The organism is Allobranchiibius sp. GilTou38 (assembly GCF_017565325.1).
GTDB classification, from domain to species: Bacteria; Actinomycetota; Actinomycetes; order Actinomycetales; family Dermatophilaceae; genus Allobranchiibius; species Allobranchiibius huperziae.
The window spans coordinates 1-56,234 of record NZ_JAGEKN010000004.1 but is presented as its reverse complement, the minus strand read 5'-3'; the positions used below and the strand labels follow the sequence as shown (position 1 = coordinate 56,234).

The window sequence follows — 56,234 nt, the reverse complement described above, 5'->3', positions numbered from 1 at the left end:
TGGCGGTCGTGGTGGTGGGGGCACAGGCTGATCAGGTTGGTGGTGTCGGTGGTGCCGCCGTCGGCCCAGTGGACGATGTGGTGGCATTCCAGGTGGTGGATCGCTGCGCAGCCGGGGTAGGCGCAGCCGCGGTCGTGGTCTTCGATCAGGCGGCGGGTGCGGCGGGGGACGATGCGGTGGGTTCGTCCCACGTTGACGGGTGTGCCGTCGGTTTCCCAGACGGGTTGCACGAGCCCATCGCAGGTCCACTTCCTCAGGAGGTGCGGGGGTAGGGCGCCGCGTTTGGTCAGCCAGCCTTGGCCGGTGGTGTCGAGGTGCAGGTAGATCCGGAATTTGTCGGCCCGTCCGGCAATCTCGGTGGTGCCGACGTGCAGGGAGCGGGTGGCGATTTGTGCCATGGCGTCGGCCATCCGCACCCGCCGCCCGTCGTCTTGGGTGGCGAGGAAGAGCGCGTCCTTGGCCTCTGCGAGGGCTTGTTGGACCAGGACGCCGATGTCGGCGGGTCGGAGTAGGTCAGGTGGAACCGGTCGTGGTCGTAGTACATCGACAGTTCCGCGGGCTGCGCCGCGGCCGAGAAAGGGTCAGGCACGCGCGGAGCCGAGCTACTCATGTCGTCGTCGTCGGTGGTGGTGGCGAAGTCGTACTTGACCAACGCCCGGCGCAACTGCGGGACGGTGGCGTGCACCGCCAGGTCCACCACGGCTTCGTCGTACCCGACCGGGGTGTGCGCGGCCACCACCGCGGCCTGACCCAACGAGAGCCGACCGGAGTGCACCTCCCGGGACAGGGCCGGTAGCTCGGCGGACCGGGCCGCGATCCGGACCAGGTCGCGAGCGGTGGCGGGGCCGACCCCGGCGAAGCAGGTCAACCAGTGTTCGGGGGAGCGAATCCCGCCAATCGCCCACGATTCTGTGCGCACCAGGTCGGTGACCAGGTCGATCAGGTCGGCGTGCGCGGCGTTCAACCGACCACAGATCGCCCCGACCTCATTCAACGGGTCAGTGACCGAAAGTGCAGCAGGCACAGGGCTGCCCGCGCTGTCACCGACAGCGACCAGACCCGGTGTCGAACTCATGTACCCATACAACCACCCGCCACCGACAACCGTCTCGCCGTTCGCGAGCGGCTGTCCGGCCCCGCGAGTAGCGTGCCGGGGCATGAGTGGACACGCTGGCACCGAGCCGTTGATCGACACCGCCCTCACTCAGTTCGCGGAGCTGGTCGGCTCCGTCGACGACTGGCAGGCACAGACACCGTGCGAGGACTGGTCGGTCGGCGAGCTCGTCGACCACGTGACCGGCAACACCGCGCGTTTCGCCGCGATGGCGCGCGGCGAGGAGGTCGACTGGTCGGCGAAGTCCGAGTCCGGACCGGACAGGGTCGCGGCCTTCGATTCCGCGGCCGATGAACTGCGCGACGCCTGGAGCGAAGGCACCCCGGCACCGGTCGGAATGGCGAGCGGCGAGTACGCCGTGCACACCTGGGATCTCGCGACCGCCCTTGGCCGGTCGACATCCGATCTCGACCCCGCAGTGGCCGAATCCGGTCTGGAGTTCATGCGGGGCAATCTGACCGACGACTCCCGCGGTGAGGTGTTCGGGCCGGAGAAACCGGCACCGCAGGACGCCGACACCTACGGCACGCTCGCGGCCTTCGCCGGCCGTTCGGTCACCTAGCCGCGCGGGCGGCGAGCGACCAAGCCCGGCGTAATCTGCGAGCGATGAGCAACACCGACCAGCGGCCGCAAGAGGTCGACTGCCACGCGGAGCCGGCTCCTGCTGCTGTCGACGGCCGCCTCGCGGTGGAGATCCTGCAGTCGCGCGAGGTGCCGCTCGGCGGCCCGCGGGCCATGACGGTGCGCCGTACGTTGCCCCAGCGGCGGCGCTCGCTCATCGGTGCATGGTGCTTCGCCGACCACTTCGGCCCGGACGACGTCTCGACGACCGGCGGGATGGACGTGCCGCCGCATCCGCACACCGGTCTGCAGACGGTGAGTTGGCTCTTCAGCGGCGAGGTCGAGCATCCGGACACCCGCGGGTCGCACGCGATGGTGCGTCCGGGCGAGCTGAACCTGATGACCGCCGGCGTCGGCATCGCACACACCGAGGTGTCGACAGCCAGGACCACCATCCTGCAGGGGGTGCAGCTGTGGGTGGCGCTGCCCGACGCCGACCGCGACACCGACCCCGCCTTCGAGCACTACGTGCCGCCCGAGGTGCGCCTGCCGGGTGCCCGCGCACGGGTCTTTCTGGGCGACCTGCTCGGCAGCCGGTCGCCCGTGGACACCTTCACACCGCTGCTGGGCGCCGAACTCACCCTGGACCCGGGTGCGCACCTCGACATCCGCGTCCGGACCGAGTTCGAGCACGGCCTGCTCATCGACACCGGCGAAGTCCTGGTCGGTGAAACCCGAGTCCTGCGAGCGCAACTCGCCTATGTGGGCACCGGCGCCGACACGATCGTCGTGACCAACACCGGTGACGCACCCGCGCGCCTGATCGTGCTGGGCGGCACACCCTTCGGCGAGGAGGTTCTCATGTGGTGGAACTTCGTCGGCCGCACCCATGAGGAGATCGTCCGCTACCGGGAGCAGTGGGAGACCGGCTCGACGCGCTTCGGCCAGGTCCAGGGCTACACCGGCGAGATCCAGCACCTGGCGGCGCCACGGCTGCCCAACGCGGTGCTGCGACCCCGCCGTAACCCCGCACCCGAGGCGGGCCCGATGCCCACTGTCACCGTCTCGGACCACCCCGAGCAACACCGCTACGAGGTCTTCGACGACGGCACACTCGCGGGGTCCAGCGCGTACGCCGATCGCGGCGGTCAGCGGGTTGTCTTCCACACGGAGGTGGCGCAGGAGTACGGCGGCCGTGGCCTCGGCACGATGCTGGTGGCGCAACTTCTCGAGCAAATCAGGACGAGCGGCAGACGGGTGGTGCCGGTCTGCCCGCTCGTGGCGGCATACCTGGACAAGCACCGCGATCAGTACGCCGACATCGCCGATCCGGTCACGCCCGACGTTCTGAGCTGGTTGCAGAGCCGATCGACGGGAGCAGCGCGATGACCCGCACGCTCGTCCTCGGCGGCACCCACTTCGTCGGTCATGCGGTCGTCGCGGCCGCCCTGGCCCGAGGTCACGACGTCACGACCCTGACCCGGGGCGAGAGCGGGTCGCCGGCGCCCGGAGCGACGGGCCGCCACGCGGATCGCACCGACCCGGCCGCGCTTGCCGCCGCCCTGGGTGACGACAGCTGGGACCTCGTCGTCGACACCTGGTCGGGGTCGCCGCGTGTGGTCCGGGACAGCTCACGGCTTCTGTCCGGGCGGGCGAGGCACTACGCGTACGTCTCCTCGCGCTCCGTGTATGAATGGCCCATCCCGGTGGACGCCGACGAGAGTGCGCCGGTCGTCGACGCGGACCCGGACGGCGCCGATTCAGGCGACTACGCCGCAGCCAAGCGGGGCGGTGAGCTCGCGGTGCAGCGCGACTTCGACGGCCCGGCGCTGATCGCGCGCGCCGGGCTGATCCTCGGACCACGCGAGGACGTCGGGCGGCTGCCGTGGTGGCTGCGCCGGATGGCTGCCGGGGGACCGGTGCCGTCTCCCGGCCCGCGGGACCGTCCGTTGCAGTACATCGACGCCCGCGATCTCGCGGAGTGGCTGATCGATGCAAGCGCGAGCGGCGTGACAGGCGCGTACAACGCGGTGAGCCAGCCTGGCCACACCACCATCGGCGAGCTGCTCGACCTGTGCCGCGACGTCACCGGGGCGCGGGCCGAGCTGGTCTGGGTCACCCCTGAGGATGTCGACGCCGCCGGCGTCCAGCCGTGGACCGAGCTGCCGATCTGGCTGCCACCGTCCGGGGAGTCGGCCGGCCTGCACGCCGCCAACGTGTCCGCGGCGTACACCGCCGGGCTGACCTGCCGTCCGGCCGCGCAGACCGTCGAGGACACCTGGGCGTGGGTGCAGGATGTGGGCGACCCCCCGCTGCGGCCGGACCGGCCTGCACCCGGGATGAGCCCCGACGCGGAAGCGCGACTGCTGGCCCGTGCCGATGATCGTTCCTGAGAAGAAGAGGTAGCTCGTGGCGGACCCGTGGGTGTCGGACAGGCGGCCGTCCCAGCCGTGCGTCGTGTGCATGGGCGTGCCCGACCGGGAGATCGAGATGCCCAGGCTGCCGGAGGTGCACGTCGCTTTCGCCAGCTCGTCGTTGTGCGAGGTGTGCGCCGAGCTGGCCTTCGCGGCCGATGCCGACGCGCTCACGGAACGCGCTGTGCGGGGCTGGGCGGAAGAACAGAGCGACGGCGGAGCCGATGCTGTGCGACTGGTGATGGCGTGGGCCGGTCACCCCCTCCCGGTGGACCCGACCGCGGAGGACAAGGCGCCGGTGCTGCCGCTGTCGGCGCAGGATCAGCAGGTCTGGCAGCGGTTGGAACCGCTGATGGTCGACGGGCCGGCGCGTCCGGTGTCGGTGCAGGGTCGCATCGTGCGGGAGGAGCGCGGCGAGTCGCCGACGTACACGGACGTCGTACGGGATGGGTCGCGCACCCGGCTCTCGGGTACGCGAGGAGATCCGTGGCTGGTCAGCGACGGGGTGACCACGTGGGAACGGTGGGATGACACCGGGATGGTGGCGTCGCCGTACACCGGCGAGCAGTGGTACGGCGACGGCAGCGAGCTCGCGTGCCGGCGCAGCCACGAGGACGTCGAGCTCTTCGACTTCGGGACCCCTGTCGGGCCCATCGAGCAGGTGCAGTGTCTGGGGCGGGACGTGTGGAGCTTCCGGTTCGCGTCGCCGCCCCACAAGCCGTACGACATGCAGGTCGTCGTCGACGCCGAGACCGGACTCGTGCTGGACCAGCGGTTCGGTGACTTCTCGGTGTCGCGGTGGACCGATTTCCGCGTCGGAGAACCTGTGGCCGACGAGCTCTTCGTCTGGGACGGTCCGGTCGTGACCCGAGCCGACCCGGGCGTTGAAGGGAAGGCTGAGCATGAGCGTCTTGCGGCCGAAGGGCAGCGGTGGTTCGAGACCAACGTCACGCCTGCTCTCCTCGAGGTCCGTGGGAAGCCCGTGTCGGTTTTCTTGCATGGGTCGGCGGACGACGGCGAGTTCCAGGCGTCGCTGTCGGGCGGGGTCGACGGGTTGCTCGCCCGCCGTCCGCGGTCCGACGAGTGGTGGAACCTGGGCTGGTCCCAGGTCACCGCCCGCTGGAGCGACGGCACCTGGGACTGGGCGCTGTTGGTGTGGGACCACCTGGACGACGGGCGGACATCGGAACGGGTCGCCGCCGTAGGACGCTGGCTCGGCGGCTGATCAGCCGATAGACACAGAAAAACCGGCCCCGAAGGACCGGTTCAGCTGCAGTTGCGCTGGGTTCAGCGGGTGACCTTGCCGGCCTTGAGGCAGGAGGTGCACACGTTGATGCGCTTCGGGGTCTTACCGGCCTCGCCGACCATGGTCCGCACGCGCTGGATGTTGGGGTTCCAGCGACGCTTGGTCCGACGGTGTGAGTGGGAAATGCTGTGGCCGAAGCCGGGTCCCTTGCCGCAGACGTCGCACGTGGCAGCCACGGTGTCTCCTACTGGTGTCTCGAGAATTGAAGTACGAAGGTCGATCGCGGGCCGCGCACAGGGCATCGGATGCACCGTCGCAAGCGGTCCGCAAACCACAGGATCGTAGCCGAGCCGTGCGACACATCCCAAATTGCTAGCCTGCCGGGCAGTCTGCGCAACGCCCCGACGACCTGAAGGACACAGCGACCGTATGCCGCTCGAAGCGCTCGATGTGCAGGCGTTGCGCCGGTGGGTCATCACCGCCCGCGTCGTCCTGTCCGAGCACGCCGACGCCATCAACGCGCTGAACGTCTTTCCCGTGCCCGACCGGGACACCGGCACCAACATGAGCGTCACGATGGAGCTGGCGGTCGACGGCCTGGCCTCCGAGGCGCCGCCGGACCTGCTGACCTCTGTGCGGGTGCTCGCGCGGTCCACGGTGCTGTCCGCACGCGGCAACTCCGGGGTCATCCTCAGCCAGCTCGTGCGCGGCCTGGCGGACGTCGTGATCGCACTGGACGGCGCACCACTGCGCGCGCCCGACGTGGCCGACGTCCTGCGGGAGGCGGCGCGGCGGGCGCGCGGCGGGGTCCGTGCGCCGGTGGAGGGCACCATGCTGTCCGTCGCGGACGCAGCAGCCGCCGCTGCCGACGGTGCCCGCGATCTTCCGCTGGTCGAGTTGGTCGATGCGGTGGTGGCGGCCGCGGAGGACGCGGTCGGCCGTACCCGCGAGCAGCTGCCGGTGCTGCGCGAGGCGGGAGTGGTCGATGCCGGCGGGGTCGGCTACTGGCTCGTGCTGCGCTCCCTGCAACACGTCGTACGCCGCGCTCCAGGGACCGTCCTCGGCGGCGGGACGCCGGACTGGCTCGCCCTACCTGAGCGACCCTGCCCGGCGGGGGACAGCGGGCGGCATGGCGGCGACGGGCCGGAGTACGAGCTCGTCTTCGTGGTGCACGACACCGACGACGAGCGGATCGACCGGCTCGCAGGCGTCCTGAAGGGCCTCGGCGACAGTGTCGTGGTCGCGGGCGGGCCGGACGTGTGGAGCGTGCACGCCCACCTCGACGATCTCGGAGCCGGGCTGAACGCGGCGGCGGCCGCTGGGAGACCTGCCAGGTTCCAGGTGACCCGGTTCGCCGACCAGCTCGAGGACGTACGCACGCCCCGGCAGATCGCCTCACCCGTGGTGGCCGTGCTGGCATCACCCGGTCTGGCCGACCTGGTGCACGACGCCGATCCGGGCGCCCAGGTGCTGATCGCGCCGGACGAGGGCGCCCTGGGCGACGCGCTCGCCGGCATCGGCGACCGGCTGCTGCTGACCGACACGCCTGCATTGCGATCACTCGCGGAACGCGCGATCTCGGGGTCGCCGGGATCGTCGGTCTGTCACTGCCAGCACCCCGCCCAGGTGCTCGCCGCGCTCGCGGTCCGCGCGGGGCAGGACGACCCGGCGGCGCTGCGGCGCGACTGCGACGACGCGGCGGACGCCGTGACCACCCACACCCTCGACGGATCCGAGGGCGCCGGAGACGACATCCCGGCGCGGTGCCGTGCGCTGCTCGATCGGACGGTCGACGACGACGTCGAGCTGGTCACGCTGATCGCCGGCGCCGACGCGCCCGACGGCCTCTTGGACGCGCTGACCGAGCATCTGACTGCCGCGCGGCCGGAGCTGGAGGTCACCTCGTTCGCGGGACGCCGCCCCGGTGTCGTGCTCGACGTGGGGTGCGAGTGATCGATCGGCGCACCAAGCTCGTCGATGTGCTCGGCGACGCGGCGAAGAAGCTCGCGAAGGAGCGCGACCTGCGCACCGTGGGCGACTTCCTGGACTTCCTGCCGCGCCGCTACATCGACGCGACCACCTCCGGCCACCTGTCGGAGTTCGCGATGGGGGAGCAGGCCGTGCTGATCGCGAAGGTCGTTGCCTCCACCACCCGGCGGATGCGCCAGCGTCGCGGCGAGATGCTGCAGGTGCGCATCGAGGACGCCGACGGCGCGCAGGCCGAGCTGGTCTTCTTCAGCAAGTATGGCCATGAGCAACGGCTGCAGCCCGGGGTACGCGGGGTGTTCCGCGGCCAGCTCGGCACCTACGGCGCGAGCGTGCAGCTCACCCACCCCGACTACTCCCTCCTGGACGCCGGCGGTGAGGAACAGATCTACGCCGGGGGACTGGTGCCGCTCTACCGGGCCATCAAGGGCGTCACGGACATGCAGTTGACCCGTTCCTACCGGCTGGTGCTGGACCAGCTCGACGGATCCCCGGACCCGGTGCCACCGCAGATCCTGGCCCGGCACGACCTCGTCGACCAGGTGGCGGCGTACCGCGCGATCCACCTGCCGCGCACCCTCGGCGAGGCGGGACGCGGGCGACGGCGGCTGCGCTACGACGAGGCGCTGGTCGTGCAGACCGTGCTCGCTCAGCGGCGGGCCGAGTACGACGCCCTGCAGGCCACGGCGCGTCCCTCGCGCACCGGCGGTCTGCTGTCCGCTTTCGACGAGCGGCTGCCGTTCGAGTTGACCGCCGGGCAGCGCGAGGTGGGCGAGCAGATCGCTGCCGACATTGCGCGTACGACGCCGATGCACCGCCTGCTGCAGGGCGAGGTCGGCTCAGGCAAGACCGTCGTGGCGCTGCGGGCGATGCTGGCCACGGTCGATGCGGGTGCGCAGGCCGCGCTGCTCGCGCCGACCGAGGTGCTGGCCCAGCAGCATCACCGCTCGATCACCGCGATGCTCGGCGACCTCGCGCAGGGCGGGATGCTCGGCGGCGCGGAACACGGCACGCGGGTGGCCCTGCTGACCGGGTCGATGAGCCGCGCCCAGCGCGCCGCGACGCTGCAGGCGGTCCTCAATCAGGAGGCCGGCATCGTGATCGGCACCCACGCGCTGATCCAGGACACCGTGATGTTCGGCGAGCTCGGTCTGGTGGTCGTGGACGAGCAGCACCGCTTCGGCGTCGAGCAGCGAGATGCATTGCGTGCCAAGGCTGCTCGCAGTCCCCACGTGCTGGTGATGACCGCGACACCCATCCCACGCACGGTGGCGATGACGGTCTTCGGCGACATGGACACCTCCGTGCTGCGCGAGCTGCCACGGGGCCGCGCGCCGATCGTGTCGCACGTGGTGCCGGCGGCGAATCCCGCGTGGTTGCAGCGCACCTGGCAGCGGCTCGGCGAGGAGGTCGCACAGGGACACCAGGCATACGTCGTGTGCGCGCGGATCGGTGACGACGACCGGTCGCCCGGGCAGGCCGGCGAGGACAGTGATCTCGGCGAGCTGCTCGACGCCGACCCGTCCGAAACCGTCGACGAGGGCTCGGCTCCCCAGCGACCGGAGGCGATCGGCGTCCACCAGATGCTCGAGGACCTGCGTGCCGAACCCGCCCTCGCCGGGCTTCGGATCGAACTGCTGCACGGCCGGTTGCCCGCCGACGAGAAGGAGGCCGTGATGCAGACCTTCGGACGCGGGGAGATCGATGTGCTGGTGAGCACCACGGTGATCGAGGTGGGGGTCGACGTCCCGAATGCGACCGCCATGGTCGTGATGGACGCGGACCGGTTCGGCATCTCCCAGCTGCACCAGCTGCGCGGGCGGGTCGGGCGGGGCAGCGCCGGCGGCCTGTGCCTTCTGGTCACCGGGACCGACAACGAGGAGACGGTCGAGCGGTTGACCGCCGTCGCCGCGACCACCGACGGGTTCGCGCTCGCCGAGCTGGACCTCAGCCTGCGCTCGGAGGGCGACATCCTCGGCGCCCGGCAGAGCGGCCACCGCTCCGGCCTGCGGCTGTTGCGGCTGGCCCACCCCAAGGACGTCGAGCTGATCGACCTCGCCCGCGCCGACGCCGCCGACCTGGTCGCCAGCGACCCCACCCTGGCGGAGCACCCGGGGCTCGCCCAGCTGGTCACCACCCGCCTGGACGACGTGCAGGCCGCCTTCCTCGAGCGCGGCTGATGCCGCGCATCGTCGCCGGGTCCGCGCGCGGCCGCCGGATCACGACGCCGCCCGGCGACGGCACCCGGCCGACCAGCGACCGGGTCCGCGAAGCACTCTTCGGCCGGCTGGCGCATCTCGGCGCCGTCGCCGACGCCCAGGTCCTCGACCTCTACGCCGGCTCGGGTGCCCTCGGCCTGGAGGCCGTCTCGCGGGGCGCCCGGTCCGCGCTGCTGGTGGAGTCCGACCGTCGCGCCGCCGACGTCATCCGCCGCAACGTCGCCGAGCTCGGACTGGACGCGCAGGTGCGCCAGACCACGGTCGCCCAGACACTGGCCGGCCCGGCGCCGCACGCCATGCACCTGGTGCTGATCGACCCGCCCTACGCCGTGCCCGACGAGGAGATCGGCAGGGTGCTCCAGGCACTGGTCGCCGGCGGGTGGCTGCAGGTCGAGGCCGTCGTCGTCCTGGAGCGGGCGAGCCGGTCGCCCGAACCCCACTGGCCGGACGGGCTGCGCTCGCTGGAGTCGCGGGCCTATGGCGAGACCAGGGTCTGGTACGCCGAATACGCGCCGGACGACGCGGACACCGCCGAACCCCCGGTGCTCTAGCCTGCCGTCATGCCCGCCGATCCGCGACGTTGCGTGTGCCCCGGTTCCTACGATCCGTTCACCGCGGGCCACCTCGACATCGTGACCAGGGCGAGCGCCCTCTACGACGAGGTCGTCGTCGCCGTACTCTTCAACCCCGCCAAGCAGGGCACGTTCGAGCCCGCCGAACGGGTCGCACTGATCGAGGCGTCCACGGCGCACCTTCCCGGGGTGCGTGCCGCGGCGTACGGCGACCGGCTGGTCGTCGACGTGTGCGCGGAGCTGGGGGCCGGCGTGCTCGTGAAGGGGCTGCGCGACCAGGCGGACTACGGGTACGAGCTGCCGATGGCGCAGATGAACCGCGAGATGACAGGTGTGGAGACGGCGTTCCTGCCCGGCGACCCGACGATGGCCCACTACTCCAGCTCGCTGATCCGACTCATCGCCGCCCACGGCGCGGACGTCTCGGCGATGGTGCCGCCCCCGGTGCTCGGGCCGCTGCTGGAGCGGCTGCGCGACCGGTCGCAGTGAATCGTTTTGGGCCAGGCGGCATCGAGCCGGTATCGTTCTCGATTGGTCTTGTCGCCTGTGACGGGACTGACCCTTCTCGATCATTCGTGAGACAACGACACCATGCACCTTGATCCACGCTCACCCCTGGTCCTCGACACCCGGGAGTTCGGGCGGCGACCCGGCGCGATGGCGTCGTTCTCCCGCACGATCGAGGCACCGGACGATCTCGGCACCGAGGTCATCCGTGTACCCGCCGGTGCGCCGGTCCATCTGGACCTGCGCCTGGAATCCGTCATGGAGGGGGTGCTGGTGTCCGGGTCGGTGACGGCGCAGGCGGTCGGCGCATGCGTACGGTGCCTGGAAGAAGTGCTCGTCCCCGTGGACGTCAGCTTCCAGGAACTCTTCGCCTACACCGACCGGGTCGTCCACGCAGACGAGGTGGGCGATGACGACGACGACCGGCACGAACTGGACGGCGACCTGCTCGATCTGGATCCCGTGCTGCGTGACGCGGTAGTGCCTGCACTGCCGTTCCAACCGGTATGCCGGGCCGACTGCCCGGGGTTGTGCTCCGAATGCGGAGCGCTCCTCGCAGACGACCCGACGCATCACCATGAAGTGCAAGACCCACGGTGGGCAGCCCTGGCCGGACTGGCCGGAGCACCCGCCGACACCGACGAGAAAAGGAACTGACGTGGCTGTCCCGAAGCGGAAGATGTCCCGCTCCAACACCCGTTCACGGCGCGCGAACTGGAAGGCGACGCCCGTCGCGGTGTCCAGCTGCCCGGTCTGCAACGAGCTGAAGCAGCCGCACCTGGCCTGCCCGTCCTGCGGTAGCTACAACGGTCGTCAGTACCCCGACGCCGTCCGCGCCGAGCACCAGGCCTGAGTTCTACCCACGCTGTGAGCAGCTCCAGGCGGTCCGCGCGGCACGACGCAGTGCAGCGGCCCGTCGCGGAGTTGGCCCGGATCCTGCACGACAAGACCGGGGCCGACGTCGACGAGGAGCTGCTGCAGCGTGGGTTGGTGCACCGCTCGTACTCCTACGAGAATGGCGGTGTGCCGCACAACGAACGCCAGGAGTTCCTCGGGGACGCGATCCTCGGGCTCGTGGTGACCGATCACCTCTACCACGCACACCCCGACCTGCCCGAGGGGCAGTTGGCGAAATTCCGTGCGGCAGTGGTGAATTCGCGTGCCTTGGCGGCAGTGGCGCGTGAGATCGACCTTGGTTCGTTCGTGCTGCTGGGCAAGGGGGAGCTCTCCAGCGGTGGCCGGGACAAGGACTCGATCCTGGCCGACACGATGGAGTCGGTCATCGGCACCGTCTACCTGTGCGGCGGGGTCGCCGCGGCGGCTCGGCTGATACACGACCTGATGGACGGCCGTATCGACGCGAGTGCCGAACTCGGCGCCGGCCTGGACTGGAAGACCTCCTTGCAGGAGGTCGCGTCCGCCGCCGGGCTCGGCTCTCCCCAGTACACGGTGCAGGAGCAGGGACCCGACCACGACAAGGTCTTCACGGCCACGGTGCTGGTCGTCGGCGAGCCGGTCGGCACCGGCATCGGGCGCAACAAGAAGTCCGCGGAGCAGCTGGCCGCCGAGCAGGCGTGGCGCCGGCTGAAGGAGCGCACGGGCACCGGTGCCTGAACTGCCCGAGGTCGAGGTGGTCCGGCGGGGGTTGGTCGACCACGTCGTCGGCCGTCGCTTCCTCTCCGTGCAGGTGCACGGGGCGCGCGTCGCACGCCGGCACATCGCGGGGCCGGTCGATCTGGCGGCCCGGCTGACCGGCCTGGGCGTCCGCGAGGCCTCCCGACGCGGCAAGTACCTGTGGTTGCGCCTGGACGACGACCAGGCACTGGTCGTCCACCTCGGGATGAGCGGCCAGATGTTGGTCGAGCCGCCCGACGCGCCGCGCGAGAAGCACGCGCACGCGATCTTCGACCTGGACGACGGGCTGCAGCTGCGTTTCGTCGACCAGCGCACCTTCGGCGGTCTGCAGCTGGTCGATCTGGTGCCGGACGAGGTGGGCGCGACCCTGGAGGACGCACCCCGGCTCGTACCGTCGGTGATCACCCACATCGCACCTGACCCGCTCGAAGCGGCGTTCGAGCAGGAGGCGGTCGTGCGGGCGATGCGGCGTCGGCGTACCCAGATCAAACGTGCGCTGCTGGATCAGTCCCTGGTCTCGGGTATCGGCAACATCTACGCGGACGAGGCCCTGTGGCGGGCGAAGCTACACGGTGAACGTGCGACCGACCGGCTGCCGCTCGCGACGCTGCGCGGCGTCCTCGACGAGGCAGCCGCGGTGATGACCGCCGCGCTCGGCCACGGGGGCACCAGCTTCGACGCACTGTACGTGAACGTGAACGGCGCGAGCGGCTACTTCGAGCGGTCCTTGGAGGCGTACGGGCGCGAGGGGCGGCCATGCCGCCGGTGCGGCACGCTCATCGTGCGGGAGTCGTTCATGAACAGGTCCTCCTTCAGCTGCCCGCACTGCCAGCCCCGTCCTCGGTACCGGGGTTTAGATTGACGCGGTGACGACGCAGACCACCGACAGCACCGCGAGCGCGCTCGAGCTGCCCGCTCCCGACGACACGATGACCTGGCTCGGCGACCGCTCGCGCGGGAGCCTGGAGCGCGCCCGAAAGATGGTGCGCTCGCTCAAGGCTGACCCGCCGTCCGATGCGCTGGCGGTCCTGCGGGCGTGGAACGACGTCGAGATCGAGATCTCGAACGCCCGGGCGAGCGCGGCGGTCTACTCCGAGACCAACCCCGAGAAGGACGTCCGCGAGGCGGCCGACGTGACGATGCAGCAGGTCGATGAGTTCGCCACCGACCTCGGCCTGGACGGTGAGCTCTTCGAGATCTTCGACGCGCGGTCGAGCGAGGGACTGGACCCGACGGCCACACGTGTGCTGGAGCGGCAGCTGCGCGACTTCCGCCGTTCCGGCGTCGACCGCGACGAGTCGACCCGTGCCCGGCTGCGCGAGCTGGCCCAGCTCGAGCTGCGCGCGAGCCAGGAGTTCGGGCGCAACATGCGTGAGGGTGTGCGGTCCATCAGGGTGCGCCCCGAGGATCTGGCCGGTATGCCGGCCGACTGGCTCGCCTCGCACGAGCCGGACGACGACGGCCTGATCACCGTCACCACCGACTACCCGGACTCGGTCCCGGTGGGCACGTTCTGCTCGGTGCCGGCCACCCGCCGTGCCATCAGCTTCGAGCGGCTCAACATCGCCTGGCCCTCGAACGACGCGGTGCTGCAACGTCTTCTGACCTTGCGTGCCGAGCACGCCGGGCTGCTCGGTTACAAGGACTGGGCCGACTTCAACGCCGAGACCAAGATGATCCGCACCGGCTCGGCGATCAACGAGTTCATCGACAAGATCGTGGCCGCCTCCACCGACGCGGCACAGCGCGACAAGCAGATCGTGCTGGACCGGTTGCGCCAGGACGACCCCGACGCGCAGGACATCTACGGCTACGACCTGCCCTACTACAGCGAACTGGTGCGCAAGGAGCGCTACGACGTCGACGCGCAGCTCGTGCGCACCTTCTTCCGCTTCGACGCCGTCCTGCAGGGGCTGCTGGCGGTCACCGGTCGGCTGTTCGGGCTGACCTGGGAGCCCGTGCCCGACGCGCCGGTCTGGGCGCCGGACGTCGCGGCGTACGACGTGCTGCGCGACGGCACCCGGATCGGGCGCATCTACCTGGACCTGCACCCGCGGGAGGGCAAGTACAAGCACGCCGCGCAGTTCACCCTGGTCGAGGGCGTCCGCGGTCGACAGCTGCCCGAGGGCGTGCTGGTGTGCAACTTCAGCCGCGGGCTGATGGAGCACTCCGAGGTCACGACCTTCTTCCACGAGTTCGGGCACCTCATCCACCACATCGTCGGCGGCGGACAGGACTGGGTGGAGTTCACCGGTGTCGCCACGGAGTGGGACTTCGTCGAGGCGCCGAGCCAGATGCTGGAGGAGTGGGCTTGGGATCCCGCCGTGCTCGCCGAGTTCGCCGTCGATGCCGACGGCACCGTGATCCCCGAGGCCCTGGTGCGCCGGATGCGCACGGCCGACGACTTCGGCAAGGGATATCTCGCGCGGACCCAGATGTTCTACGCGGCGCTGTCGGTCGGCATCCACCAGCACCGGCCCGATGACCTGACCACCGCCGTACGCGAGGCGCAGCAGCGGTATTCGGTTTTCCCGTACATCGAGGACACCCACTTCCAGTGCGCGTTCGGGCACCTGGACGGGTACAGCTCCGGCTACTACACGTACATGTGGTCCCTGGTCATCGCCAAGGACATGTTCAGCGCGTTCCACGCCGAGGATCTCTTCGAACCGCATGTGGCCGCGCGCTACCGCGACCGGGTGCTGGCGCCCGGTGGCAGCAAGGACGCCGCCGACCTCGTCGCGGACTTCCTGGGTCGCCCGTACACGTTCGACGCGTACGCCGCGTGGCTGGCCGAGTAGGACGCATCGCCCGGGCGGCGTCACCGTTTTCGGTGGGCCGGGGGACGCGGCATACGGTGGACGACGTGATCGAATTGAAGTCGTCCGCCGAGATCGACCAGATGCGCCCTGCCGGGAAGCTGGTGGCCGCCGTGCTGACCGCGTTGAAGGACGCGGCCGACGTGGGGGTCAACCTGCTCGACCTCGATGCGCTGGCACACCGGATGATCCGCGAGGCCGGCGCGGAGTCGTGCTACATCGACTATCACCCGAGCTTCGGCGCGATGCCGTTCGGCAAGGTGTTGTGCACCAGTGTGAACGACGCTGTCCTGCACGGACTTCCGCATGACTACGCACTGCGTGACGGCGACCTGCTGTCGGTGGACTTCGCGGCGTCGTTGAACGGGTGGGTCTCCGACGCCGCGCTGTCGGTCGTCGTCGGCACGCCGCGCGAGCAGGACCTGGCGCTCATCGACTGCACCGAGCGCGCGCTGACCGCCGGCATCGCCGCCGCGCGGAGCGGCAACAAGCTCGGAGACGTGGGCGCGGCGATCGCGCAGGTCGCGCACGCCGACGGCTTCAGCGTCAACACCCAGTTCGGCGGACACGGGGTCGGCCGCACCATGCACGGCGAGCCGCACGTCCCGAACGACGGGCGCGCGGGTCGCGGCCTGAAACTGCAGCCGGGACTGGTCATCGCGATCGAGCCGTGGTTCATGCACACGACCGATGAGATCTTCACCGACCCCGACGGATGGACGCTGCGCAGCGCGGACGGCTCACGTGGCGCGCACAGCGAGCACACCATCGCCGTCACCTCGGGCGACCCGGTCGTCCTGACCGCCCGCGACTGAGCTGCCCTGTTGCAGGACCTGGCTGTCGAATGCGATGACGGCGTCGCCCTGCACGTCGGCGTCGTGGGCGACGGGCCCGGTGTGCTGCTCATCTCCGGTGGGCCGGGGTGCGTCAGCTATCTCGAGGACGACGCACTCGCCCCGCGAGGAATGCGGTCCTGGTTCGCGGAACCTCGTGGCGTCGGACGCTCCGGGGGAGGCCCGCACGACCTCGCGCAGGCCGTCCGCGACCTGGAGAGCCTGCGGCGCGCGGCCGGGGTGGCGGACTGGGTGGTGGTCGGCCACTCCTTCGGGTCGGATCTGGCGGTGCGGTACGCGTTGGACCGCAGCTGGTCGGCAACTTCTGAAAGACCCATCCCGACCTGTGGGCGGATGTCGTGACCGACGCGTGTGCGTCGGCCTGGGCCACCTCTCGCTGAGATCCGGCTTCGCGAGGGTCCCGTTGCCCGCAGACCCTCCCGAAGCCGGATCTCACCGAGTGGTGCGACCGTGGAGAGGGCTCAGACGCCCAGGTGCCGGTCGGAGGTCACCCGCCCGTGGTCGGTGGTGATGACGTGCCAGTACGGGCGACCGGTGGCGCCCGTGCCGATGTACGAGGTGGTCGAGTGTCCGTAGGACTCGCTGGTGACCCCCTTCGATCTGGCCAGCACGCCGTACGACGAGACGCGCCAGTCGTAGGCGAGTCCGGCGGCGTGCCTACCGTCGGTGGCGAACCGGGCCACGTCCTGTGCCATCGTCACCGTCCCGGTGAGTGAGAAGTTCTGGTCGTCGGTGTAGTCGGCGGCCGAGAAGTCCACGGTGATCGGGTACGACTCGCGCAGGAAGAGGCTGCGCACGGTCCGGGCGCCCACGCGGGACACCGACCGCGTCGTCATCAGGTCCTGCTGGCGGATGGACTGCACCGCTCCGGAGTCACTAACGGTGCCCGCGTTGCTCCGGGTGCGCCCGGTCGACACGGTGGTGACCACGCGGCCCGCTGATGTGTCGATGTAACCGGTGACCGAGTCGGCGCGGCGGGCGGTCTGGGAGTAGTGCACCGCGCCCTGCCGGGCCGGGTCGACCGTGGTGCCCGTGGTCGCGGCGGCCGCGACGTTCGCCGAGGTGAGGTTGCCCGAGGTGCGCGCCCGGTGATGGTCGGTGTAGAGGAAGAGAGCGGCCGTGACGTTCCACGTGTCGCCGATCGGGGAGATGGCGAACGTCAGGGTGTGCGACTTCCCGTCGACCATCCGACCCGCGAACGGCGTGAGGTCCAGTGACTCGGCCCGCAGATCCAACGTGTCGATCGCGAGGACCGGACGCCACAGGGTGGGCACGATCCCGCCGGAGTAGATGTGCGGGTAGGTCCCCACCGCACCCGCGCGGGTGCCGTCGACCGCCACCGTCGCCTCCCGGAAGGAGCCGGCCGCGCACAGGCCTGCGTCGGGGTAGTCCGCGGCGACGGCGTCCGGGACCGCGGTGAACCACTGCTCGTCGCAGCCGTTGCCCTTGAGCGTGACGTCGAGGCGTGCGCCGGTGATGTTGCGGGGCAGCGCGCTGATCGTGGTGCTCGTGGTGTGGCTCGCCGGGTTCAGGTCCTGCACGGGCACCCCGACCACCTTGTCCGGCACGCTCGGCGCGGGGTGCCGGGAGCCGGCCAGGTAGTAGGTGATGTGGACCGTCTGGTCGTAGACGCCGGTATAGGTCGAGTCCGTGTAGTTGACGTACCCGCCGGTGAACGGCTGCGGCGTCCGCAGCAGGGCGGAGAAGTCGGTGATGTCCTTGGCGAAGGAGAACGTCGTGGGGGTCGGGCCGCCCGGCTCCTGGGTGGTCCCGAACCACACGGTCACGCCGCCGATCGTGAGGGTGCCGCTGCGGTCGTACTGCCGTCCGCTGACGGAGGTCGTGGAGTCGAGCACGACCTTGGACCACGCCTTGCCGGCACACGCCGCCGGGGGAGCCAGCGTGCCGGAGTAGTTCTGCGCGGCTCCACCTGCGGCATTGGACGGGAAGTGCGAGGCGAGGGTCGCCGTGCAGTGCTCGGTGGCCGGTCGGCTGATGGGCGGCGCGGCACTCACCGGATTGTCGGCGCCGTTCTCGATGCATCCCGCCGCCGATGCGCTCTGCGCACCGATCAGGCACGACGCGAGCAGGCTGAGCACGATGGTGAGCAGGACGGACAGACGACGACGCACGGCGGCTCCCTCAGACGGTGGTACGACCGACCCTAGGACGGAGTGCGGGCGGTTCGCGGGCCTGACGCCTGCGAGATGACGCTGTAGACGTACATGTCCTTGCGTTCGTCGCCGACCTGTTGCCAGCTGCGCAGCAGGCCCTCGCGCGCGTATCCGCAGGCTTCGGCGGCGCGCCACGACCCCTCGTTCCACGGCTCGACATACAGCTCCAGGCGCGCGACGGCGTCCAGGCCCATGGCCCAGTTCGTCACGCATCGCAGGGCCGCTCGGGCATATCCACGGCGGCGGAACTGCGGAGCGATCCAGTAGCCGGTCGAGGCACGTCCGGTGCACACGGTGCTGGTCCAGAGCCCGATCTGGCCGACGGCGTCGTCCGTGTTGTGATTGGCGACAGCGAAGGAGTAACCGGCCCCCTGCGCGAGCCGGTCGTGCTGGCGGTCGACGTATGCCGCGACGTCCCGGTCGGTGCCGCTGGCCGGGACCGTCGTGATCAGGGGAATCAGCGGGTCGTCCGCCACAGATGCGATGAGCGGTGCGTCGCGCCGCTCGAAGGCCCGCAGTGTCACCGGAGGGTGAGCGAGGCGCGGGATCGCCGACGGCAGAACCGTGCTCACGGCGCGGTGGCATCGGTCGGGGCCGCAGCGGGCAGGAGGCCCTGGGCGCTGGCGGCCATCGCCGCCTCGGTGCGGTTCGTGACGCCGAGCTTGGCCACGATGTTGGAGACGTGCACGCTCGCGGTCTTGACGCTGATGAAGAGCTCGCGCGCGATCTGGCCGTTGGTCCGCCCTTGTGCCACGAGCTGGAGCACTTCGCGTTCCCGAGCGGTGAGGGTCGGGTGAGACTCCACCGGAGCGGCGACAGCGCGGACGCCGAGGTCGTGCATCGCGCGTTGGGCATCCGACGCCACCACCCGCGCCTCCTTCGCCGCGCCGGGCTCACTCGAAGCCCCGAGTGCCCGGGCCAGGTGCGTGCGCGCCCGCGCCGCCTCGAGCGGGATCTCCAGCTCGTCGAACTGCCGTACGTCGGTGCGCAGCACCGTGATCAGCTCGGCCGGTGGCTCTCCGGTGCCGCCCCAGGCGAACCGCGCGACTCCGGCCTGCACCCGGGTCACCCACGCCACGGACTCCGGACCGAGGTCGTCCAGTGCCTTCGACCGTGCGGCGACCTCGTCGGTCGCGTCGGCGAGCCGAGCGACGTCGGCTGCGTACTCCTGGTCGGTCGCGGTTGCGAGGTGTCCGATCGCGATGCCGGACAGGCGGATCCGCGCATCGATCAGTGGCGCGTTCCAGGTGGCGCGGAAGATCTCGTTCACCTCGTCGAGGGACCGCAGCATCTCGTCCGGCCTGGCCAACGCGCCCAGCACGTCGATCAGCGCCGAGCCTGCGTGCACCGCCAGGAAGACGTCCTTGGACCACTGCGGCCGCAGCTCCAGGGCGATCTGCAGTGCACGCTCGTGCTCGCCGCGGGCCATCGCCAGCGTGGCGGCCACAGCGCGAAGCTGGTAGGTCGCGTACGGCGCTTTGCGCAGCTGTGGTGCGGCCAGCAGCTGTTCGGCACGCGCCCAGTCCCCGGTCTGCACGGCCCAGTAGGCCGACGCGACCCTCGCGTCCATCCCGAACAGAGCCAGTTCGTGGCGGGTCTCGATCGAGCGCTGCAGGGCGACCTCGAACGCCTGCTGTGCCTTCCGGTGCCGGCCTTGACGGGTGTACACCCGCGCGACCTGGTGCAGCGCTCGCACCTCCGGGTCGGGTTCGGCCGCGCGTCGGGCGGATTCGGCGACGTCCTGCAGTTGCCCGAGGGCGGCGGCGCTCTCGCCGTGCAGGTCGACGATGCGCGCGCTCGTGGTGTCCACGTCGAGCAGGACCGCAGGCAGCTCCAGCTCCTGCGCGAGGCGGCGCGCCGCCGTGAGCTCGACCAGGGCGGTGTCGAAGTCGTCGACGAAGAAGCACCACCGACCGAGCAGCGCGTGCAGTTGGGCGGCGCGCGCGGTGGGACCCTCCGGCTCCAGGAGGCGGATGGCGTGGCGCAACTCGACCGTGGGGTCCAGAGGGTCCCCGGTGGGGATCGCGGCCGACACCAGACCGATGACCAGGTCTGCGTAGTCGTGCGCCGCGAGGCCGGGAACGGCGAGTGCCTCGCGCGCCGTCTGCGCGGCCCGATACGGGTCGCCCGCCGCGAGGAGAGCCGTCGAGGTGCGCGCGGCGATCTGCGCGAGGGGTACCGGGGGAGCGACGTCCGGGTGGCGCGCGAAGATCGACAGAGCGTCCTCGTAGAGCCGGGCGGCATCCGCCGGGCCGACGGCGCGCATGGCCTCATCGCCCGCCCGGACCGCCGCGGCCGCTGCGATATCGAGCTGCCCGGCGGCCTGCGCGTGATGGGCCAGGTCGGCTGCCGCACCGAGTTCGCTCGATGAGCTCAGCGCCTCGACGTACGCCGCGTGCCACCGGACGCGCTCACCGGGCAGCAGGTCGTCATAGACCGCCTCGGCGAGCAACGCGTGCCGGAAGGTGTAGCTGTCGGTGCCGCGGGCCTCCAGAAGGTTGTGGTCGACCAGGGCCGCCAGCGCCTCCTCCAGGGCGGTCTGGGACAGCGGTACGACGGTCGCCAGGCGCGCGTGGGTGACCGACCGCCCCGCGGCGGACACGGCGCGTACGACGGTCCGCGCGTCGTCGGACAGGGCGTCGACGCGGACGAGCAGCAGATCTGCCAGATCCTCCGGCACGCCCGTGCAGTTCGCGCGATCGACCGCGAGCAGCTCCTCGACGAAGAACGGGTTGCCGCCGGAGCGCTCCAGCACCATGTCGACCTGCTCGGTCGTGATGGCCGGCCGCAGGCCGGTCGCGAGGTGGTGGATGTCGTCGTCCCGCAGTGGTTCCAGGATCATCCGCTCGACGCCGGGCAGACGACCCCACTCGCCGAGGATCCGGCGCAACGGATGCCTCCGGTGCAGGTCGTCGGCGCGGTAGGACGCGACGAACCGCACGGGACCCTCGAACTGGCGGGTGAACAGGACGGTCAGCAGATCGCGGGTGGACCGGTCGGCCCAGTGCAGGTCCTCCACCATCACCGTGATCGGTCCTTGCGCCGCGAGGGTCTCCAGGGAGGCGTGCACAGCGTCGTACAGGACGCCGGGCCCGGCGTCGGCCTGACCGGCGGCCGCGGCGTCGTACCCCGGCAGCAACGACCCGAGCAGCGGCCGCCGGGCGACGAGCTCGCCCACCAGGTCCGGTGCGGCCTGCGCGAGCCGGCCCCACATCTCCGACCAGGGCAGGTAGGGCGCGCTGCTCTCGCCGAGGTCGAGGCAGTGACCGATCAGGACCCGGTCGGTGGTCGCGGCGGCCAGTTCGCGCAGCAGCCGGGTCTTGCCGACCCCCGCATCGCCGCCGAGCAGCGTGATGCCGGGCGCCGAGAGCAACTCGCGCAACTCACGGTCCCGGCCCACGAACGGTCCGACGACGACGGGCATGCCGCCATTGTGCTTCGTACTCACGCGTGCCGGGCGGACCCTCGCACGACCGGCTCGGTCTGGGAGTCCAACAGGCTGAGCAACCCGTGGAACCCGCGCTTCCAGCCTTCGGAGGTACGCCGTGCGGCGGCGTACTCCTGCGTGAGGCGCTCGCGGTGCTGCTGGTCGATGGTGTGGGCGACGGCGGCGGTGATGGGGTACATGGCGATTCCTGACGGTTGACGGTGGCTGACAACCTCGAGACTGCTCATCTGAGGTAGTGCGCCACATCGGGCGATTGCCCTATCTCCTGCGCCGAATGTCTTAGACCCGTCGGTAGAGTCGGCGGCACGGTTTCGCCCGCCCTGTCCGGCCCAGCCCCGCAATGTCCAGGAGTCCTCCACCCCGTGTTCGTCAAGAGCCTCACCCTGAAGGGCTTCAAGTCCTTCGCCTCGGCGACCTCGATGCGCCTGGAGCCCGGGATCACCTGCATCGTCGGGCCCAACGGCTCCGGCAAGTCCAACGTCGTCGACGCGCTCGCGTGGGTGATGGGCGAGCAGGGCGCGAAGACCCTGCGCGGCGGGAAGATGGAGGACGTCATCTTCGCTGGTACGCCGGGGCGTCCCGCGCTCGGTCGCGCGGAGGTCACCCTCACCATCGACAACACCGACGGTGCCCTGCCGATCGACTACACCGAGGTGACGATCAGCCGCACGATGTTCCGCAGCGGCGGGTCCGAGTACGCGATCAACGGCACCAACTGTCGGCTGCTGGACGTGCAGGAGCTGCTGTCCGACTCCGGCATCGGCCGGGAGATGCACGTCATCGTGGGACAGGGTCAGCTCGACGCCGTGCTGCGTGCGACGCCGGAGGAGCGCCGCGGCTTCATCGAGGAGGCCGCCGGCGTCCTGAAGCACCGCAAGCGCAAGGAACGCGCGTTGCGCAAGCTGGAGACGATGGAGGCCAATCTGCACCGGGTCGGCGACCTCACCACCGAGATCCGGCGCCAGCTAGGACCGCTCGGCCGTCAGGCCGAGACCGCGCGCAAGGCCGCCACCATCCAGGCCGACGTACGCGACGCCCGGCTGCGGCTGCTGGCCGACGACCTGGTGCAGCTGACGAGCGCCCTGGAGCAGGACATCGCCGACGAGGAGGCCATGCTCGCCCGTCAGCGGCGGGCCCAGGCCGCTCTCGACGGCGGAGAGGCCCGACTGGCGGAGGTCGAGGAGCAGGCCCGCGCAGCGGCGCCCGCGCTCACGACCGCGCAGGAGCAGTGGTTCGGCCTGTCGTCGCTGGCCGAGCGCGTCCGGGCGACGGAGACGCTCGCGGCGCAACGGGTCCGACTCCTGGCCGAGGCGGAGGAGCACGAGCAGGGCAGCACCGGGCGCGACCCGGAGCAGCTGCGCGCCCAGGCCGCCAAGGAGCGCGCCCGACACGAGGATCTGCTGGCGCAGGTGAGCGCGGCCGACGAGGCGCTCGCAGCCGCCGTCGCGCGCCGGGAGGCCGCCGAGAGCGCCCACCAGGACGAGCAGCAACGCGTCGCCCGGCTGCTGCGCGCCGCCGCGGACCGCCGTGAGGGTCTGGCCAAACTCGAGGGTCAGGTGGCTGCCCGGCGCAGCCGCATCGAGGCGGCGCAGGCGGAGATCGGCCGGCTCGAGGCGGGCGCCGAGGAGATCGAACTGCGCGCGACCCGGGCGGAGCGCGAGTTCGCCGCGCTGGAGTCCGGACTCGCGGAGGACGAAGAGGGCGAACAGGGTCTGGACGCCCAGCACGAGCGTGCCGAGGCGGAGCTCGCACAGGCGCAGGCGGCGCTGGACGAGGCGACCCAGGACGAGCGGACCGCCGAGCAGGAGCGCTCCGGGCTGCACTCTCGGCTGGAGGCGCTCGAGCTCGGGCTGCGGCGCGGTGACGGTGCCGCGCACCTGCTCTCGTGGGGTGAGCAGCACGGTGTCCGCGGGTCCGTCGCGTCCCTGGTGCAGGTCGAAGCCGGGCGCGAGGTCGCCGTCGCCGCGGCGCTGGGGTGGGCCGCCGACGCCGTGGTCGTGACCGACCACCAGCAGGCGGCCGCCGCGCTGCAGGAGTTGCGCGAGGCGGACGCCGGCCGCGCGGGGATCCTCGTGGCGCATTCGACCAACGACCGCTGGCGGATGAGGGAGAGCGGACCCGACACCGCGTGGGCGTGCGACGTCGTCTCCGCACCGGACGAGCTGCGCCCGGTCGTCGATCAGCTGCTCGTAGGGGTCCTGCTGGTGGAGGACCCCGCAGCGGCCGCCGCCATGGTGGCCCGTGACTCCAAGGTCATCGCCGTCACCCGCGACGGCGACGTGTTCGCCGCCGATTTCGTGCGCGGCGGCTCGGCGGCCGCGCCCAGCACCCTGGAGATCCAGGCCGCGGTCGACGACACGAAGGAGCGGATGTCGCAGGCCGCGTCTCGCGGGGAGCGTGCACGTTTCGCCGCGCAGGAGGCCCGTGCCCAGGTCGAGCAGCTCCGCGAGCAGGTCGACGCGGCCCTGGAGCGGCTGGGGGAGTCCGACGCCCGGATGGCCGCCGTAGCCGAGCAGCTGGGGCAGCTCGGCCAGACGCTGCGCTCGGCACGCAGCGAGCGCGAGCGCGGCGAGCGGTCGTTGGCCGCTGCACGGGAGTCGTTGGACAGCAACGAGTCCGAGCTGCAGGAGTTGCAGGAGCGCCTCGAGGCGGCGCACGCGGACCCGGGCGCGGAAGAGCCGGACACCGACGACCAGCCCCGGCTCGCGGCCGAGGCGGCCGCCGCCCGGTCGGCGGAGACCGAGCACCGCCTCACGCTGCGCAGCCGGCAGGAGCAGGCCCGCGCGCTGGAGGGGCGGGCCGACGCCCTGGAGGCCACCGCACGCTCGGAGGTCGAAGCGCGCCGCAAGGCGCAAGACCGCCGCGAACGCCGCCGCCGCGAGGCGCTGGTCGCCGCACAGGTGCGCGACGACGCCGGGCATCTGGCGCAGCGCACCGTCGAGGCGCTGGCCGTTGCCCAGGTGCGGCGCGACGAGGCGCAGCAGCGACGTACGACGCTCGAGGAGGCCGTGCGCGCAGCACGCGAGGTGGTGACGGCAGCCGCCCAGGAGGTGCGCGAGCTGACCGACTCGGTGCACCGTGACGAGCTGGCCCGTGCCGAGCAGCGGCTCAAGGTGGAAGCCATGCAGACGCGCGCGGTCGAGGAGCACGGCATCGCCCCCGAGGCGCTCATCGAGGAGTTCGGCCCGCACCTGCTGATCCCGCACGTGTCCGGCCCGGACGACGCACCCGGCGACGCGCCCGAGCCCGTCGCGTTCGTGCGCGACCAGCAGGAGAAGCGGCTGCGGTCGGCGGAGCGCAAGCTGGCTCAGCTCGGCCGGGTCAACCCGCTGGCGCTGGAGGAGTTCGCGGCACTGGAGGAACGGCACACCTTCCTCACCACCCAGCTGGACGACCTCACCCGGTCCAAGAAGGACCTGCTCGACATCGTCCGCGAGGTCGACGAGCGCGTGGAGCGGGTCTTCGCCGAGGCGTTCGCCGATACGGCACGCGAGTTCGAGGGCGTCTTCGACCGACTCTTCCCCGGCGGTGAAGGGCGCCTGACGCTGACCGAACCGGGCGACATGCTCACCACGGGCATCGAGGTCGAGGCCCGTCCGCCCGGCAAGAAGATCAAGCGGTTGTCGTTGCTCTCCGGTGGCGAGCGGTCGCTGGTGGCGGTGGCGCTGCTGGTGTCGATCTTCAAGGCGCGGCCGAGCCCGTTCTACATCATGGACGAGGTCGAGGCCGCTCTGGACGACGCCAACCTGGGGCGCCTGATCACCCTCTTCCAGGAGCTGCGCGACTCCAGCCAGCTCATCGTGATCACCCACCAGAAGCGCACCATGGAGGTCGCCGACGCGCTGTACGGCGTGTCGATGCGCGGCGACGGCATCACCACCGTCGTCTCGCAGCGGCTGCGGGACGTCGCGCCGGAGGCGATGGGGGCTCCGGCTCCCGCGCGGAAGACGGAAGAGGAGCTCACGCCCGCACGCTGACGCGCGCGTGCGCCGGTTTCAGTCGGCGAGCGCGGCGTACACCAGCTGCCGCAGCTCGGTGCGCAGCGGATAGCCGTTCGAGGGCATCTGCTGGGTCATGAAGACGGTGGTGAGGTCCTCGGCGGGGTCGACCCAGAAGACCGTCGACGCCATGCCGCCCCAGCCGTATTCGCCCGGCGACGTCGGGTAACCGGCGGCCGTCGGGTCCAGCACCACGCTGAAGCCCAGGCCGAAACCCACTCCGTTGAACGGCGTCTCGGCGTAGAGCGGGATGCCGAAGGAACCCAGGTCGGCGCCGCCCGGTAGGTGGTTGGTGGCCATGAAGTCGACCGTCCGGTTGCCGAGGAGGCGCACGCCGTCCAGCTCACCGCGACCGAGCAGCATCCGGGCGAAGCGGGTGTAGTCGTCCATGGACGAGACCAGCCCCCCGCCGCCGGACAGGTAGGTCGGCGGTTTCAGCGCCGCGGCCCCGAGCGCGTCCAGCGGCGTCGGGGCGCTGCCGCCGGCACCGTGGTACAGCGTCGCGAGCCGGTCGGCATCCACCGCGTGGAATGCGGTCTCGTCCATCGCGAGCGGCTCGAAGATCTCGGTGCGGAGGAACTCGTCCAGTGACCTCCCGGACACGACCTCGACCACCCGCCCCAGCACGTCGGTGGCGACCGAGTAGTTCCAGCTGGTGCCGGGGTCGAAGCGCAGCGGGAACGCGCCCATCGCATCGGTGGCCTCGGCCAGGTCCATGCCGGCGGGCACGCCTATCTCGAAACCGGCCGTGCGCATCACCTCATCGGTCGGGTGCACCCGCAGGAAGCCGTATGTCAACCCGGACGTGTGGGTGAGCAGATGGCGCACCCGCATCGGACCGGCGGCGGGCCGCGTGACTGCGGCAGCAGCCTGGCCGCCGACATAGACCCGCTGATCGGCGTATGCCGGGAGGTAGGTGGCGACCGGGTCGTCCAGCCGCAGCAGGCCCCGCTCGACCAGCATCATCGCCGCCACCGAGGTGACCGGCTTGGTCATCGAGTAGATCCGGTAGAGCGTGTCGACCGTGGTGGGCGAGCTGCTCGCGATGTCGCGCATCCCGCCGTACGCCGAGTACGCGACCTCCCCGTGTCGCACGACCTGCACGTGGTAACAGGGCAGATGGCCCCGGTCGACGTACCCCTGCAGGTGCTCGTCGAGACGGCTGAGGCGGCTCGCGTCGAAGCCGGCGGCAGCGGACCTGTCGTGATCTTGGACACCCATGGGGCTCATCGTGGCACCCGCCCTCGCGGGAAACCGCCGCGGGCGCCTCTGCGCACAGTGACCGCGCGTGTCGGTAATAGGGAACTCACAGCCGCACCCCGCAGAATAGAGGGCATGTTGTGGCTCGTGGGTGCCCTGTTGCTCTGTCTCGTCCTCGCCGGCGTCGTCGTCGGCCTCGTTGCCGTCCCCGCCCGCCGTGAAGGTCGCCAGGTGCTGACCGAACGAGGCGAGCAGATGCTCACCTCCGTCACCGACCGCGGGCGTGACAAACGGGCGAAGGGCGACGACGTCGAGCAGGGCAGCAGCGAGACGTCGGGAGCGCATAGCGCCTCCTGAGACCGACCCGCCTCGACGGGCGGTGGTCTCGAGCACCCTGTCGCGTTTGCGAGGATGGGGCGGTGGACAGTCTCTGGGAGATCCTCACCGTCATCACCGTCGTCGTGCTGGGCGGGCTCGGCCTGCTCGTCGCCTTCGTGCGGGGCAGCGCGACGCGCCGCCGCACGGCGGCTCCGCCCGCGCCGCCGCGCGAGGAGAAGGTGCGCGGCGCCAACACCTACCAGGCGGGCAGCACCGCCAGGATCGACACCAGCAAGACCGCTGAACCGCCCGCACCACCGACCACCCCGCGGCCCACGCCCGAACCCGAACCGGTCGTCGTCGCGCCCCCGGTCGAGCCCGAACCGGCCGCTCCCGCCGAGGTCGCGATCGAGCGCCCCGAGTCGGCACGCAACCGGATGGGCCGCCTGCGCTCGCGCCTCGCGGCCTCCAACAACGCGATGGGCAAGGGCCTGCTCGGCCTGCTGGCCGGCGGTCAGCTCGACGAAGCGGTCTGGGAGGAGGTCGAGGACACCCTGCTCGGCGCCGATCTCGGGGTCGAGGCCACCACGGAGCTCGTGGACGCGCTCAAGCGACGGGTGCAGGTCGAGGGCAGTGCGACCCCCGAACAGCTCGAGGGCTGGCTGCATGAGGAGCTGCTGAAACTCGTCGATCCGACGATGGACCGGCGGATCGCGGCCACCCGGGTGGGTGACCGACCGGCGTGCGTGATGGTCGTGGGCGTCAACGGCACCGGCAAGACCACGTCCGTGGGCAAGCTCGCGCGGGTGCTCGTCGCCGAGGACAAGGACGTCGTCCTGGGTGCCGCCGACACCTTCCGTGCGGCGGCCGCCGACCAGCTGCAGACCTGGGGCGAGCGGGTCGGCGTGCCCACCGTGCGCTCGGACCGTGAGGGGGCCGATCCCGCCGCCGTGGCCTTCGACGCGGTCAAGGACGCCGCGGACGTCGAGGCGGACGTGGTGATCATCGACACCGCCGGCCGGCTGCACAACAAGGTCGGTCTGATGGACGAGCTGTCGAAGGTCAAGCGCGTCATCGAGAAGCAGAGCGCGATCGACGAGTGTCTGCTGGTGCTCGACGCCACGACCGGGCAGAACGGTCTGCGGCAGGCCGAGGTCTTCGCCCAGGCGGTGGACATCACCGGCGTCGTTCTCACCAAGCTGGACGGCACCGCCAAGGGCGGCATCGTCGTGCTGATCCAGCGTCAGCTGGGCGTGCCGGTCAAGCTGGTCGGACTCGGGGAAGGGCCGGACGACCTGGCGCCGTTCGACCCGGTGGCATTCGTGGACGCCATCCTCGACTGACGCGCCCTCCGCACACGGATGGGGTCGTTGCGCGCTCGATAGGGCGCGCGACGACCCCACTTGTTAGCTGTGCAGCGCCCGCGCCAGGTCCTCGCGCAGGTCCTCGACGTCCTCCAGTCCCACCGACAGTCGGACCGTCGCCTCGCCGATGCCGACCGCGGCGCGCCCCTGCGGGCCGAGTTTGCGGTGGGTGGTGGTCGCAGGATGGGTGACCATCGACTTCGCGTCGCCGAGGTTGTTGGAGATGTCGATGATGCGCAACTCGTCCAAGAGCCCGAACGCCGCGGCCTTCGCGGCGGCCGGGTCGTCGTCCTTGGTCGCCAGATCGAAGGTGACGATCGTGCCCCCGCCGTCCTGCTGGCGGCGGGCCAGGTCGTACTGCGGGTGTGAGGGCAGGAACGGGTAGCGCACCGACGCCACCTGCGGTCGGTCCTGCAGCCACTGCGCCAGGTCGGCGGCAGCAGCGCTCGCCGCTCGGACTCGCAGGTCGAGCGTTTCCAGACCCTTGAGCAGCACCCAGGCGTTGAACGGGGACATGCTCGGCCCGGTGTTGCGGATCATGGTCTGCACCGGGCCGTTGATGTAGTCCTGGCTGCCGAGGATCGCCCCGCCCAGCACCCGGCCCTGCCCGTCGATGTGCTTGGTCGCGGAGTAGACCACTACGTCGACACCCATCGGGATCGGCCGCTGCAGCACCGGGGTGGCGAAGACGTTGTCGACGATCACGGTCGCGCCGGCTGCGTGCGCGAGCTCGCAGACGGCCGCGATGTCGATGATGTCGAGCATCGGGTTGGTGGGGGTCTCGAAGAACACCACGTCGGCGGGAGTGGCAAGGGCCTGATCCCACTGAGCGAGGTCGTGGCCGTCGACGTAGTCGGTGCGCACGCCCCACGTGGCCAGGATCTCCTCGAAGATCACGACCGTGGAGCCGAAGAGGGCTCGCGCGGAGACGATCCGCGAGCCCTGCTTCACCAGAGCGGCCAGTGAGGTGAACACGGCCGACATTCCGGTCGCCGTCGCGTAGCAGGCGGGTGCGCCTTCGATCAGGCGCAGCCGCTCCTCGAAGGTGGACACCGTCGGGTTGCCGTAGCGGCTGTAGATGAACCGGTCCAGGTCGCCGGCGAACGCAGCCTCGGCATCGGCCGCCCGGTCGTAGACGTAGCCCTGGGTGAGGAACAGCGCCTCGGAGGTCTCATCGAATCCGGTGCGCTCCTGGCCGCCGCGGACGGCGTACGTCGCGGGGCGCAATCCTTCGGGCAGCGCTGGCTTCGGTCGTGGCTCACTCATGGATCAGGTTTGTTTCCAGGGCAGTCCGGCCGCGCGCCACCCACCGCCGCCGCGGTGCCCCGCGTCGTCCAGGCCGCCCTCGAAACCCTCGAGCACGTTGTACGCCGGCCCGAGGCCCGCCGCTGTCGCGGCCTTGGCGGCACCGATCGAGCGCTGCCCGCTGCGGCACAGGAAGACCACCGGTCGTCCGTCGCCGGGGGTGACCCCGGCTTCGCGCACGTCGTCGACGAAGTGCGGGTTCGACGATCCGTCGGGGAAGCTCACCCACTCCACGAACTCGGTCTCCCGGCCCAGGCCCGTGATGTCCGGGACACCTACGTACGCCCATTCGGCGGTGGTGCGGACGTCGACGAGCACGGCGTCGTCATGCGCGGCGAGCAGCTCCCACGCCTGCTGAGGCGTCAGATCGCCGGCGTACCCCTCGGTCATGCGTTCTGCACCGAGCCGTCGGCGGGCGTCGGCAGGACGACGGCCTGCCCGGTGACGACCCGCGTCCCGTCGTAGGTGAGCGCCGGGGATCCGTGCAGCACGTAGCCCTCGTTCAGGGCGGTGCTCACCCGCTCGCAGAAGGCTTGGTCGTCGGTGCCGGTGATGAACCTGTAACGAAGGCGCGGTGTCTCGCTCATACATCCATCATCACCCACCCGCTGGGAGGCCTGCGGCCCGTGGTCGTCCAGCGGACAGCGTGCTCACTGCCTGAGCTGGCCACTGCTGCGGCGGCGGAATCTGACCTGGTCCAGGTGGAGGATCTCGTTGGTGGGGCCGGTGTAGCGCGGTGCTGCCGTGGGTTCGGGGCTGTCGGGTGGGGTGGCGACGGTGGGTTCGATGGGGTGGCCGTGGCGGGTGGCGAATCGGAACCGTGCGGGTCTGCCGGGTCTGCCAGGTTCGGGGTGGATGGTGTAGTCGCCGGTGTGGTGGCGGTCGTGGTGGTGGGGGCACAGGCTGATCAGGTTGGCCATGTTCGTGGTGCCGCCGTCGGCCCAGTGGACGATGTGGTGGCATTCCAGGTGGTGGACCGCTGCGCAGCCGGGGTAGGCGCAGCCGCGGTCGCGGTCTTCGATCAGGCGGCGGGTGCGGCGCGGGACGATGCGGTGGGTTCGTCCGACGTTGACGGGTGTGCCGCCGGTTTCCCAGACGGGCTGCACGAGCCCGTCGCAGGTCCACTTCCTCAGGAGGTGCGGGGGTAGGGCGCCGCGCTTGGTGAGCCAGCCCTGGCCCGATGTGTCGAGGTGCAGGTAGATCCGGAACTTCTCGGCCCGTCCGGCAATCTCGGTGGTACCGGCGTGCAGGGATCGGGTCGCCAGGTGTGCCATCGCGTCCGCGAGACGCACTCGCCGCCCGTCGTCTTTGGTGTCGGTGGTGTTGGTGGCGAGGAAGAGGGCGTTTTTGGCTTCGATGAGGGCTTGTTCGACGAGGGCTCCGATGTCGGCGGGTGCGGAGTAGGTCAGGTGGAACCGGTCGTGGTCGTAGTGCATCGACAGTTCCGCGGGTTGCGCCGCGATGGAGAACGGGTCCGGTGGTGGGGTGGGGCTGTCGGTGTCCGGCTGGTCGGAAAAGTCGTATTTGACCAGGGCACGGCGTAGTTGAGGCACGGTGGCGTGCACGGCCAGGTCCACGACGGCCTGGTCGTACCCGACCGGGGTGTGCGCGGCGACGACGGCGGCCTGACCCAGCGACAGCCGACCGGTGTGCACTTCGCGGGACAGGGCGGGCAACTCGACCGACCGGGTGGCGATCCGGACCAGGTCGCGGGCGGTGGCGGGGGAGACTCCGGCGAAGCAGGTCAGCCAGTGTTCGGGGGACCGGATCCCACCGATCGCCCACGACTCCTCGCGCACCAGGTCGGTGACCAGGTCGATCAGGTCGGCGTGTGCGGCGTTCAACCGCCCGCAGATCGCCCTGACCTCATTCAACGGGTCCGTTACCGAAAGTGCAGCAGGCACAGGGCTGTCCGCGCTGTTACTGACAGCTGCGAGACCCGGTGTCGAACTCATGTATGAAGTCAATCACCGACCACCGACAACCCTCGAACGTCAAGAGAAGGGACCGCGCCGGTGGCGCGGTCCCTTCCCTGGTCTGCGAGCTAGATCCCGCTGCGGACGGCGCGGGTCACGGGTGGGCCAGGTACTCGCTGGCCACCCAGCCGGTCAGCTTCTTCGAGCCGTTGTATCCGTAGCCGTAGACCCAGTAGTGGCCGCCTCCGGAGCGACCGGAGGAGCTGCAGTAGTGGAAGAGGGTGCCGCGCTTCACCTGTCCGACCGTGCCCGAGCTGGTGCTCGGGCTGCTGTGCACCTTCAGCCAGTCCGCGGTCTGCACGGCGCCGTAGCTGTCGATCGAGCAGCTGTAGCTGGCAGTCGCTGCGTGGGCCTGCGCGATCGGGACCGACAGCGGCAAGGTTGCCAGTGCGCCGGTGGCGAGGACGAGGGTGAGTGCCTTCTTCATCTGATGCTCCTTGGGGTAGGGGTCGTGCGACGGGCGGGTGAGGTCACGAGACCCTCACGGCCCGTACGGTCCGAGCTCGATGGAGTTGATGGGGGTCAGGTAGACGTTGTTCCAGGACGCGCCCTTGGCGTGTGACTCGCCCCAGTTGCCGAGGCCGGAGTTGCAGCTCTTGCCGTTGTAACCGGTGCAGAACGCCAGGCCGGCGTTGTACTGGTTGTTGAGCACGTAGTGGTAACCGACCTGATTGCTGAGGTTGTCCGTGCCGTAGTGGTAGTACCGCAGTGACGGGTGGTCGCCGTTCCAGCCGGCGTTCTGGGGATAGATGCACACGTAGCCGTAGGCGCAGCCGTGCACGGTGCTGCCCGCGGCGTGGGCGGGGGCGACGCCGGCGAAACCCAGCGCGCCGAGGCCCAGCGCCGAGACTGCTGCGATGCGTTTGTACATGAGCCGTTCTCCGATCTGTGAGGGGTGTGCGGGGTGGTGAAGGGGTGGCGTCACCACATCCGGACGGCGCCCCAGAAGGTGTCGCCGGTGGTGACGCTGGTGATGCCGTCGTGGTCGCCGGACTGGTAGGCGTTCATCTGCTTGCCGTTGCCCATGTAGATCGCGACGTGCTCGCCCGCGTTCTGGCCGTACCAGAGGATGTCTCCGGGCTTGAGCTGCGACAGGTAGTTGTCGACCTGGCCCGAGCCGCCGTGGCTGGCAGCGTTGATGACGGCCTTGTGCGGGAGGGCGAGCGCCTTGGACCACTGGCCCCACGTGTAGCCGTCGAGCGCGTCCACCCCGGTGGCCTGGTAGTAGGCCCATCGCACGAGGCCGGAGCAGTCGAATCCGTCGACGTGGCAGTCGTTCGGAGCGCCGTTGCTCGGGTCGCACGAGCCATAGGTCGGGCCGGGGGTCGAGCCGTGGCCGCCGTCCCAGGCGTAGATGCTGTATTTGTACATCGAGTCGCTGGTCACGGTGACCCGGCAGGCCTGCTGCATCATCTTCAGCGTCAGACCCGGGAGCCCGGTGTACGCCGTACCGCACGCGCTGCCGTTGGTGTTGGCGCCGCCGTTGCTCGGCGGGGAGGGCGGCGTCGGGTTGGTGGAGCCGCTGCCGCAGGACGGCAGGTTGACCCAGTAGTCCTGTGAGCCGGTGAAGTACACCGCCGGCACGTATCCCGTGGCGCCGTTGTCATCGCCGATGGTCTTGGCCCAGCTCGAGGAGCTGTAGCCGCCGACGGTGGCGGTGGAGCCGTTCACCCGGCAGTAGAACCAGTTGGCCGAACCGCCGGTGTGCAGGTGGTCCACCACGCCGGAGGACGTCGAGGTCGAGCCGTAGAGCGGCACCCCGCCGGACGGCACCCAGACCGGGCAGTAGTACGCGGTCCCGCCCGAGGGGTTGTGACCGAGCGTGCAGCTGTCGTCCGAGGGCGGCGGCGCGGGCGTCGAGCACGCGGGCATCCCTGCCCAGTAGTTCTGCGAGCCGGTGAAGTACACCGCCGGCACGTATCCCGTGGCGCCGTGATCGTCGCCGATGGTCTTGGCCCAGTCGGAGGAGGTGTACCCACCGACCGTGATCGAAGAGCCCTTCTGCTCGCAGAAGAACCAGTTGCCGGTGCCCGCGGTGTTCAAGTGGTCCACGACCCCCGATCCGGAGGAGGTCGATGCGTAGATCGGCGTTCCGCCGGACGGCGTCCAGATGCCGCAGTACGACACCGTCGTGCCCGACTTGTTGGTGCCGGAGTGACAGGAACTGCCCGACGAGCCGGTCCCGCCCGAGCAGCTCGGCAGTCCGGCCCAATAGTTCTCACTGCCGCTGAAGTAGACGGCGGGCACGTAGCCGATGGCGCCGTTGTCGTCGCCCACGGAGCGGGCCCAGCTCGTGGACTTGTATCCGGAGGCGGTCGCGGTGCCGCCCGAGGTCGAGCAGTAGAACCAGTTCGCCGTTCCTCCGCTGTGCAGGTGGTCGATGACCGAGGAGCCCTGCGACGTGCTGGAGTAGACGGGGATCCCGCCCGAGGGCACCCAGACCCCGCAGTAGTAGACGCTCTGGCCCGATGCGTTGTGCCCCGCGGTGCACCCGTCGGCGGCGTGCGCCGGGGTGGACCATCCGAGGGACAACGTCGCGACCGAGGTGAGGAGCAGTCCGAGGAGGACGGTCAGGATCCTCGGTCGCGTGGTGACTCCGGGGTGGAGCTGATCTTCTTTCATGATGTGCCGCCTTCGCAGTCCCGGTCGCTGGTGGGGAGGAGCGCGGGCAGCACATCAGCAGCGGTCGGCTACCGGATGGACGCGTCGGACATTCTCGGACGTTCGAGATAGGGGAGCCCTGGGAGCGGCGCGTGCGATGCGGCGTTCGCCACGACATTGGCCGGGACCCATCCCCAGCCGCCGTCGGAGTCGTACGCGATGTCGGCCTGGGTGTAGAGCCATATCTGAGCCACCGGCGCGCCCGAGTCGCCTGCATCCGCAGTCCCGTGCGTCTGCCCGAGGAACCAGTTGTTGCCGGCGTGCAGGAAGCCGGTGCGGCACGAGCGGGCGTTCGGCTCGGCGTACGTGTGGGTGCCTGCCCACGTGCAGCACACACAGGCTTGGACGACGACGGGACCGGTGCCGCTGTCCGCTCGGCGACGCTCTGGCAGCAGCACCGGAACGGTGTGCAGTCCTCTGGCACGCCGGCTGCGGACGCGGGCGTTCTCCGTGGGCAGCTGCAGATCCTCGTCCGCGCGGATGCGACGGGTCAGGACGCCGTCGAAGAGGCGGTCGAGCGCGAGCGCCCATTCGTGCGCCTCCCGCGGGGTGGCGCCGAGGGCCAGGACGAGGGTGTCGAGCCGGTCCGCCGGCGGCAACGACGTCCCGGCGAGATAGCCGTGCAGAGAGGACCGGGGGATGCCGGTCGTCCGGACGAGGCTGTCCAGACCGATGCGCTGCCGCGATGCCCCTGCTGCGGCGCGGCGTCGCAAGTGGTCCAGTGCGAGGACGAAATCTGCTTGATTGCAGATCGATTCGGGCCGCGGTGTAGTGCAGCTCGTGGCGTGTCCGGTCACTCGAAACCCCCGAGAATCCAATGGTTTTCCCGTGCAATGGATCGAGAATGTACGCGCGCCACCTTGAGATCCGAGGAATCTGCCCCGGCCGATCTCGTAGAGCGATACGGGTCGGCGCATGCGCGCGCCCCGGGCGCGACCACGAATCGGCGGTCGGGTGTACATACTGAGATGCATGGCTGATCAATACACCCTGACCGACCCGACCAAGATGTATGCCGACATCGACACGACCGCTCAGTACCAGGACGGTCCCGGTCTCGATGCCGACCTGGACAACCCGGCCGACCTCGGCGAGGAGACCTACCGCGGCAGCGGTCGGCTGCGGGACCGCAAGGCCCTGGTCACCGGGGGTGACTCGGGCATCGGCGCAGCGACGGTCATCGCATTCGCCCGCGAGGGTGCGGACGTCGTCATCTCCTACCTTCCCGAGGAGGAGAAGGATGCTCAGCGCATCAAGTCTCTGGTGGAGCAGGCCGGTCGCAAGGCGGTGCTCGCTCCCGGCGACCTGACCGACGAGCGCTACTGCACCTCACTGGTGGAGACCACCGTCCGGGAGCTGGGTGGGATCGACATCGTGGTGTCCAACGGTGGCCGCCAGCAGCATGTCGAGGACCTGGCCGACCTCAGCTCCGCGCAGTTCGACGACACCTTCAAGACCAACGTCTATGCGCTGTTCTGGATCGTGAAGGCGGCCCTGCCCCACCTGCAGCCGGGCTCGGCGATCATCGGCACCTCGTCGATCCAGGCCTATCAGCCCTCGCCGAACCTGCTCGACTACGCCACCACGAAGGCTGCGATCAACACCTTCTGCAAGGGCCTGGCCCAGCAGGTGGGACCGAAGGGGATCCGTGTGAACGTCGTGGCGCCCGGCCCGGTCTGGACGCCGCTGCAGACTGCGGGCGGTCAACCGCAGGAGGAGCTGCCGGAGTTCGGCCAGTCGACGCCGCTCGGTCGGGCGGGTCAGCCGGCGGACCTCGCGCCCGCGTTCGTGTACCTGGCCTCCGCAGAGTCCAGCTTCGTGTCGGGGGAGACCCTGCACGTCAACGGCGGCATGCCCACACCGTGACCGCTCCCCATTGGATGAACGGTGGGGTTCAGGCGCTCTGGCACGGGGGCGACCCCGTGCCCGGGCCGCTCGACGGGCGTGATGACGCCGGGTACGCCGATCTGCGCGACTACGCCTCGATCGGCGACGGCCGCACGATCGCGCTCATCGCCCGCGACGGCTGTATCGACTGGCTGCCGCTGCCCAATCTGGACTCGGCGCCGCCCTTCGCCGCGCTGCTCGATGCCGAGAACGGCGGGCGCATCGCCTTGGCGCCGGTGGAGCCCGCCACCATCGAACGCCGCTACGTGCCGGGCACCAACGTGCTGGAGACGACCTACACCACCGCGAGCGGTCGCGCCCGGGTGACCGACTCGCTCAACACCGGGCTCGCCGGCCGGCTGCCCTGGTGCGAGCTCGGGCGCAGGATCGACGGCTTGGAGGGCAATGTGCTGTTGCGGGCGCACGTCGTGCCCGGCACCTGCCTCAACACGGCCTCGCCCTGGGTCTACGACTCGGTGCACGGCAAGGTGCTGCGACTCGATGGGCTGACCATGGCCGTGCGCACACTCGCGGAGGAGTCGGTGGAGGTGACCACGAGCTCGATCGCGGTGGACTACCGCACGAGTCCCGGCTCGCGACACCTGCTCGGCCTGACCAGCACCGACAGCGAACCGCTCTACCTGCCCACCCCACAGGACATCGACGACGGCGTGGACCGCACGATCGCGAACTGGCGCACGTGGAGCGAGGCGTTCGGGTGGGACGGCCCGTGGCAGGAGGAGGTGCAGCGCAGCGCCCTGATGCTCAAACAGCTGATCTTCGCGCCGACGGGCGCGCTCGCTGCGGCCGCGACGACGTCGCTGCCGGAGTCGCTGACGAAGGACAAGAACTGGGACTACCGCTACTCCTGGGTGCGCGATACGGCGTTCTCGCTGACGGCGCTCTTCCGCTTCGGCGTGCGCGAGGAGACCCACGGTGCCATCAGCTGGATGCTGCGGATTCTGCGCGAGCAGGGGTCACAGCCGCAGGTGCTGCAGCGGCTGGACGGCGCCCAGCACCAGGATGAGCTGCACACCTACGACGTCCCCGGATGGCGCAACGTGGGGCCGGTGCGGTCCGGCAACCAGGCCGAGACTCAGTTGCAGCTCGGCATCTACGGCGACATCTTCAGCATCGTGCAGCTCTACGTCGACAACGGGAACGTGCTGGACGAGGGCACCGGCCGGCTGCTGACGACGGTCGCCGATCTCGCGTGCGACCAGTGGCGCAGCCCCGATTCCGGCATGTGGGAGCTGCCGGAGCAACGGCACTACACGACCTCCAAGCTCGGCTGCTGGCAGGCGCTGAAGCACGCGGCGCACATGGCCGACATCGGTCAGATCCCCGGCAGCGTCGACCGGTGGCGCCACGAGGCCGACGCGATCAGGGAGTGGGTGGAGCAGAACTGCTGGAACGAGGAGCTCGGCGCGTACGAGTGGTACCCGGGCAGCGGCACCCTCGACGCCTCGATCCTGCTGCACGCGATCAGCGGGTTCGACCGCGGTGAGCGGATGTCGCGCACCCTCGATGCGCTGGAGAAGCACCTGGGCGACGGGCCCTACCTCTACCGGTTCACCGGCGCCGCCGAGGAGGAGCTGACCTTCACGGCCTGCTCGTTCTGGCGTGTCTCGGCATTGGCGTTGGTGGGACGCGTCCGCGAAGCGCGCGACCTGATGGAGGAGCTGGTCGGCAGTCTGAACGACGTCGGCCTGCTCTCGGAGATGATCGACGCCCGCACCGGGGCGTTCGGCGGCAACCTGCCGCAGGCGTTGTCGCACCTGGCTCTGATCAACGCGGCCATCACGGTGCACAGTGAGGAAGAGGGTCGCCAGCAGGATCCGCTGGACGACGGCGACGGCTGATCGGCTGGTGAGGGCTCGACGATCGGCGCGGTGCGGTTACCCCCCTAGGGGCGGTGCGGCCGGTCGGATGTCCTGGCACCGTTGAACTCGTAGTGAGGACGGTGCCACGACAGAGGTGCTCGGCCCGGGCCCGGCCGGGCCCCTACGGCACGTCCACAACCGGTGAGGAGTCGTGGACATGGGCGTGCCTGAGGACATCGAGGCCATCATCGGGATCCTGTTGGTCATGGGTGGATTGCCATTCGCGATGCAGTGGCTGGACCAGGCGATGGATCAGCCGTCCGCGACGCCGAGTCGGCGACGGCATCGCGAGAAGTCCTGGCGGGAGTAGAAGCACGAGCTGTCGACGATCTCGATCCTGACGGGTCGTGGACCGCGTGGCGTCCGCTGATCGCAGTGGAACCCCGCCCGCGCGCGTGGCGGGTGTGCAGAGGTGGTTACGCAAAGGTAACCTCTGGTTCGCGACGCGTTCCTGGCCGGCCCGGGACGCTCCCTTTCCCGAATGCCGGGGTCGGGGTCGAGCGCGCAGGCCACTTCGTCGATGAGGTATTCCAGAATGGAAAGCGCCCTGCGCGCTGCACGAGGCCGCGAACGACGCACCCTCGTCGCCGCCGTCGTGCTCATCCTGGCCGCCGTCTCCTTGGCCGTGGCGGGTGTGATGTTGTGCGTTCTCGGTGTGGGTGAACGCTGGCGTCTCGTCATTGCCGCCGAATCATGCCTTGCGGCCGTGGGTGGGTTCATCCAGGCCGTTCGCGTTCGCAGCGACCGCCGAGCACGGAGTGTCCTGAACAGTTGAGCGGCGCGCCGCGTGATGAGTACTGCAGAAGAGCCAGGAGTGCCTGGCGCTGACTCAGCCGTGGCCGAGAGTCTTCTTGTACCAATGGCCGCCGACGTAGTACACCCAACCCCACACGTCGAGACTGTCCAGGACGCTCCAACTGACCTTGCTGCTGCCGCTTGCGTACAGCGTCGCGACTGGTGCTGAGCGCTCCTGCAGACCCGAGCGCCACACCGCGATATCTCCTGCCGGGCGCGTGGTGGCAGCTGAGGGTGCGCGCGAATGCATGCCGCGCCACATCACCCCCACCCGATCACGCCCCTCGGCCGACATCCGCCATCGATCGGAGGGCACCCCCACCGCCGACATGAACTCCTCCGATCTGTCCCGCGACAGTCCACCGGGACAAGGCCCGCCCGGAACCGGATCAGCTTCTCCGGACACGGGTGGTGTGGTGACCATGCCGCCGGTGGGGCAGCTTCGTGAAGCTGTCCGAGGGCGAGCCACGGCACGTCGTACTGAGGTCTCGGCACGCATTACCGGCCGGGAGAGGGGCTCCCTGAGCGGCAGGATCTGTCATGGTGTCGCGGGTGTCCCGTAAGCAACAAGACTTGTCGGTGCCGGTGAGCCCTCTCCGAGTCGCAGGCTTGGCCAACACCGGCAGCATCTTCCAGACGAGCCTGCAGGTGCGGGTCGTCGGCGACCTCGTCCATGCCTGGGTGCCCACCGGGTCGCGTTCCTCGCCGCCGCACTTCCACGGACGCGTGGACACGGGCAGCCGTCAGCCGTATATCCGAGGCACGGTGCGGGAGGCGTGGATGGAGGGCAACCTGCCGCGCCTGTGGTGGGGCCTGACGGTCTGGATGGTCCTCATCGCCGTCTTCGGGATCGTGACGCTGGCGCACGGGGACCGGGTGGGTCTCGCGCCGCTCCTGATCGGCATCTTCGGCGGCGTGGGGTTCGCCGGCCTCGCCGCCGTCTCATCGAGCCAGCGCGGGTCGTGGTTCGACGACAAGTACGAGGAGCTGAACGACGAACTCACCCGGTGGGCCGCCACCTCGTCGTGACCACAGCACGTCCGGCCACTTCGGGCGTAGCCGCTGACGCCGCCGTTGACGTGAGCCGACGGGTGCGTGACGGTCACGAGACCCGATGGGTGGGGTGGTTTTCATGGAGGGAGAGGCAGATGACCGACCGGCATCCTGAAGTGAGCCCGTTCCGCTTCGGCGTCGTGACGCCGTTCGGGCCCGATGTCGCGGGCTGGACCGAGACGGTCCGCCGCATCGCCGGCCACGGCTACTCGACGGTGCTGATGCCCGACTTCCCACGCCTGCAACCCGCCCCGGCGGCCGCGCTCGCGGTCGCTGCGACCGTCGCCGACGTGCGGGTGGCACCTCGGTGTATGCCGCCCCGCTACGTCGGCCGTGGCTGACAGCGTGGGAAGCCCACTCGCTCAACGAATCCGCAGCTTCGACAGCACGCGCAAGGTCGAGCTCTCGATGCACGTCCCGGTGGTCGGCGACAGCGTGTCGCCGTTCATGGCGCCCCCGGACATCGACACCGGATCGCTGCGGGAGACCGACTCACTCGCCTACCTGCCGCTCGATCCCGCCGCCGCGGCCGACGAGCTGCGTCGGCGGCGCGAGGAGCTCGGCGTCTCCTACATCGCCTTCGGAGCCGATGTCGCGGACACCTTCGCGCCACTTGTCGCCGAACTCGCCGGCCGCTGATCGGGGTCGCCGCGCCGAGGACGTCCGTACGCCGAGCTTTCAGCGGGCGATGCGCTCCAGGTTGGTCCAGCCGGTCCAGCCGCGAGCCTGTAGCAACGCCAGCAGCGTTCGCGCGGCGGGGACCGCGTCCATGAAGACGGAGTCGAGCAGGGCCGCCAGGTCACGCGGCACTCTGCCGGAGATGCGCTCCGCACCGTCGGACGCGTCGTACCAGCCCTCCAGCGCGGCGACGAGTTGGTCCGCGATCGCGGGGAGGCGGGGGTCGGTCGCGTCCCAGTCGATGGTCGCCGCCATGTCGCGGTAGAGCTCGAGGGTGGCCGGATCGTCGAGCTGCTGGTTCTTCATGGCCATGTAGAACGGCATCTGTTCCGGCAGTCGCGCGGCGACCAGGATCCAGGCGTCGCGCTCGCCGGCCACGAACCGCTCGGCGAAGCCCAGCTCGTGCAGTCTCTCGAGGTAGGCGACCGCCTCGGCCGGGAGCGCGAGGCTGTCGCCCGCGGCGAGCTGGGCGATCCGCCGTAGGTGACGCTGCCGGTCGCGTATCTCGGCCCGCAGGCGGCGGCCGACGTCCGCCACCGCCGCCGCGAACGCCTCGTCATCGGCCGAGAGCAGTTCGCGCACCCTCGCGAGCGGCACGCCGGCGTCGGCGAGCGTACGGATCCTGATGAGCTCGACCACGGCGCCCGCGTCGTAGCGCCGGTATCCGGACGCGTCCCGCTCGGGCTCGGCGAGCAGCCCCGTCGCGTGGTAGTGCCGCACCGCCCGCACCGTCACACCGGCGTACGCCGCGAGCTCGCCGATCGTCAGCATGACCCTTCTCCTCATGTGCGTCCGACCGGTCAGGTGAGCCTGCTGCGGTAGGTGCGCGTCGCCAGGACGACCGCGAGGAGCAGAAGGCCGCTGCACCATGCGAGCGCGATCCAGACGTCGTGGCCGACCGGCTGCTCGGCGTACAGGTGACGGATGGTGTTCACGATCGAGGTGACCGGCTGATGTTCGGCGAACCACCGTACCGGGCCGGGCATCCCGGAGGTCGGCACGAACGCGGAGCTGACGAACGGCAGGAAGATGAGCGGGTAGGAGAACGCGCTCGCGCCGTCGACGGACTTCGCCGTGAGGCCGGGGATGACCGCGAGCCAGGTCAGGGCGAGCGTGAAGAGCACCAGGATGCCGGTGACGGCGAGCCATGCGCCGAGGCCCGCGCCGGAGCGGAAACCCATCGCGATCGCGACCAGGACCACGAGCACCACGGAGATCGCGTTGGCGACCAGCGAGGTGAGCACATGCGCCCAGAGCATCGCGGATCGACCCACCGGCATCGACTGGATCCGTTCGGCGATGCCGCTCGACACGTCGGTGAACACCCGCAGTGCGGTGTACGCGACGCCCGACGCGATGGTGATGAGCAGGATCCCCGGCAGGAGGTAGTCCACATAGCTGCCGCCGGTGTGGATCGCCCCGCCGAAGACGTAGACGAAGAGCAGCAGCATGGCGATCGGGGTGATCGCGGTGGTGATGACCGTGTCGGGGCTGCGCAGCACGTGACGCAGCGAACGGCCCAGCAAAGCAACGGTGTTGGCGAACGAAGTCGTGTTCATGACTGGCTCCTCACGGACGCGTCGTCCCGGTGGCCGACGATGGACAGGAAGATCTCCTCGAGGGTGGGTTGCTTCTCGACGTACTCGACCTCGGCCGGTGGCAGCAGCGTCTTGAGCTCCGCGAGCGTGCCGTTCGCGATGATCCGGCCCTCGTGCAGGATGGCGATCCGATCGGCGAGGTGCTCGGCCTCGTCGAGGTACTGGGTGGTGAGCAGCACCGTGGTGCCCTGGCCGGCGAGTTCGCGCACGATCGCCCAGACGTCGAGCCTCGCCTGCGGGTCCAGGCCCGTGGTCGGCTCGTCCAGGAAGAGCACCTGCGGGTCGCCGATGAGGCTCATCGCGATGTCCAGGCGGCGGCGCATCCCGCCGGAGTAGGTCGACACGCGCCGAGTGGCGGCGTCCGTGAGGCCGAACCGTTCCAGCATGTCGTCGGTGACGGCCCGTGGGTCCTTCATCCGGCGCAGCCGGGCGATCAGGACCAGATTCTCCCGGCCGGTCAGGATCTCGTCCACCGCAGCGAACTGCCCTGTGAGGCTGATGGATCGGCGTACGTCGGCCGCCTCGGCGCGGACGTCGTACCCGTTGACGGTGACAGCACCCTCGTCGGCCTTGAGCAGCGTCGACAGGATCCGCACGGTGGTCGTCTTGCCTGCTCCATTGGAGCCGAGCAGGGCGACGACGGTCCCTGCCGGGACGCTCAGATCGACGCCCCGGAGCACGTCATGGTCGTTGTAGCACTTGGTCAGCCCCGCGATCTCGATCGCTGTTCTCGTGGTCATGCGAGCACTGTGCAACCCTGACGCTGCGTCAAGGTCAAGCCGCCGCAGCATCGTGATGGTCGAGCTGCCCACCCCGACCTGGGTTAGCGTGTGCGGCGTGCTCGGACCGGCTCGCATGGCGTCATCGGGCCCCTGGGCATGGTCGTTCCTGATCGGGCTGTCCATCTCGATCGTGGTGAGCCTCGCGTGGTGCGCGCTGCTGGCCCGCATCCTGCACCGACGACGTACCGGGGCCTGGAAGCCGCAGCCGGGCGGGCGTACGGCGGTGCAGGGTGCGTTTCGCCGCCACCCCGGCATCGCGCTGGCAGTCGTCACCGCGATCATCGCCGTCGCGTGCTGGGGCCCGCTGTGGCCGCCGGACCCGGCCTACCACCAGTGGCGTCTCGCGCACGGGACGGTCTACTTCACCCGGAAGGTCCGCGTCGACACGGGGCGGGAGACCGCCACCTACACCGTGGCGTCGATGGGCGACCAGAACTACGCCCTGGTCGCCAACTCCTCGCGCCGGCACATCGTGTCCGGCGACTACCTGACCATGCGCTGCGAACGGGTCTCGCGACACGTCACCCCGTTCGCGTTCGAGTGCCGGGTCAGCGGCGACTCCCCGAATCCGGAGTTCGCCTCCGTCCTGCGGCAGAGCGGCATCACGCCCTGACACCACCCCGCAGCCCACGTCCCGTCTCGAGCATCGAGACGGCTGTCTCGCGCAACGGTTCTTTAACACCGTGAGCCGATTCGCAACACGTCCGTAACACGTTGCGCGTCCAGGTGAAACGCCGTTCGCGGACAGTGATCGCCCATGACGACCCTCTCAACACTCGCGACGGCCGATACGCCGTTCACCGACAGCGGGAACACCGCGTGGGTGCTGGCTGCGGCCGCCCTCGTGCTGTTCATGACCCCCGGACTGGCGTTCTTCTACGGCGGCATGGTCCGTACCAAGAGCGTCCTCAACATGATGATGATGAGCTTCATCAGCATGGGCACGGTCGGCACCGTGTGGGTGCTCTGGGGCTACAGCGAGGCCTTCGGACCCGACCTCGGCGACAAGGGCCTGCTCGGCAACCCCTTCAAGGAGTTCGGCCTGCACGGCGTCCTCGGCGCGATCTACGGCTACACGCCGGCCGACGGCAGCACGCCGGCAGCAGGAGGCATCCCCGGAAGCGCCTTCGTGGCGTTCCAGGTGGTCTTCGCCATCATCGCGGTCGCCCTGATCTCCGGCGCCATCGCCGACCGTGCGAAGTTCACGACCTGGACCGTGTTCACCGTCCTGTGGGCCACGCTCGTCTACTTTCCGGCGGCGCACTGGGTCTTCGCCTTCAGCGGGTACGCCGCCAAGACCGGTGGCTGGATCGCGAACGGCGGCGGATTCCTGCACGGGCACGGCGCGTACGACTTCGCCGGTGGCACCGCGATCCACATCAACGCCGGTGCGGCGGGCCTGGCGCTCGCACTCGTGCTCGGCAAGCGGATCGGCTTCGGCAAGGACCCGATGCGTCCGCACAACCTGACCCTGGTGATGCTCGGCGCGGGCATCCTGTGGTTCGGCTGGTTCGGTTTCAACGCCGGGTCCGCTCTCGGCGCCGGCACGCAGGCCGCCGGCGTCTGGGTCAACACGCTCGCCGCGACCTGCACGGCGATGCTCGGCTGGCTCATCGTGGAGAAGGTGCGCGACGGGCACCCGACCTCCCTGGGAGCCGCCTCCGGCGTCGTCGCCGGACTGGTGGCCATCACCCCGGCCTGCGCCACGGTCACCCCGGTCGGCGCCCTGATCGTGGGACTCGCCGCCGGCTCGATCTGCGCCTTCGCGGTCGGTCTGAAGTTCAAGCTCGGCTTCGACGACAGCCTCGACGTGGTCGGCGTGCACCTGGTCGGTGGTCTGGTCGGCACCCTGCTGATCGGCCTGCTCGCCAGCGTCAACAGCCCCACCGGTCTGGCCGGAATCAAGATGCAGGAGGGTCTTTTCTACGGGGGAGGTTTCCTGCAGCTGGGCGTTCAGGCGGCCGCCGCGATCAGCGTGATGATCTTCTCCTTCGTGGTCACCTACATCATCGGATTCGCCCTGGAGAAGACCATGGGCTTCCGGTTGCACGAGGATGACGAGGACGCGGGCATCGACTCCGCCGAGCACGCCGAGACCGGCTACGACCTGGGCAACCTGTTCAGCGGCCGGATGGGCGTCGGCTCGCACGCTGTCCCGCATGACGCCCGCCACCACGACGAAGAGGAAGTGAAGGCATGAAGCTGGTCACCGCCATCATCAAGCCGTTCAAGCTGGACGAGGTCAAAGAGGCCCTGGAGGCCTACGGCATCGCCGGAATGACGGTCAGCGAGTCCAGCGGGTACGGTCGCCAGCGCGGGCACAGCGAGGTCTACCGCGGCGCCGAGTACACCGTCGACTTCGTGCCCAAGGTGCGCGTCGAGGTCATCGTGGAGGACATGGACGCCGGCAGCGTCGTCGACGTGATCGTGAAGGCGGCGCAGACCGGTCGGATCGGTGACGGCAAGGTGTGGACCGTGCCGGTCGAGGACGTGGTCCGGGTGCGTACCGGGGAGAAGGGCGCCACGGCGCTCTAGACCTCCGCCCGGCAGCATCACCGCGCACGAGATCGGCCGGCGTCCCGTCGACGGACGGGACGCCGGCCACCGTCCGTACGGGCGAACACGTCTGCCGCGCAACGCCGTACGTCGACGAAGGGGAGGCGACCATGGGAACGATCCCGGTGGATCACACAGGCAAGCGACTGGATCTCGCGGGCACCCGCGACTTCACCCGGCCCGGGGCCGGTGAGCAGCGGCGCGCCCGCCTCGCGGCGTACGGACGCAGCTGGCTCGGCGACCTGTGGGACGAGGCGGTCGCGCCCTTGCGTGGGACCCACGATCAGGGGGTGGCCCTCGCGGCCGTCGGGAGCCTGGCCCGCGGGGACGGCGGCCCGTTGAGCGATTACGACCTCGTGCTGGTGCACGACGGTCGGTCGATGGACGCTGGGGATGTGACGGCGCTCGCGGACCGCATCTGGTATCCGGTCTGGGACGCCGGAGTGCGCCTCGATCACAGCGTGCGGACCCTGGGGGAGTGCCGCAGCGTCGCCTCGGCGGACCTGTCCGCCGCTGTCGGGATGCTCGACCTGAACTGGATCGCCGGCGACCCGCTCGTCGTGTCGGGGATCCGCACCAGCATCGCGCACGACTGGCGCGGCAACGCCCGCAAGCGCCTGCCCGAGCTGCGCGAGAGCCTCGAGGCGCGCCACCAGCGCAACGGCGACCTGACCACGGCGATCGAGCCGGACCTGAAGGAGGCGCGCGGCGGTCTGCGCGACATGACCATCCTGCGGTCCCTGACCGCGGCATGGCTTGCGGACCGGCCGCACGGCGACGTGGACGCCGCGTACGGGCGCCTGCTCGACGTGCGCGACGCGTTGCACGTGGTCACCGGCCGCGGCCGGGACCGTCTCAGCCGCGAGGACCAGGACGGGGTGGCGGCGCTGCTCGGTCACCTGGACCAGGACGCGCTGCTCACCGAGGTCGTGGAGTGCGCGAGAGCGATCAACTTCGCCCTCGACGGGACCTTCCGACGCGCCGCCCAGAGCCAACGCGCCCGCACCCTTCGGGTGGGGCCCCGTCGGCCGCTGCTCCACCCCCTGGGATACGGCCTCTACGAACACGACGGCGAGGTCGTGCTGGGCCAGGGCCTGTCGCCCAGAGGCGATTCGTTGCTGCTGCTGCGCGCCGCAGCGGCGTCCGCGCGGCGGCGGCTGCCGCTCGCTCCCGCCACGGTGGCCAACCTGACGCGCGACCTGGTGGAGCCCACCCGACCGTGGACCTCGGAGATCCGGGACGCCTTCGTCGACCTGCTGGCGGCCGGGCCGGGTCTGCGCCAGGTGTGGGAGAGCCTCGACCTCGCCGGTGCGATCGCGTTGTGGGTGCCTGAATGGCGGGCCGTACGCAGCCGCCCGCAGCGCAACGCCGTACACCGCCACACCGTCGACCGGCACCTGATCGAGACCGTGGTGGAGGCCTCGCAGGCCCGTGCCGAGGTCGACCGGCCGGACCTGCTGCTCGTGGTCGCGCTGCTGCACGACATCGGCAAGATCGCCGGCGTGCACGACCACGCGGTGGAGGGTGCTCCCGTGGCGGCCAACATCGCGCGTCGGATGGGCTTCGTCGGAGACGACGTCGACGTGATCGAGCTCCTGGTGCGCGAGCACCTGACGCTGGTCGATCTGGCGACGCGCCGTGACGCCCAGGACCCGGCGACGGTCCGTGCGCTCATCGACGCCGTCGAGGGGCGCCGCGACATCCTCGACCAGCTGGCCGTGCTCACCCAGGCCGATGCCGTCGCCGCGGGACCCAAGGCCTGGACCACCTGGCGCGCGGGGCTGGTCGCCGACCTGGTGCGACACACCCGCGCGCAGCTCGGCGAGCACCACACCGTGCCGGCCGAACCCGCCGACGCCACAGCGCTGCTCGGCCCGGACGCGGTCGACGACGTCGCCATGGGGATCGCGTACGTCCACATCGTGCCGACCCCACGGGGCGCGTCCATCCAGATCGCCGACCGTGACCGGTTGGGCCTGTTCGCCGACACCGTCGGCCTGCTGGCGGCAGCCGGTGTGGTGGTGCGGACCGCACGGGTCCGCACCGCCGACGGGATCGCCGTGAACAGCTGGGAGGTGGAGTGCCCGGGCGGCGATCTGCCCAACCCGCAGGACGTCTCGCGCGGGCTCGGCCTGCTGGCCGCGGGCGATCGGGGCCCGCTGCGCGCACTGGAGCGGCGCCGTCGTACGCCGGTCCCGGATGCCCCGACGACCCGCGCCACGGTCATCCCGGGCGGCTCGGCGGACGCCACGGTGATCGAAGTGCGATCCACCGACCGGCCCGGGCTGCTGCGCGACATCGGTATGACGTTCGCCAAGTGCGGGCTCGCCGTGCGCTCGGCGCACGTCGCGACGTACGCCGGTCAGAGCCTGGACACCTTCTACGTCACCGCTGCCGGTGGCCGTCCCGTCGAGCCTCCGGCCGTCGCGCAGGTGATCGCCGCCCTGATCGACGCCTGCGACAGCTGACCCCGCCACTCCCGCGCGTTCAGCTGGGCTGCAGCTCCTGCGCCAGCATCACGATGATGCCGCTGGGGCCGCGGACGTAGGCGAGCTTGTGGACGTCCTCGTAGGTCGCGACGCCCCGAAGCGGGCCGTAGCCGTGCCTGGCCACGATCCGCGGGGCGTCGTCGATGTCGTCGACCGAGAACGCCACGCGGCGCATGCCGATCTCGTTCGGCGTCGTGGGTCCGGACTCGATCGCGTCGGGGTGCAGGTACTCGAGGAGTTCGAGGCGACCGCCCCCGTCCGGCGTCTGGAGCATGGCGCGCACGCTAGCTCCCCGAGAATCGCGACGCGCTCAGATCCCCGCGCGGGCGAAATCACGGATGTAGAGTCCGAACTCCAGGCCCAGATAGGGGAACAAAGTGACTTCCAGTGCCTTCGGCCGTACGTCGACCGCTGCCCGCCGTCGGAACCTGCGACACTCCCTGACCCGTGCCGCTGCCATCGCTGCCTCGGCGGCGGTGGCGACCGTCGGCGCGGTCGGTACCGCGGCCGCCGCGCCCGGTCGCAGCGGCCCGGCCAGACCCGCCGTCAGCGCGAGCGTCCTCGGACCGAACGTCGTCGTCTTCGACCCGAGCATGTCGACCGCCGAGATCCAGGCGAAGGTCGATGCGATCGCCAACCAGCAGATCACCAACCAGTTCGGCCCTCAGCGGTACGCGCTGCTCTTCAAGCCGGGCACCTACGGCAGCGTCGCCGACCCCCTGAGGTTCCAGGTCGGCTTCTACACCGAGGTCGCGGGCCTCGGCCAGAACCCCGACGACGTCACGATCAACGGGTCGGTCGACGTCTACAACCAGAGCGACGGCACCGCGCTGGACAACTTCTGGCGCTCGCTGTCCAACCTGCACATCGCCGTCACGGGGCCGGGCGGCAACGGGAACGCCGGCTGCTACGCCAACACCGAGTTCTGGGCCGTCTCGCAGGCGGCGCCGATGCGCCGGGTGGACGTCACCGGGAACACGACGTTCATGGACTACTGCACCGGGCCGTCCTACGCCAGCGGTGGTTTCGTGGCCGACACGTCCTTCGGAGGCGCTACGCCGATCAACGGCAGCCAGCAGCAGTTCTACGTGCGCAACAGCACGATGGGCGGCTGGAGCAACGGCGTCTGGAACCAGGTCTTCTCCGGCGACGTCGGCGCCCCGGCCCAGAGCTTCGGCACGACGAACGCCGACGGCTCGGCAGCGGCGCCGTACACCACCCTCGACACGACTCCGGTCTCCCGCGAGAAACCGTACCTGTACGTCGACGCTCACGGCGCGTACCGCGTGTTCGTCCCCTCAGCGCAGACGAACTCCAAGGGCACCACGTGGCAGGGCGGTCAGACCCGTGGCCGCTCCCTGCCGCTCAGCAGCTTCTACGTCGCGAAGCCCGGCGCCTCGATCGCGAAGATCAACTCGGCACTGGCGCAGGGCAGGAACCTGCTGCTCACCCCGGGGGTCTACGCGACGAACCGTTCGATCGACGTCAAGCGTGCGGACACCGTGGTGCTCGGCCTGGGACTGGCCACCATCGAACCGGACGCGGGCAACATCGCGATGACCACGGCCGACGTCCCGGGCATCGACGTCGCGGGCATCATCTTCGACGCCGGGGCGAAGAAGTCCCCGGCCCTGCTGCGGGTGGGCAGCGACCACGCGGGTCGCGGCCACGGCAACCCGCACCGCTCCAGCGCGGCCGACCCGACGGCCCTGCAGGACGTCTTCTTCAGGATCGGCGGCGCTCATGTCGGGCGGGTGGACGACGGGCTGGTCGTCAACAGCGACCACACGATCCTCGACGACATCTGGTCCTGGCGTGCCGACCACGGGCAGAACGCCGGCGACGTGGGCTGGACGGTGAACACCGCCAACGACGGGGTGGTCGTGAACGGTGACGACGTCACGGCCACCGGGCTCTTCGCCGAGCACTACCAGAAGTACAACGTCCTCTGGAACGGCGAACGCGGCGAGTCCATCTTCTTCCAGAACGAGTTGCCCTACGACGCACCGGACCAGGCCGCCTGGAGCCAGCACGGCGAGCCCGGTTACCCCGGCTACAAGGTGGCGAACTCCGTGCGGACCCACGCCGCCTACGGTCTGGGCAGCTACATCTACACCAACGTCAACCCGTCGCTGCACGCCGCGAACGGCTTCGAGGTGCCGAACACGCCCGGCGTGGCGATGCACGACATGGTCACCATCTCGCTCAACAAGGCCGGGACGATTGACCACGTGATCGATGGTGTCGGTGCACCTGTCACGCCGACCTTCCAGGGACCGAGCGACGTCACCTTCTACTCCAACGGCGCGACGTCCTGACGCGGGTGATGCCGGGCGTGCCGGGCCTGTCGCGCACGGCCCATAAACTGTAGGGCGTGTTCAACACTCTCTCGGACCGGTTGACGGCCACCTTCAAGAACATCAAGGGCAAGGGGCGGCTCAGCGAATCCGACATCAACGCCACCATCCGGGACATCCGGATGGCGCTGCTCGATGCGGACGTCTCGACGACGGTGGTGCGCCATTTCACCTCGCGGGTGCGCGAGCGTGCCTTGGGCGCCGAGGTCAGCAAGGCGCTGAACCCGGGCCAGCAGGTCGTCAAGATCGTCAACGAGGAGCTGGTGGAGATCCTCGGCGGCCAGACCCGGCCGCTGACGCTCGCCAAGCGACCGCCGACCGTGATCATGCTCGCCGGTCTGCAGGGCTCGGGTAAGACGACGTTCGCGGGCAAGCTCGCCCGCCGGCTGCGCGACGAGGGCCACTTCCCGGTGCTGGTCGCCGCCGACCTGCAGCGCCCCAACGCCGTCACCCAGCTCGAGGTCGTCGCGGAGCGCGCCGGGGTGCCGTGCTTCGCGCCCGAACGCGGCAACGAGGGCGGCGCCGCCCAAGGCGCGGAGGGCACGACGTCGTACGGCGACCCGGTGTGGGTCGCGCAGGCCGGCGTCGGTCAGGCGCGGGTGCGCCAGTACGACGTGGTCATCGTCGACACCGCCGGCCGCCTCGCGGTGGACGAGGCGCTCATGAAGCAGGCGGCCGACATCCGCGAGGCCATCCAGCCCGACGAGGTCCTCTTCGTCATCGACGCGATGATCGGTCAGGCCGCGATCGAGACGGCCCTGGCGTTCCAACAGGGCGTCGACTTCACCGGCGTCGTCCTGTCCAAGCTCGACGGCGACGCCCGCGGTGGTGCGGCGCTGTCGGTCGCCTCGGTCACCGGTCGCCCGATCATGTACTCCTCCACGGGCGAGGGCGTGAAGGACATCGAGGTCTTCCACCCCGATCGGATGGCCTCGCGCATCCTGGACATGGGCGACGTCCTCACCCTCATCGAGCAGGCCGAGCGCGCGTTCGACCAGCGCCAGTCCGCCGAGATGGCGCGTAAGTTCATGGACGAGGAGGACTTCACCTTCGAAGACTTCCTGGAGCAGATGAACGCCATCAAGAAGATGGGCAACATCAAGGCGCTCATGGGGATGATGCCCGGCATGTCGGGCATGCGCGAACAGTTGAACAGCCTCGACGAGCGGGAGTTCGTCCGCGTCGAGGCCATGGTGCAGTCGATGACCAAGTTCGAGCGCACCCACCCCAAGGCCATCAACGGCTCACGCCGCGCCCGCATCGCGGGCGGCTCGGGCACGACGGTGTCCGAGGTCAACCAGCTGCTGGAGCGCTTCACCCAGGCGCAGAAGATGATGCGCCAGATGCGCCGCGGCGGGGGTATGCCCGGGATGCCGGGCATGGGTGGCATGCCCGGCGGCGGCGGTGCCAAGCGCGCCAAGCAGCAGGTCAAGAAGAAGGGCAAGAGCGGCAACCCGGCCAAGCGCGCGCAGCAGGAGCAGGCCGCGCTGGCCAAGGCATCCGACGCCCGCGAGCGGTCCTTCGGCAACGCGTTCGGCGCGGGCGCCGAGGAGCCGACCGAGGACGTGAAGCTGCCCAAGGGCTTCGAGAAGTTCCTCGGCCAGAAGGACTGACAGGCCTCCTGACTCGGGTCAGCTGTCGCTGGGCGCCTCTCCGAGGATCGGGCGCGGGTCGAACGCGACCCGGATCTTCGCGATGCGGCCGTCTTCGACGTGCATCCAGTTGACCGTCGGCGTGGGCGGCGCGTCTTTGGTGAGCAGGTCGTACCAGGTGATGACGTCGGGACCGTCGACAAGCATCCGGACGATCTGTATGCCGGTCATCATCCGGCTCATGCCCTGCAGACCCTGCAGGCACTCGTCGCCGGAGTCGGCGGTGCCGAGGGGTCCGCGGAACGTGGCGTCGTCGGCCAAGACCCTTCGGAGGCGGTCGAAGTCGTGCGCCGTCCACGCGGCGTAGTAGGTGTTCGCCAGGGCCCGCGGGCCCGTCCGGGAGGCGAGCCACTCCTCGAACGTGGTCGACGTGATGCGGGCAGCGCCGCTCGGTAGCAGGACCTCCCCGGCCATCGAGGTGCCGAACGGGTTGTCACGCCAACTGGCGTGCACCTGGGTGGAATCACCGTGCGCGGCGAGGGTGCGTCGTGCCATGTCCACGAGGTCCTGCGTGTCGGGGCCGGCGAGGTCCGCCGTACGGCCCTGCGGGTCGCCGAGCGCGAGCTCGACGAGCACCTCCGCGACGTCGGCGACATCGACCGGCTGTACGAGGAGTGGCGCGACGGTGGCGACACCGTCCGCGGTGGCCCAGCTCACCGCTGTCGCGGCGAAGGTGTGGAACTGGGTGGCGCGCTGGATCGTCCACGGGATCGGGCCGGACTGCACCTGCTCCTCCTGAGCGACCTTCCCCAGGTAGTGCCCGTTGTCGGGCACGGCCTCGATGTTCACGATCGACAGCAGCACGTGGTGCCGCACGCCCGCGCGCTCCTCAGCGGCCAGCAGGTTCTTGCTGGTGCCGGTGAAGAACGCCACCGCCGCGTCAGCGTCGGTCTCGTTCGTGTTGAGCACGTCGATCGCCGCGACGGCTCCGGCAAGGGCGTCGTCGAGCCCCTCACCGCTCATGACGTCGACGCCGCGGGCGCGCGACACCTCGACCGCTTCGTGGTCCTTCGCATGGAGCGCGGCGACGACCGCCTCGCCCACCTGCCCCGAGGCACCGATCACTGCAACTCTCGCCATGCATCGGATCCTTCTCAAAGCGGTGGCCCATAGCAACCCCTCGGTGCTGGCAGGGAGCCGAACGGACGTGGCGCGCGTCGGAGGGATAGGTCCACGCACGCCAGGTGTGGGCCGATCCATCACGCCCGGCCCGAAGGTTCGCCATGCTCCAAGTGCATTTCACACCCGCCGATCTCGGCCACGTCATGCTTGCGCCCGGTGTCAGCAGCACCTGGGAGATGATGCTCAGCGCGCAGCATCTGCAGTCTGATTCGCCCCCGCGCAGGTACGCCGAGTGGCGTGTGCGGGTCGCTCGCAGCGGCCTCGCGGCCCCCGTGGCGACGCTCCTCGCCGGCTGTCTGACGCCCGCGCGCTCTACCTCGCAGCTGTGCGGCACACAGACACTGGACCACTACTGGGAGTCTGCACTGGCGCCGTACTGGCCCGCTCTGCAGTTGCGCGTCGCCGCCGACCTGCAGGAGCGCGCCCACCGGCAGGCCGTCGGCGGACTGTCCGCGCTGCTTCAGGACATCTGCAGAGGTGCGGTCTGGGCGCATCCGGTGCTGCGTGTGCCCGGTCTCCCGAGCGGTGACGTACGGCTGGAGGGCGGCGGCCTGCTGGTGCAGCCCGCCTACTTCTGCCCGCCGGGGCGAGCACTGCTCGTACGGCACCGCGACCGTCACGTGCTCGTGTGTCCCGTCGCGCAGGCGGGGCGTCTGCTCACCGGCGCGCCCGATGCCGACCTCGCCCGGCTGATCGGACCGGCTCGGGTGGAAGTGTTGCGGGCCACCCAGATCCCGGGCACGACGAGCGAGATCGCCGAGCGCCTCGGGACCAGTGTGCCGAGCGTCTCCCGTCACGCCGGGGCGCTGGCCGCCGCACATCTCATTCATTCCCGTCGCAACGGTCGCAGCGTGACTCATTCGATTTCTTCGCTCGGCGTGGAACTTCTCGGCACCCGGGCCCGTCAGAGCATTGCTCCACGAAGTTCGGTCGCGTGATATCGCACAGCGAATCCGGTCGGAATGTCGGGGCGACATCGCAGGACGGAAGAGCCGCCCTCGTTCTTGAAAAGGAAGAGCAATGAGCACCGTCACCAGGAAAGTCATCCACGGCACCACCGCGCTCGCGCTGAGCAGCGGAATCGCGGCCGGAGGAGTCGTCGCATTCGGCTCCGGAGCCGCCCACGCGTCGACCCGCAACGGCGCCGTCTGCCACGTCTACGGATCGGCCAGCAAGGTGCAGGCCGCCATCGTCAACACGGCGTGCGCCGAGCTGAAGAAGGGCACCAAGTACTCGTGGAACGGCGGCCACCACAAGAAGCCGGGCAAGTCCACGGGTTCGGTCTATGACCAGGGTGGTGAGTACTACAACGACACCCACAAGGTCGGATTCGACTGCTCGGGCCTCGTGCGGTGGGCCGTCTACAAGGGCACCGGCCGCGACATCGGCGCCGGCGCCTACACCGGCGTCGAGGGAAATGCGTTGCGGCAGCACGGATGGAGGAAGGTCTCCAAGGCGACTGAGCCCGGCGACGTCGTGGTCTACCCCGGTCACACCGTGATCTACATGGGCGCCGGCAAGGTCGTGCAGGCCGAGGGCGACGTGGCCGGTCTGACGACTCAGAAGCTGTCCACCGAGAGCGAGCGGGTCACCGGCATCTACCGGTACGCCGGCAAGGGAAGCACCCCGCCGCCGACCAAGCCGGCGCCGCCCGCCGAGCACCACCCGAAGAAGGTCTACAAGGACGTCTGGGCGCAGGCTCCGTCGTACACCAAGGCCTCCGGCGGCAGGAAGGTCGGGGTCCTGCACACCGGTCGCAATTACTTCTACTGCCAGTCGAAGGGCTCCGAGGTGCATTTCGACGGTTACCGCAACAACTGGTGGTTGAAGACCGACGACGATTCCGGCAACGCGAATGTCTGGGTCAACGCCACCCACGTGAGCGGGGGCGCGAACGACGCGCGGATTCCCGGCCTGCGCACCTGCTGACCGTTATTTGCGGACCCCTGAATCCCGAAAGGAAGACGATCATGAAGAATTCCAGAATGGTGGCGCGGTCGGTGGTGGCGCTGGGCGTTTCCGGCGTGGCGGTGACCGGTATGGCCACCGGTGCGGTCGCCGTGGGCCACCACACCGCCGCAGCATCCGCCAGCGCGACGACCTGCGCGAGACACTCCGACGACGCGGCGCTCGCACGCAAGGTGTCGGGTCACTTCCACGGCGCACGACTCGGCAACTCGGTGGACGCCCAGCAGATCGCCTGCGCCCGGGCCATCGTCGCGGGTACGAAGTCGATCGGTCTGCCCAAGCGGGCGGCGTACATCGCCCTGATGACCGCGATCACGGAGAGCACGCTGCACAACCACAAGGGCGGTGCCGACGACAGCGTCGGGCTGTTCCAGCAACGCCCCTCGCAGGGCTGGGGCACGGTGACCCAGTGCCGCACCCCGGAGCACGCGACCCGCACCTTCCTGAAGCACATGCTGGCCGACTACGCGCACGGTGGCTGGAAGACCACCGACGCGGCGAAGGTGGCGCAGCGCGTGCAGATCTCGGAGTACCCGTCGGCGTATGCCGATGAGAGGTCGCCCGCGAAGGTGCTCGTCAACGCACTCTGGGACACCAAGACACCGCCGACGAAGCCCGCTCCGCCGACCAAGCCGGCGCCGCCCGCCAAGCACCACCCCAAGAAGGTCTACAAGAACGTGTGGGCGCAGGCGTCTTCCTACACCAAGCCCTCAGGTGGGAGGAAGGTCGGCGTGCTGCACACCGGTCGCAACTACTTCTTCTGCCAGTCCAAGGGGTCGGAGGTGCACTTCGACGGCTACCGCAACAACTGGTGGCTGAAGACCGACGACGACTCCGGCAACGCGAACGTGTGGGTCAACGCCACGCACGTGAGCGGTGGCGCGAACGACGCGAGGATCCCCGGGATCCCCGCCTGCTGACCCGGTCTCGCAGATGAGAAGGGCAGGACGCATGGAGCGTCCTGCCCTTCTCATCTGCGTCATCTGGGCGCGGCGAGCTACCGAAGGTTTGCGCATCTATGCAAATGCTGGTCGGCAGCGTCA

Annotated in this window: 55 protein-coding genes and 1 pseudogene (1 of these 56 running past the window's edge); 34 read left to right on the top strand and 22 right to left on the bottom strand. The window is 70.2% G+C overall.

The annotated features are described in order from the left end of the window. Together JOB34_RS02095 and JOB34_RS02090 are read right to left on the bottom strand one after the other, a co-directional pair. On the bottom strand, positions 1-191 hold the 5' end (the start) of the coding sequence (locus JOB34_RS02095; RefSeq protein ID WP_208051181.1) for an HNH endonuclease signature motif containing protein. It extends 214 nt beyond the left edge of the window; the window shows 191 of its 405 coding nt (coding positions 1-191); it begins with the start codon at positions 189-191; the stop codon falls past the left edge of the window. A gap of 95 nt (positions 192-286) precedes the next feature. Beyond that, the gene (locus JOB34_RS02090; protein ID WP_208051180.1) at positions 287-1,075 is read right to left on the bottom strand and encodes a DUF222 domain-containing protein; all 789 of its coding nucleotides are present in this window, start codon (positions 1,073-1,075) and stop codon (positions 287-289) included. Between the two features lie 82 nt (positions 1,076-1,157). Here JOB34_RS02090 and JOB34_RS02085 point away from each other — a divergent pair, with 82 nt between their 5' ends. From JOB34_RS02085 to JOB34_RS02070, 4 genes are all read left to right on the top strand, one after another. Continuing rightward, on the top strand, positions 1,158-1,676 hold the full coding sequence (locus JOB34_RS02085; RefSeq protein ID WP_208051179.1) for a TIGR03086 family metal-binding protein: 519 nt from the start codon (positions 1,158-1,160) through the stop codon (positions 1,674-1,676). A 44-nt stretch (positions 1,677-1,720) separates the two neighbouring features. Beyond that, positions 1,721-3,064, top strand: coding sequence for a bifunctional pirin family protein/GNAT family N-acetyltransferase (locus JOB34_RS02080; protein WP_208051178.1), 1,344 nt, complete (start codon positions 1,721-1,723; stop codon positions 3,062-3,064). Further along, positions 3,061-4,068, top strand: a complete 1,008-nt coding sequence (locus JOB34_RS02075) for an NAD-dependent epimerase/dehydratase family protein (protein ID WP_208051177.1) — start codon at positions 3,061-3,063, stop codon at positions 4,066-4,068. Before JOB34_RS02080 ends, JOB34_RS02075 begins: the two co-directional genes overlap by 4 nt. Before the next feature lie 97 nt (positions 4,069-4,165). Further along, positions 4,166-5,314: a hypothetical protein gene (locus JOB34_RS02070; protein WP_208051176.1), complete on the top strand. Its 1,149-nt coding sequence runs from the start codon at positions 4,166-4,168 to the stop codon at positions 5,312-5,314. A 62-nt stretch (positions 5,315-5,376) separates the two neighbouring features. On the opposite strand, the gene rpmB is transcribed toward JOB34_RS02070, so the two are convergent. Beyond that, positions 5,377-5,571, bottom strand: coding sequence for a 50S ribosomal protein L28 (rpmB, locus tag JOB34_RS02065; protein ID WP_179479684.1), 195 nt, complete (start codon positions 5,569-5,571; stop codon positions 5,377-5,379). Positions 5,572-5,764: 193 nt separating this feature from the next. Here rpmB and JOB34_RS02060 point away from each other — a divergent pair, with 193 nt between their 5' ends. The 11 genes from JOB34_RS02060 to JOB34_RS02010 all read left to right on the top strand — a co-directional run bounded on the left by JOB34_RS02060 (position 5,765) and on the right by JOB34_RS02010 (position 16,269). Then, positions 5,765-7,288: a DAK2 domain-containing protein gene (locus JOB34_RS02060; RefSeq protein WP_208051175.1), complete on the top strand. Its 1,524-nt coding sequence runs from the start codon at positions 5,765-5,767 to the stop codon at positions 7,286-7,288. Next, entirely contained in the window at positions 7,285-9,501 is a 2,217-nt protein-coding gene (locus JOB34_RS02055) for an ATP-dependent DNA helicase RecG (RefSeq protein ID WP_208051174.1), read from the top strand. Before JOB34_RS02060 ends, JOB34_RS02055 begins: the two co-directional genes overlap by 4 nt. After that, positions 9,501-10,091, top strand: coding sequence for a 16S rRNA (guanine(966)-N(2))-methyltransferase RsmD (gene rsmD / locus JOB34_RS02050; protein WP_208051173.1), 591 nt, complete (start codon positions 9,501-9,503; stop codon positions 10,089-10,091). The genes JOB34_RS02055 and rsmD overlap by 1 nt, the downstream gene beginning before the upstream one ends. Before the next feature lie 9 nt (positions 10,092-10,100). Then, complete coding sequence (gene coaD, locus JOB34_RS02045; RefSeq protein WP_208051172.1) at positions 10,101-10,601, top strand: pantetheine-phosphate adenylyltransferase; 501 nt, start codon at positions 10,101-10,103, stop codon at positions 10,599-10,601. A gap of 102 nt (positions 10,602-10,703) precedes the next feature. Beyond that, positions 10,704-11,276 carry a YceD family protein gene (locus JOB34_RS02040; protein WP_208051171.1) on the top strand — a complete coding sequence of 191 codons (573 nt, stop codon included), beginning with the start codon at positions 10,704-10,706 and terminating at the stop codon, positions 11,274-11,276. Between the two features lies 1 nt (position 11,277). Further along, positions 11,278-11,472: a 50S ribosomal protein L32 gene (gene rpmF / locus JOB34_RS02035; RefSeq protein WP_179479694.1), complete on the top strand. Its 195-nt coding sequence runs from the start codon at positions 11,278-11,280 to the stop codon at positions 11,470-11,472. Positions 11,473-11,486: 14 nt separating this feature from the next. Next, positions 11,487-12,233, top strand: a complete 747-nt coding sequence (rnc, locus tag JOB34_RS02030) for a ribonuclease III (RefSeq protein ID WP_347813686.1) — start codon at positions 11,487-11,489, stop codon at positions 12,231-12,233. Further along, the gene (mutM, locus tag JOB34_RS02025) at positions 12,226-13,116 is read left to right on the top strand and encodes a bifunctional DNA-formamidopyrimidine glycosylase/DNA-(apurinic or apyrimidinic site) lyase (protein WP_208051170.1); all 891 of its coding nucleotides are present in this window, start codon (positions 12,226-12,228) and stop codon (positions 13,114-13,116) included. Before rnc ends, mutM begins: the two co-directional genes overlap by 8 nt. 4 nt (positions 13,117-13,120) lie before the next feature. After that, entirely contained in the window at positions 13,121-15,055 is a 1,935-nt protein-coding gene (locus JOB34_RS02020; RefSeq protein WP_347813685.1) for a M3 family metallopeptidase, read from the top strand. A gap of 65 nt (positions 15,056-15,120) precedes the next feature. Then, positions 15,121-15,888, top strand: coding sequence for a type I methionyl aminopeptidase (gene map, locus JOB34_RS02015; protein WP_208051169.1), 768 nt, complete (start codon positions 15,121-15,123; stop codon positions 15,886-15,888). Between the two features lie 9 nt (positions 15,889-15,897). Next, positions 15,898-16,269, top strand: a complete 372-nt coding sequence (locus tag JOB34_RS02010; protein WP_208051168.1) for an alpha/beta hydrolase — start codon at positions 15,898-15,900, stop codon at positions 16,267-16,269. 119 nt (positions 16,270-16,388) lie between these two features. Here JOB34_RS02010 and JOB34_RS02005 read toward each other — a convergent pair whose 3' ends face one another. From JOB34_RS02005 to JOB34_RS01990, 4 genes are read right to left on the bottom strand one after another with little or no spacing between them, the layout of a single operon-like run. Next, positions 16,389-18,059, bottom strand: a complete 1,671-nt coding sequence (locus JOB34_RS02005; RefSeq protein WP_208051167.1) for a peptide-N4-asparagine amidase — start codon at positions 18,057-18,059, stop codon at positions 16,389-16,391. Positions 18,060-18,091: 32 nt separating this feature from the next. Continuing rightward, positions 18,092-18,673, bottom strand: a complete 582-nt coding sequence (locus JOB34_RS02000; RefSeq protein ID WP_208051166.1) for a GNAT family protein — start codon at positions 18,671-18,673, stop codon at positions 18,092-18,094. Continuing rightward, the gene (locus JOB34_RS01995; protein WP_208051165.1) at positions 18,670-21,525 is read right to left on the bottom strand and encodes a helix-turn-helix transcriptional regulator; all 2,856 of its coding nucleotides are present in this window, start codon (positions 21,523-21,525) and stop codon (positions 18,670-18,672) included. The genes JOB34_RS02000 and JOB34_RS01995 overlap by 4 nt, the downstream gene beginning before the upstream one ends. 20 nt (positions 21,526-21,545) lie before the next feature. Then, the gene (locus JOB34_RS01990) at positions 21,546-21,728 is read right to left on the bottom strand and encodes a hypothetical protein (protein ID WP_208051164.1); all 183 of its coding nucleotides are present in this window, start codon (positions 21,726-21,728) and stop codon (positions 21,546-21,548) included. Positions 21,729-21,911: 183 nt separating this feature from the next. Here JOB34_RS01990 and smc point away from each other — a divergent pair, with 183 nt between their 5' ends. Then, positions 21,912-25,526: a chromosome segregation protein SMC gene (gene smc / locus JOB34_RS01985; protein ID WP_208051163.1), complete on the top strand. Its 3,615-nt coding sequence runs from the start codon at positions 21,912-21,914 to the stop codon at positions 25,524-25,526. Positions 25,527-25,544: 18 nt separating this feature from the next. Here the strand turns inward: smc and JOB34_RS01980 are convergent, their stop codons facing one another. Beyond that, positions 25,545-26,768 carry a serine hydrolase domain-containing protein gene (locus JOB34_RS01980; RefSeq protein WP_208051162.1) on the bottom strand — a complete coding sequence of 408 codons (1,224 nt, stop codon included), beginning with the start codon at positions 26,766-26,768 and terminating at the stop codon, positions 25,545-25,547. A 114-nt stretch (positions 26,769-26,882) separates the two neighbouring features. Between JOB34_RS01980 and JOB34_RS01975 the strand changes: the two genes are divergently transcribed. Both JOB34_RS01975 and ftsY read left to right on the top strand, forming a co-directional pair. After that, positions 26,883-27,104, top strand: a complete 222-nt coding sequence (locus JOB34_RS01975; protein WP_208051161.1) for a hypothetical protein — start codon at positions 26,883-26,885, stop codon at positions 27,102-27,104. A gap of 62 nt (positions 27,105-27,166) precedes the next feature. Further along, positions 27,167-28,408 (top strand): signal recognition particle-docking protein FtsY, encoded by a 1,242-nt coding sequence (gene ftsY / locus JOB34_RS01970; protein WP_208051160.1) that lies wholly within the window; start codon positions 27,167-27,169, stop codon positions 28,406-28,408. Positions 28,409-28,471: 63 nt separating this feature from the next. Here the strand turns inward: ftsY and JOB34_RS01965 are convergent, their stop codons facing one another. The 8 genes from JOB34_RS01965 to JOB34_RS01930 form a co-directional block, all read right to left on the bottom strand. Next, positions 28,472-29,695: an O-succinylhomoserine sulfhydrylase gene (locus JOB34_RS01965; RefSeq protein ID WP_208051159.1), complete on the bottom strand. Its 1,224-nt coding sequence runs from the start codon at positions 29,693-29,695 to the stop codon at positions 28,472-28,474. 3 nt (positions 29,696-29,698) lie between these two features. Then, complete coding sequence (locus JOB34_RS01960) at positions 29,699-30,124, bottom strand: rhodanese-like domain-containing protein (RefSeq protein ID WP_208051158.1); 426 nt, start codon at positions 30,122-30,124, stop codon at positions 29,699-29,701. Continuing rightward, the gene (locus JOB34_RS01955; protein ID WP_208051157.1) at positions 30,121-30,321 is read right to left on the bottom strand and encodes a DUF1737 domain-containing protein; all 201 of its coding nucleotides are present in this window, start codon (positions 30,319-30,321) and stop codon (positions 30,121-30,123) included. Before JOB34_RS01955 ends, JOB34_RS01960 begins: the two co-directional genes overlap by 4 nt. Positions 30,322-30,384: 63 nt before the next feature. Beyond that, a complete protein-coding gene (locus tag JOB34_RS01950; RefSeq protein WP_208051156.1) occupies positions 30,385-31,608 on the bottom strand; it encodes an HNH endonuclease signature motif containing protein in 1,224 nt (407 codons plus the stop codon). Between the two features lie 196 nt (positions 31,609-31,804). Next, a complete protein-coding gene (locus JOB34_RS01945; RefSeq protein ID WP_208051155.1) occupies positions 31,805-32,137 on the bottom strand; it encodes a hypothetical protein in 333 nt (110 codons plus the stop codon). Between the two features lie 54 nt (positions 32,138-32,191). After that, a complete protein-coding gene (locus JOB34_RS01940) occupies positions 32,192-32,581 on the bottom strand; it encodes a hypothetical protein (protein WP_179479717.1) in 390 nt (129 codons plus the stop codon). 50 nt (positions 32,582-32,631) lie between these two features. Then, a complete protein-coding gene (locus JOB34_RS01935) occupies positions 32,632-34,332 on the bottom strand; it encodes an NlpC/P60 family protein (protein WP_208051154.1) in 1,701 nt (566 codons plus the stop codon). Positions 34,333-34,400: 68 nt separating this feature from the next. Beyond that, positions 34,401-35,084: a hypothetical protein gene (locus JOB34_RS01930; RefSeq protein WP_208051153.1), complete on the bottom strand. Its 684-nt coding sequence runs from the start codon at positions 35,082-35,084 to the stop codon at positions 34,401-34,403. Positions 35,085-35,343: 259 nt separating this feature from the next. On the opposite strand from JOB34_RS01930, the gene JOB34_RS01925 reads away from it, so the two are divergent. From JOB34_RS01925 to JOB34_RS01910, 4 genes are all read left to right on the top strand, one after another. Beyond that, on the top strand, positions 35,344-36,237 hold the full coding sequence (locus tag JOB34_RS01925; protein WP_208051152.1) for an SDR family oxidoreductase: 894 nt from the start codon (positions 35,344-35,346) through the stop codon (positions 36,235-36,237). Positions 36,238-36,251: 14 nt separating this feature from the next. Beyond that, a complete protein-coding gene (locus tag JOB34_RS01920; protein ID WP_208051392.1) occupies positions 36,252-38,120 on the top strand; it encodes a glycoside hydrolase family 15 protein in 1,869 nt (622 codons plus the stop codon). A gap of 178 nt (positions 38,121-38,298) precedes the next feature. Continuing rightward, positions 38,299-38,451: a hypothetical protein gene (locus JOB34_RS01915; protein WP_208051151.1), complete on the top strand. Its 153-nt coding sequence runs from the start codon at positions 38,299-38,301 to the stop codon at positions 38,449-38,451. Between the two features lie 225 nt (positions 38,452-38,676). Beyond that, complete coding sequence (locus tag JOB34_RS01910; protein WP_208051150.1) at positions 38,677-38,916, top strand: hypothetical protein; 240 nt, start codon at positions 38,677-38,679, stop codon at positions 38,914-38,916. 54 nt (positions 38,917-38,970) lie between these two features. On the opposite strand, the gene JOB34_RS01905 is transcribed toward JOB34_RS01910, so the two are convergent. Beyond that, entirely contained in the window at positions 38,971-39,267 is a 297-nt protein-coding gene (locus JOB34_RS01905; RefSeq protein ID WP_208051149.1) for a hypothetical protein, read from the bottom strand. 254 nt (positions 39,268-39,521) lie between these two features. On the opposite strand from JOB34_RS01905, the gene JOB34_RS01900 reads away from it, so the two are divergent. From JOB34_RS01900 to JOB34_RS17300, 3 genes are all read left to right on the top strand, one after another. Beyond that, positions 39,522-39,965 (top strand): hypothetical protein, encoded by a 444-nt coding sequence (locus JOB34_RS01900; protein ID WP_208051148.1) that lies wholly within the window; start codon positions 39,522-39,524, stop codon positions 39,963-39,965. A gap of 119 nt (positions 39,966-40,084) precedes the next feature. Next, entirely contained in the window at positions 40,085-40,330 is a 246-nt protein-coding gene (locus JOB34_RS17305) for a hypothetical protein (RefSeq protein WP_243757520.1), read from the top strand. Positions 40,331-40,334: 4 nt separating this feature from the next. Next, a complete protein-coding gene (locus JOB34_RS17300) occupies positions 40,335-40,628 on the top strand; it encodes a hypothetical protein (RefSeq protein WP_243757519.1) in 294 nt (97 codons plus the stop codon). Positions 40,629-40,667: 39 nt separating this feature from the next. On the opposite strand, the gene JOB34_RS01890 is transcribed toward JOB34_RS17300, so the two are convergent. The 3 genes from JOB34_RS01890 to JOB34_RS01880 are packed head-to-tail and all read right to left on the bottom strand — an operon-like array spanning position 40,668 to position 43,005. Then, positions 40,668-41,438 carry a MerR family transcriptional regulator gene (locus JOB34_RS01890; protein WP_208051147.1) on the bottom strand — a complete coding sequence of 257 codons (771 nt, stop codon included), beginning with the start codon at positions 41,436-41,438 and terminating at the stop codon, positions 40,668-40,670. Positions 41,439-41,467: 29 nt separating this feature from the next. Continuing rightward, entirely contained in the window at positions 41,468-42,226 is a 759-nt protein-coding gene (locus JOB34_RS01885; protein ID WP_208051146.1) for an ABC transporter permease, read from the bottom strand. Then, entirely contained in the window at positions 42,223-43,005 is a 783-nt protein-coding gene (locus JOB34_RS01880) for an ATP-binding cassette domain-containing protein (protein ID WP_208051145.1), read from the bottom strand. Before JOB34_RS01880 ends, JOB34_RS01885 begins: the two co-directional genes overlap by 4 nt. 115 nt (positions 43,006-43,120) lie before the next feature. Between JOB34_RS01880 and JOB34_RS01875 the strand changes: the two genes are divergently transcribed. The 4 genes from JOB34_RS01875 to JOB34_RS01860 all read left to right on the top strand — a co-directional run bounded on the left by JOB34_RS01875 (position 43,121) and on the right by JOB34_RS01860 (position 48,071). Beyond that, positions 43,121-43,660 (top strand): hypothetical protein, encoded by a 540-nt coding sequence (locus JOB34_RS01875; protein WP_208051144.1) that lies wholly within the window; start codon positions 43,121-43,123, stop codon positions 43,658-43,660. Positions 43,661-43,804: 144 nt separating this feature from the next. Beyond that, complete coding sequence (locus tag JOB34_RS01870; RefSeq protein ID WP_208051143.1) at positions 43,805-45,247, top strand: ammonium transporter; 1,443 nt, start codon at positions 43,805-43,807, stop codon at positions 45,245-45,247. Beyond that, the gene (locus JOB34_RS01865) at positions 45,244-45,582 is read left to right on the top strand and encodes a P-II family nitrogen regulator (RefSeq protein WP_179479744.1); all 339 of its coding nucleotides are present in this window, start codon (positions 45,244-45,246) and stop codon (positions 45,580-45,582) included. Before JOB34_RS01870 ends, JOB34_RS01865 begins: the two co-directional genes overlap by 4 nt. 131 nt (positions 45,583-45,713) lie before the next feature. Continuing rightward, positions 45,714-48,071, top strand: coding sequence for a [protein-PII] uridylyltransferase (locus tag JOB34_RS01860; RefSeq protein ID WP_208051142.1), 2,358 nt, complete (start codon positions 45,714-45,716; stop codon positions 48,069-48,071). Positions 48,072-48,090: 19 nt separating this feature from the next. On the opposite strand, the pseudogene JOB34_RS01855 reads toward JOB34_RS01860, so the two are convergent. Then, positions 48,091-48,381 (bottom strand): annotated as a pseudogene (locus tag JOB34_RS01855) (VOC family protein); the annotation flags it as partial. A gap of 88 nt (positions 48,382-48,469) precedes the next feature. Between JOB34_RS01855 and JOB34_RS01850 the strand changes: the two are divergent. Both JOB34_RS01850 and ffh read left to right on the top strand, forming a co-directional pair. Then, positions 48,470-50,410, top strand: a complete 1,941-nt coding sequence (locus tag JOB34_RS01850; protein ID WP_347813684.1) for an adenylyl cyclase — start codon at positions 48,470-48,472, stop codon at positions 50,408-50,410. 56 nt (positions 50,411-50,466) lie between these two features. Beyond that, entirely contained in the window at positions 50,467-52,062 is a 1,596-nt protein-coding gene (gene ffh, locus JOB34_RS01845; protein WP_208051141.1) for a signal recognition particle protein, read from the top strand. An 18-nt stretch (positions 52,063-52,080) separates the two neighbouring features. Here the strand turns inward: ffh and JOB34_RS01840 are convergent, their stop codons facing one another. Further along, the gene (locus tag JOB34_RS01840; RefSeq protein ID WP_208051140.1) at positions 52,081-53,181 is read right to left on the bottom strand and encodes a nuclear transport factor 2 family protein; all 1,101 of its coding nucleotides are present in this window, start codon (positions 53,179-53,181) and stop codon (positions 52,081-52,083) included. Positions 53,182-53,324: 143 nt separating this feature from the next. On the opposite strand from JOB34_RS01840, the gene JOB34_RS01835 reads away from it, so the two are divergent. The 3 genes from JOB34_RS01835 to JOB34_RS01825 all read left to right on the top strand — a co-directional run bounded on the left by JOB34_RS01835 (position 53,325) and on the right by JOB34_RS01825 (position 56,111). Further along, positions 53,325-54,161 (top strand): helix-turn-helix domain-containing protein, encoded by an 837-nt coding sequence (locus JOB34_RS01835; RefSeq protein ID WP_208051139.1) that lies wholly within the window; start codon positions 53,325-53,327, stop codon positions 54,159-54,161. Positions 54,162-54,243: 82 nt separating this feature from the next. Continuing rightward, positions 54,244-55,152 carry an NlpC/P60 family protein gene (locus JOB34_RS01830; protein ID WP_208051138.1) on the top strand — a complete coding sequence of 303 codons (909 nt, stop codon included), beginning with the start codon at positions 54,244-54,246 and terminating at the stop codon, positions 55,150-55,152. A 41-nt stretch (positions 55,153-55,193) separates the two neighbouring features. After that, positions 55,194-56,111, top strand: a complete 918-nt coding sequence (locus tag JOB34_RS01825; protein ID WP_208051413.1) for a hypothetical protein — start codon at positions 55,194-55,196, stop codon at positions 56,109-56,111. Positions 56,112-56,234 lie beyond the last annotated feature (123 nt).

Excerpts from the sequence above, each read along its gene's own strand:
- JOB34_RS01825 (WP_208051413.1), top strand. The coding sequence starts at position 55,194 with ATGAAGAATTCCAGAATGGTGGCGCGGTCGGTGGTGGCGCTGGGCGTT.
- coaD (WP_208051172.1), top strand. The coding sequence starts at position 10,101 with ATGCCCGCCGATCCGCGACGTTGCGTGTGCCCCGGTTCCTACGATCCG.
- JOB34_RS01990 (WP_208051164.1), bottom strand. The coding sequence starts at position 21,728 with ATGTACCCCATCACCGCCGCCGTCGCCCACACCATCGACCAGCAGCAC.
- JOB34_RS01840 (WP_208051140.1), bottom strand. The coding sequence starts at position 53,181 with ATGGCGAGAGTTGCAGTGATCGGTGCCTCGGGGCAGGTGGGCGAGGCG.
- JOB34_RS01960 (WP_208051158.1), bottom strand. The coding sequence starts at position 30,124 with ATGACCGAGGGGTACGCCGGCGATCTGACGCCTCAGCAGGCGTGGGAG.
- JOB34_RS01935 (WP_208051154.1), bottom strand. The coding sequence starts at position 34,332 with ATGAAAGAAGATCAGCTCCACCCCGGAGTCACCACGCGACCGAGGATC.
- JOB34_RS17305 (WP_243757520.1), top strand. The coding sequence starts at position 40,085 with ATGACCGACCGGCATCCTGAAGTGAGCCCGTTCCGCTTCGGCGTCGTG.
- JOB34_RS01980 (WP_208051162.1), bottom strand. The coding sequence starts at position 26,768 with ATGGGTGTCCAAGATCACGACAGGTCCGCTGCCGCCGGCTTCGACGCG.
- JOB34_RS02040 (WP_208051171.1), top strand. The coding sequence starts at position 10,704 with ATGCACCTTGATCCACGCTCACCCCTGGTCCTCGACACCCGGGAGTTC.
- JOB34_RS01945 (WP_208051155.1), bottom strand. The coding sequence starts at position 32,137 with ATGAAGAAGGCACTCACCCTCGTCCTCGCCACCGGCGCACTGGCAACC.
- JOB34_RS01875 (WP_208051144.1), top strand. The coding sequence starts at position 43,121 with ATGGCGTCATCGGGCCCCTGGGCATGGTCGTTCCTGATCGGGCTGTCC.
- JOB34_RS01975 (WP_208051161.1), top strand. The coding sequence starts at position 26,883 with ATGTTGTGGCTCGTGGGTGCCCTGTTGCTCTGTCTCGTCCTCGCCGGC.
- JOB34_RS02080 (WP_208051178.1), top strand. The coding sequence starts at position 1,721 with ATGAGCAACACCGACCAGCGGCCGCAAGAGGTCGACTGCCACGCGGAG.
- JOB34_RS02085 (WP_208051179.1), top strand. The coding sequence starts at position 1,158 with ATGAGTGGACACGCTGGCACCGAGCCGTTGATCGACACCGCCCTCACT.
- JOB34_RS01885 (WP_208051146.1), bottom strand. The coding sequence starts at position 42,226 with ATGAACACGACTTCGTTCGCCAACACCGTTGCTTTGCTGGGCCGTTCG.
- JOB34_RS01915 (WP_208051151.1), top strand. The coding sequence starts at position 38,299 with ATGGGCGTGCCTGAGGACATCGAGGCCATCATCGGGATCCTGTTGGTC.
- JOB34_RS01870 (WP_208051143.1), top strand. The coding sequence starts at position 43,805 with ATGACGACCCTCTCAACACTCGCGACGGCCGATACGCCGTTCACCGAC.
- JOB34_RS02075 (WP_208051177.1), top strand. The coding sequence starts at position 3,061 with ATGACCCGCACGCTCGTCCTCGGCGGCACCCACTTCGTCGGTCATGCG.
- JOB34_RS01860 (WP_208051142.1), top strand. The coding sequence starts at position 45,714 with ATGGGAACGATCCCGGTGGATCACACAGGCAAGCGACTGGATCTCGCG.
- JOB34_RS01830 (WP_208051138.1), top strand. The coding sequence starts at position 54,244 with ATGAGCACCGTCACCAGGAAAGTCATCCACGGCACCACCGCGCTCGCG.
- JOB34_RS01835 (WP_208051139.1), top strand. The coding sequence starts at position 53,325 with ATGCTCCAAGTGCATTTCACACCCGCCGATCTCGGCCACGTCATGCTT.
- JOB34_RS02090 (WP_208051180.1), bottom strand. The coding sequence starts at position 1,075 with ATGAGTTCGACACCGGGTCTGGTCGCTGTCGGTGACAGCGCGGGCAGC.
- JOB34_RS01995 (WP_208051165.1), bottom strand. The coding sequence starts at position 21,525 with ATGCCCGTCGTCGTCGGACCGTTCGTGGGCCGGGACCGTGAGTTGCGC.
- JOB34_RS01965 (WP_208051159.1), bottom strand. The coding sequence starts at position 29,695 with ATGAGTGAGCCACGACCGAAGCCAGCGCTGCCCGAAGGATTGCGCCCC.
- JOB34_RS02060 (WP_208051175.1), top strand. The coding sequence starts at position 5,765 with ATGCCGCTCGAAGCGCTCGATGTGCAGGCGTTGCGCCGGTGGGTCATC.
- JOB34_RS01920 (WP_208051392.1), top strand. The coding sequence starts at position 36,252 with ATGAACGGTGGGGTTCAGGCGCTCTGGCACGGGGGCGACCCCGTGCCC.
- JOB34_RS01880 (WP_208051145.1), bottom strand. The coding sequence starts at position 43,005 with ATGACCACGAGAACAGCGATCGAGATCGCGGGGCTGACCAAGTGCTAC.
- JOB34_RS01890 (WP_208051147.1), bottom strand. The coding sequence starts at position 41,438 with ATGCTGACGATCGGCGAGCTCGCGGCGTACGCCGGTGTGACGGTGCGG.
- JOB34_RS01910 (WP_208051150.1), top strand. The coding sequence starts at position 38,677 with ATGGAAAGCGCCCTGCGCGCTGCACGAGGCCGCGAACGACGCACCCTC.
- JOB34_RS01865 (WP_179479744.1), top strand. The coding sequence starts at position 45,244 with ATGAAGCTGGTCACCGCCATCATCAAGCCGTTCAAGCTGGACGAGGTC.
- JOB34_RS02070 (WP_208051176.1), top strand. The coding sequence starts at position 4,166 with ATGCCCAGGCTGCCGGAGGTGCACGTCGCTTTCGCCAGCTCGTCGTTG.
- JOB34_RS01905 (WP_208051149.1), bottom strand. The coding sequence starts at position 39,267 with ATGTCGGCGGTGGGGGTGCCCTCCGATCGATGGCGGATGTCGGCCGAG.
- JOB34_RS01925 (WP_208051152.1), top strand. The coding sequence starts at position 35,344 with ATGGCTGATCAATACACCCTGACCGACCCGACCAAGATGTATGCCGAC.
- JOB34_RS01955 (WP_208051157.1), bottom strand. The coding sequence starts at position 30,321 with ATGAGCGAGACACCGCGCCTTCGTTACAGGTTCATCACCGGCACCGAC.
- rsmD (WP_208051173.1), top strand. The coding sequence starts at position 9,501 with ATGCCGCGCATCGTCGCCGGGTCCGCGCGCGGCCGCCGGATCACGACG.
- JOB34_RS01940 (WP_179479717.1), bottom strand. The coding sequence starts at position 32,581 with ATGTACAAACGCATCGCAGCAGTCTCGGCGCTGGGCCTCGGCGCGCTG.